Here is a 54,866-nt window from a genome sequence, read left to right as displayed (position 1 = left end):
GAGTTATAGGACAAAATGTGTTGATGAAAACCGCTTTCAAGCCTTGAAAATAAAGGGCTGAAGGCGGTTTAATCTTTTTTCAAAGAACTTTGAGGGTGGACAAAACGTGTTGATAAAAAATGCTCTAACCCTTGAAAATAAAGGGCAAAACAGAGTTTAATCTTTCTTGAAATAGAAAACCATGGAGGAAGATTAAATGAATCAGATAAATTGTCCTATTTGTGGAAACAAATGTGTTAAAGCAGGAAAAACAAAAGCGGGAACACAACGCTGGCTATGCAAGAAATGCAAAACTTCGTTAACACATAAAATAGATAATGATTCAAAGGAGTTACAAATCTTCTTAGATTGGTTGTTTGGAAAAGAAACTCAATCAATAATGCCAGGAGAAGGAAGAACATTTAGAAGAAAGACAGCAAGATTTTGGGATATATGGCCGATGCCACCGAAAATAGAAGAAACCAAAGATGTTCTTTTTCTTGATGGAATTTATCTTGGCCGAAAGGCCTGTGTGCTAATCTGCTGCGATGAGAAAAATGTACTTGGATGGTATTTATGCCGATATGAACATGCAGGTGCCTGGATTGCTTTAATGAAGCGTATAGCTGAGCCAAGAATGGTTGTATCAGATGGTGGAACAGGATTTGCAAAAGCACTGAAAAAAGTATGGCCAATAGCAAAACATCAAAGATGTATATTTCATGTATTCTGCCAGATAAAACGTTATACAACGTCCAAACCTAATACATTAGCTGGAGTAGAGCTTTATTGTCTGGCTAAAGATTTACTTAAAATAAAAGAGAAACAAGAGGCAGAAACATGGGTAACTCGTTTCACTGAGTGGATAAAGAAGTATCAGAAATTTCTTAGTGAAATGACGGTAGATGAGCATGGTAATAAAAGACCAACTCATGAGAGACTGCTTAAAGCAGAGAGATCCCTTCTTAAACTTATCAAAGAAAACACACTGTTTACATACTTGGATAAGGAATTTATAAATGATTTCATTGCACCATCTACGAATAACAGAATTGAAGGCGGAATCAACTCAAGACTCAGAGAAATGTTGAGAAATCATAGAGGACTTTCTATAGAAAGACGAATAAAAGCGGTTTACTGGTGGTGTTATATGCACTCTCCAGAACCGCTTTCATTGTCTGAAATAATAAAAACTATGCCTACAGATAGAAGTATTGCAGCAATATATCAAAGGATGAATGATAAATCCCGGTTGGAAAAGAGTCTTTCACTTTGGGGTGATGCCATTGTGTGGAGTGACCTCCATAAGATGGATAAATCTTTTACAGAATGGGATTAGCCATCAACACGTTTTGTCCTATAACCCATAAAGTCTAATATCAGGAAGCCGGTTTTATGCTGTATGCTCTGCAGTTTATTATTTTTTCATTTCGTCCATATAGACAGCAATTTTTTTATCCATACCAATAATATGGTTGGATAACCAGCCCAGCAGAAACTGGATCAGTTCCAGAAGATAAGTCTGCTGGTTATTGTCCATATCGTCAAGTTCTGAGAAGTCAATTTCTACCAGGCGTTCAACGAAAACAGTGTGGGCACGCTTCTGGGCAGCCAGTTCCGGATAGTGCATCTTCTCCATCAGCATTTCCTCATCAGCAAAATGAAATTGTGTATAATCCTTTAATTCCACTAAAAGCCGCATAATTTCATCATATTTGTCATGCAGCAGATCGTTTTGAATCAGGTCATTGGTCTCTTTTATAATCTCAAAGAGACGGCGGTGCTCTTTATCCACAAGGTCAATTCCGGTCTTGTATTTGTCCGTAAAGGCAAATGGGTCATCGGAAGTCCCTTCAACTGCGGACATTTTTCCAATCATCATATCACTGCTTAAGATATGGTGGTACAGCCAGCGTACCAGATAGGAAAGTAGTTCTTCGAAAGATGCTCTGGCAGCCTCTTTTGAGGACTTATCTAAAATAAAGGAATTGATTTTCTCAGCAAATTCAGCATGTTCCTTTTTCTGAAGAGGAAGCTCCGGGTCATGAATCTCTTCCATATAAGCCTCTTCATGGGCGAAATGTGTATTCGCATAATCCTTCAGATGAAGAAGCAGGCTCTGGGCAATTCCGGAAATATCCTCGGTTGTTTTAACAAGGGAAAGAGCATCATTTATCATCTGGAATAATTTGCGGTGTTCCTCATCTATTTGTGGAATATGAATCATACAATCTTCTGTGAATTCGTACATGGTATACATCTCCTTACATTGTATCAATGATTTGTGCTACGATGTATTATAAACCCTCAGAAGATAAGCCACAATAAAAAAAGAAAAATTTATAAAAATTTCACTGATAAACCAACTCCGACTGCTCAGGCAAATGGTTCATCTCATGGGTCATGCCATCTGGCAGTGTCCGTGCACTGGCACTATCGGAAAGGTCATAAAGGAATATTTCTGGAAGTAATCAGCTTGCAGATAGGATTTCCCCTGGAAGAGAATTTCTCTTCGTATTCGGTCATGATATTGCCTTCGTTCATGGCAGTATCATGGTGTAAATCCCTTGTAAATGCGTCCAGATTCCAGCCTGCAGCATCGATTTCTTCTAAGGAGAAGTCAAAAAGTCCTACGTTATCAGTCTTAAACTCAATCTGTCCGTCCCCTTTTAAGACTTTGTCATAGCGCTCTAAGAACTGGCGGGAGGTCAGTCTTCTTTTGGCATGGCGGTCCTTTGGCCATGGGTCGGAGAAATTAAGATAAATGCGGTCTAACTCGCCTTTTTCGAAAAAGTCCGGCAGAAGTGCCGCATCTTCACACAGAAGGCGTAAGTTTGGCAGTGGATTTTCTTCCAATTTCTGGAGTCCGCGATACAATACGCTTTCGTAACGTTCCATGCCAAGATAGTTGATATCCGGATTCCGGGCAGCTAAGTCCATGATAAAGCGTCCCTTGCCCATGCCGATTTCAATGCGGATCGGGTGGTCATTTCCAAATATTTCATTCCAGTGTCCTTTATGGGAAGCGGCATCCTTGATACAGAGGTCACTGGCTTCTACAGCCGGCGCAGCCGCCGGGATATTGCGAAGTCTCATAATATGAAATCCTTTCTACTTATATATATCTTTCGAAAACAATTTATCATATTTATGGTTTAAAAGAAAGAGAATTGTGAATATTAATGGAAAGGTATTGCACCATGGAAATGGATTGATATATACTTAAAGTTAAGAAGAATTTAGGAGCAGCAGAAAATGAAAAAGAAAAAGAGAATATTAAGCGTCGGACTGGCAGTGTGTTGTCTGGTTGGCTTATTGGGTATAAACACACAAAAGGTAAAGGCGGCAGAGTACTGGCCCCAGGACCCGGAAACCGAATCACCCAATGCGATTGTGATGGAAGAGAGCACAGGAACGGTTCTTTATGATAAGAATTCCACGGAGCAGCATTGTCCGGCAAGTATCACGAAGATTATGACCACGCTTCTGGCACTGGAAAACTGTTCGCTGGATGAGACAGTAACATTTTCCAAAGAGGCGGTTTATAACACCCATGGTTCCGGAATCTCCAGGGATGTGGGAGAGCAGATGACCATGGAGGAATGTCTTTATGCAGTCATGCTGGAGTCTGCCAATGAATGTGCCTATGCGGTAGCGGAGCATGTAGGCGGAACCGTTGAGAATTTTGTTCAGATGATGAATGACAAAGCGGCAGAGTTAGGTTGTGTGAATACACATTTTAACAATCCACACGGACTATCTGAGGGAGAGGATGCAACCCTTCACTACACCTGCTGTTATGATATGGCACTGATTGCAAAGGCGGCTTACCAGAATGAGACTTTCCGTGCGATTACGGCAACAAAGACCTATCAGATTCCACCAACCAACAAGCATGATGAGATCACCTATCTGCAGAATCATAATGAAATGATTCATGCCTTTAAAACCAGAGGACAGTATCTATATGAATACTGTGTAGGTGGTAAGACCGGATACACCACAGCGGCAAACAGTACGCTGGTTACCTTTGCAGAAAAGGACGATATGACACTTATCTGTGTCATTATGAATGCCCAGTCGCCGGCGCAGTGGACAGACAGTATTGCATTGTATAATTATTATTTTGAGAACTTTTCGCTATATAATGTAGCACAGAATGAGACAAGGCTTGAAAATGGAGAAATGGATACAGGAATGCTCAATACCAATTCCTCTTTTGTAAAAATAGACCCGGCGGGAAATATTGTTCTGCCAAAGAGTGCAGAATTCAGCGAAGCTACGCCAGCAGTAAGCTATGATAATACTTCGGATGATGTGTTGGCAAATATCAAATATACATTTGCAGGACATGATGTAGGCAGTGCGGATATCATTTCCACCGGAGTAAAAGCAGATACATTCTCCTTTGATAATGTAAAATCAGAAGAGATTTCTACGGAAGCAGGAACCAGAACCACCTCGAAGCATAAGTTCCAGATAAATATCTGGAAAGTGTTATTGGGAATTCTCGGTGTCGCAGCTCTTGTGGTCATAGCATTTCTGATTCGGAGATTTGCGGATAATTTCTATATTATCAGACACAAATATTTCTCAAAGAGCAGACCGGATAAACGTTATAAAACCATAAAAAGAAACTATCGCAGCAAAAGGAGACGGCGCAGAAGAAGAAAATAGTCTTGAAAATTGCAATAGAACAACTGAAAAAGACAAGAATAAAAAGAAACGACAATATTTAAATTTAAATATTGTCGTTTTACGTTATCTTGGACATTAAAGTTAGGACGAGTTATATTCTGATAATTTGTGGATAAATCCATTATTATTCTGTTATCGTAGCAGAGTTATCCACACTATTTGGATAATTATCATCAATTTGTGGATAACAGAGTCTGGAGGTAGGAAAGGATACGGCTGCGCTCCCTGGTGTAGATAATGATACCATTATAAGCCTTTACCATAGTATCATAATGTCCCTTTAAGCTGATGGAAGAACTTAAAGTATACATCAGATAATCGGCAAGCTCGGTTGGTACTTCAATCAGTACCGGTTCGGATTCCTCCAGACTTTTTAAAGAAGCTTCACTGGATTGCAGCAGGCGGCTGATTTCTTTGTCCTGCTCAAATTGCTCGGATGTTTTATTTACAATAAAGTAACCTCTCTCATCCCGGGGCATATCCATTGCCTTGATGGCACGCTGCACCTGTTTGGTCAGTGCATCGGAAGCGGGGTACAGGGACTGGAAATATCCCATAAAATCTGAAGCCTGACGGAAATGTTCATTGCAGCCCTTTTCCAATACTTCTGTGACCAGAATACGTTTGATAATCTTCTGGCAGGTTTCCCGGGAAGGGTTTTTTCGGGTAGTATTTTCTGTTTCCATAGATACCTCATTTATTAAAAACAAGCGTATATTCAAATAGACATATACGACATTAAATATTGTTCCAAATAAATTATACGACAAGAAAACAACTTTTACAACGACAAACTGAAAAATATAAGACAAATTGCAACAGAAATTGACAAGCGGCAAAAATTAACTTATACTAGAAGAAAAATGCGAAGGAGCGATATCTATGAATGCGAAGCAGAAAGAGCAGACCATTGAAGAGATAAAGAAGCTTTTAGAAGAAAATAATGGCATTGTGAAAGCCGAAAAATTATATCCTTTGGGATTGACCTATAAAAGTATTCAGGGACTGGTGAAAGCCGGCATACTTGACCATGTAAAGAGTGGATATTATTCCATGGGGTATGAAGAGAAGCCGCAGGAAGAAATTATTCTGGGACTGTTTCCGGATGGAATCTTATGTATGGACAGCGCCCTTTACTATTACGGTTATATTGAGAAGCGTCCTTATGAATGGAGTATTGCCATCAGCAAGAATACTTCGAAGTCAAGGTTCCGCATGGAATACCCGGTGGTGAAACCATATTATACAGAGCCGGAAGTCATGGAGCTTGGTGTAACGGCCATTCCTTTTGCCGGTGGCGAGATGAAGATTTATGAAAAAGAGCGTCTTATCTGTGACTGCCTCAAGTACGAGGAACGTCTGGAGCGGGAGGATTTAAAGAAGGCGCTGCTGGCATTTATCAATGAGCCAAAGAAAGATATTGCAAAATTAATGGAATATGCCAGAGCCCGCAAGGTTGTGGCAAAGATTCAGAGCAGAATTGGAGTGTGGCTGTAGTGGCAGAGTGCATACTGAGAGAATCATTGATCCGGCAGAGAAGTGAGGACTTGCAAATCCCTTTTGTGGACCTGCTTCCTTCTGCAGTAACCGAGTATTTTCTATATCAGATAAGTAAATCAACATTTGCAGAGAAGCTTTATCTTAGAAATGGCAGCAGCCTCGGTGTGGAGAATTACCGCCGGAAGAGAGTCTTTTCCCTTTCCTATTATTATCAGGTGGTAAAGGATGAGCATTTAACGGAAATGCAGTTAGGGCAGCTCATGAAAGAGGTGTTAAGCCGGAAGCCGGAGTATGTCTATCAGATAGAGAAAGAAAGGGCGGGAAGCTATCAGATAGAGGTGCTGGCAAAATCAAAGGAGCATGAAGTTCCCATTACCCTGCGTTTTCAGGAGCTTCGGGACGAGCAGATGCAGCCTGCCCATGGAGAATTGCCATTTTTCTTACAGGAGAATACGGTAATCCAGTTTCTGCAATATCCTTATGAGCAGGTTGTGGCAGAGAATTTTGTGGAAATTTTAGAGAAAATGGAATTAATCAACGACCTGTCCTGCTATGAAGAAATTTATGGAATCTTAAAGAAAGAGGCGTTAGATGGCAGAAAGGTTGAGCAGCAGATTATTGAAATTGGAACAAAGAGAGAGCTGGCCTTTGGAAAAGACCGGCTGGATACCGTCCTTCACTATAAGGATTATACTTATATGAAGCGGAAATGGGCGGCATACTTAAAGCGGGAGCGAAAAAAAGAGCCGGACTGGGCGGAAGTGATGACTCTTTTGGAAGCCTTCTTTCCACCAGTCTGGCGTGCAATTATCAAAGATGAAATTTTTATCGGAGACTGGATGCCGGAGCTGTGCCGTTTCCTGTAGATACTTAATGGCTATAGTCGCGGATCAGCGTCTTTAAGAAGCCAAGAAGTGACTTTGGCTTGCGGAAGTCAAAGCAAGGAACTTCTTCGCATTTGTAGCCGAAATCACTGGCGATGGCAACAAGACCGGAAAGGGGATGCAGCGGAGTCTCATTTAACTCACTGCTCAAAAGCTCGATTTTAAAGCAGTCTTCATCTTCTAAATCGCAGGTGAGGATGAGGTCTACATTCGTAATATTGGAAAAATCTTTTTCTGAATCAAAGATGGCAGCCTTAATGCCATCTTTTTTTAATGTCTCCAATAGCTGGATGCAGAAGGTCTTTTTATCAATAATGGAATCCCCCACCAGCGATACCACGGGAATAAAAGAAGCAATATTGCCTGTTGCCGGAAGCTCCAGATTGCTGTCTTCATCAAAAAGCTCTCCCCGTTCGGAAAGCAGCTTTAAGGCATGATAATAATGGGTGCGGGTATTGATGTTAAAAAATTGTTCATTCAGTGGAACCGGACATATATTTGCCAGCTCGTTTTCCGGGATATAGCCGGCATTGCATTTTTCATGAAGCCGGTTAAAGGAATATTGGTGAAAGAGCATGGCTTTTCCCACCTGCGGAATGCAGCTTTTGGAGTAGACAGCGGAGAGAGTCTCCAGCTGGTCATTGGCGCGCTCAATTGCCCAGATAGGATGCTCCTGTGGCTGTGACAGCAGGTAAAGCCCCAGTGCCGGTTCTACAAAAGGTGTATCCACGGAAATGAAGAAGGCACGTTCCTCAGAGATCATAGAAAGTGCGCTGAAGATACCGGACAGCGGACCGGCATTTCCATAGATGTCTCCAATGGTTGTCACCGGAAGATTCAGATGCGCATAATCATTTTTCTGCTGGACAGAAAGGTAGATTTTCGGAAAATCCGGCTGAAATTTCCGGACCAGATATTCAATCAGGCAGCAGTCCCCAAAAGGGAGCAAAGCCTTGTCCGTTCCAATTCTTGTACTTTTTCCACCACATAATATAACCAGTGCATGACTCATAACATTTACCTCATGTAATATTTACCTTCTCAAAAGTTCTTCCATCATAACATAAATCAGTCTGACTGTAAAACAAACATATCATTTCTCATATGTACCCGTTCAATTTCATTACGGCGGTAGCTCTGAATCAGATAGTGATTTTTCCGGTCAAAGAACAGAGCAATCTTCTTCGTAAATATGGAAGTTTCCGGCGTATATTCAATGATGTGCAGGGATGCACGGTATTGTTTCTTTATTTTCCAGATGTCCATAAGACCGATTCCGCTGCCGCCACTGTCCTTGTGGGTGGTGTGCCGGGTCTGACCAAAGTCCTCAAAAAGCTGCACATCAAAGGCATTCCCACTGTCAGAAATCTCCAGGGTGGAAGTATCTTCGTCATGACAAAGGCGGACAGAAAGACTGCGCACCTCATTATCACCAATGGCAATCATGGCATTTTCCAGCAAATCCGCCAGAAGGTGGGAAAGGTCTTCCCCGGAAATGACATCTTCCGTCATTTTTACAATATTGCCTGTGATATGCAGGGAAAAGTTGATGTTCTGCGCCAGGGCGCGCTGCTGCATATAGGTAAAAAGCGCATCTAAAACACAGACCCCGGTCACCGGAAGAGCGTGTTCATCATGGCGGTAGGAGTTCAGCGTACCTTTCCGATCCTGTGCCATGGTCTTTAACTCATTGGAAAGCTGTTCGCCCTTCTTTCTGGTATCACCGTCTGTGATCCCATCCTCTAAATATTCGCAGACAGCAAGTTCCATTGCCGGAATCAGCTTGTTATCTTTATGAATAATCTTAGCCAGGGCATCATTATTTTCCTCTAATTTCCGGATGCGGTTATCTTTCTCAATGAGTTCATTTTGTAAAGCCTTAAGCTCCGCCTGCCGCAGCTTCTCCCGGTAGTCACGGGTAATCCGGAACCGCCACCAGCAATAAAGCAGAAGTCCAATCAGGAAAAGGGAGATGAGGAGAAAGAGGAACTGCATGTCAGGAATGGAATCATAAAAGCTGATTATGGTAACAATGAGCAGGATAAAACAGCTTAAGATAAAACCTGTGGCAGAAGAGCCGATTTGATAGAGAAATGGCATGCCACGGCGGAGCCTTTTGATTTTGAAAAGAAGGAATATTAAGAGCAATTCAAGAAGTCCACCAGTAAATTGTATTGCTACATAGGGTAAATCATAGCGTCCATAGAAAAAGGGTGCAATTACCAGGGCGGTAAGCAAGGCTGCAAGAAGAAAGAGAATATAATGAATCCCTTCAGAAATAACCAGTGTTACAAGACTTAATGAAATTGTTTTCTGGGTAAAACGAGACAATATAAAAGTATTAAAAAGTATAATTGTTGGAAAAATGAAAATGAAACTATTAGCTTCTAAAAAACAAAAAAGAAAACTATCTATAAGAAAGATAATGAAAAAGGATATTTTCTGAAGAATTTTAGGATTTTTCAAATTAAGGAGCTTATAAAAAAGATAAAAGCTACATAAAAAGTTAAAAAACCAACGAATGCTATCTTGAATCATACATAACCTCATATAAAGAAAGAAAAAAGCATATAAAATGCAATCTGTAATGCAACTCCGTTAACCAGTCGGTTTTTTCTATACTCTTCTTACATTTTGAGAAGGAGGAAGAAAAAATGGCTTGGTTTTTAGATTTTATAAAAAAATATTTTGGTTAACGTCCATCCGTAATCTTTTCCGCGTAAAAGTAAATGAACTCCTTAATGGTAGGCATTCCGCGGTCAGGATTAATATGGGCAGTGTAGCAGTTAAGAAGAGTTTCGGTGTCATTGGAATTCCATGCGCGGTTAATGGCATTCTGCATGGCACGTTCCACACTGGAATTACTCTTCTTATACTTGTTACCAAGAATCTGGGAAATGTTTGTGGTCGGTCCATCAATTGTTATCATAATGGCATCGGTCAGATATTTGTAACCGACAACCTTTGGACTGATACCAATGAGCTCCAGTTCCCGGTGGATTCTGCGGATAAGTCCCTGCTCTAAATCTTTCTGATTATCTTTCATATAAGAAGTATTGGATGTGGATTCTGTCATTTCAATCATAGGAAGAAGCTGTTCGAGAAAATCAACAGCAGATTCCGGAGAATAAGAATCTTCATATTTGCCGATGATGAAATCAGCACCAAGTCTTCTGGCAGATTCCAGCGTGATTTTGCTGGAGTTGTAAGTAGTGACAAGAATATAAGGCTTTTTCTCTAAGCCCAGTTTATTTAAGTCAGAGAGGAAAAACAGTCCGTTTCCACCACCATGATGCAATTCCAGGTCAAGAATAACAGCGTCAGGAAGCGTATTCTGTACATATTGAATGCCAACATAAGAATTATTGGTGACGCCGGCTAAATCCATATTATCTTTAGTTGCAATATAGTTTGAAATACGATTGCAGGTGTTCATATCATCTTCGATTAATAAAATGTGGAGCGTTTTTTCCATGTACAAGTCCTCCTGATTTACTCATATATCGTTTCAATAAAATAACATTTCACAAGGCATCTTTAAAATTAAGCTTATTATATCTCAAAACCCCCTTTAAAACAACAAAAAACAATACAAACCAACGAAAACCAACAACAAAAGCGTAAAGTTTGTGTTGGAAAAAAGTGGTAAACTACCCAGTAAGGAGTATCGATAAAAAATTTGAGTTGTGTAAAGTTATCATATAGATTCGGGTGGCTGCTTTCAAAGCGGTCACCCGAAAGTCGTTTCTGGAGAGTCTGAATAGAAGCCGTTGACTTGGACAAAATAGTAGAATATAATAAAAGTACGAAAAAACATACGGATTTTAATACGAAAAGAGGTGAGAATATGATAGCAGTAAAATCAATGAATGTAAGAGACCATTTTAAAGAGTGGTGTAATAAGGTAATAAATGGAGAGACTATTATTGTATCAAGACCAAAGAATGAAAATATTGTTATGATGTCTGAAGCAGAATATAACGATATGAAGAAAGCTCAGAGAAATGCAGATTATCTGGCTATGCTGGACAAATCTATGTCCGAAGCGGAATCTGGTGGAGTTATTGTAAAAACAATTGGGGAATTGGAGAATTTATAGGTGAATATCATTTTTACACCGACTGCCTGGGAGCAGTATACAGAGTGGCAGCGGGAAGATAAGAAAATAGTAAAACGAATTAATGAATTGATAAAAAGTATAGACAGAGAGGGATTGGCACAGGGAATAGGAAAGCCGGAACCATTGAAATACAGGAAAGTCTGGAGCAGGCGGATTACGGATGAACACCGCCTTACATACAATTTTGATGTAAATTTAAATTTAATTATTTATACTTGCAAATATCATTATGAAGAGTAGAACAATGGAAAAAACCGCAACTTACAGGAAGTACAGACCGAAAGGTGAACTATGACATATATAAAAGACGAATTATGTAAACTTGCATCCTCTGATATGTATCCCCTTCATATGCCGGGACATAAGCGGAGACTGGATTGTGACATCAATCCTTATACATATGATATTACAGAAATAGATGGATTTGATAATCTGCATGCCGCAGAAGGAATCATAAAGGAAGCCGAGGAGCGGGCAGCCGCATTATGGGGCGCAAAGAGTTCTTTCTTTCTGGTAAATGGAAGTACCTGCGGTATTTTAGCAGCACTCAGTGCCGCATTACCGAAAAAGGGACATCTTCTGATGGCGCGGAACAGCCATAAGGCAGCCTATCATGCAGCATATTTAAGAGAATTGCAGGTGACATATCTCTATCCGGTATTTACGGAATTCGGGATACAGGGTGGAATACTGCCGGAGCAGGTAGAAGCCGCATTAGGAGCGGATAAGAGTATCAAAGCCGTGTTTCTTACTTCACCGACCTATGACGGAATCGTATCAGATATAGAAAAAATAGCAGAGATTGCCCATCAGCATGGGATTCCGCTGATTGTGGATGAAGCTCATGGTGCACATCTTGGCTTTCATCCGTATTTTCCAAAATCAGCTATTACGCTGGGAGCAGATGTGGTAATCCAGAGCCTGCATAAGACGCTTCCGGCACCTACACAGACTGCAATTCTGCATTGGAATTCTTCTTATATAAAGAAGGAACGGCTGGAGTGGTTCTTAAATATCTATGAAACCAGTTCTCCATCCTATTTATTCTTGGCCAGTATAGATGAATGTGTGCGTCTGCTGACGGAAGAAAAAGAGAAGTATTTTGATGCATATGAGAAGCATCTGAAAGACTTTTATGAAAAAGCATCCCATTTTTCTAATGTGGAAGTCATGGGAGAGGTGGATTTAAAAGAGACAGAAGGCTTTGCCAAAGACCCGTCGAAGCTGGTACTCCGTGCCACGAAAGCCGGACTTTCCGGGGAAGAGCTGTATCAGCTGCTCAGGGAGAAATACCATTTGCAGTTAGAAATGTGTCAGGGAGACTATGCGCTGGCAATGACCAGTATTTTTGACAGCGAGGAAGGTTTTGACCGGCTGTATGCGGCACTGGAAGAAATTGATAAAAAAGAAGCCGCAGCAAGAAGAACAATAACGCCACAGTTTCTGACCGAAGCCTATGCAAAGCGGACGGTCCGCATATCCATTGCAGAAGCGCTGGATGCAAAGACAGCGGAAATGGGGCTGAAGGAAAGTGTTGGCAAGACAGCAGGAGTATTTGTCTATCTTTACCCGCCGGGCATCCCGATGCTGGTGCCGGGAGAAGAGATTTCCAAAGAAGCAGTGGCAGTGATAAAAACCTGCCGGGAGAATGCATTTCGTATTCATGGCGTGACTGAGGACGGAAAGATAAAAGTTGTCATTTCCTGAAAATTATTTTATACTAGAAAACAGACGGCAAAACCGTAGAAACAGGAGATTTACACATGGGAAAGATTTTCTGCCTGATGGGCAAGAGCTCAACAGGAAAAGATACCATATATAAGATGCTGCGGGATGAGAAAGCGTTGCAGCTTCAGACGATTGTACCATATACTACCCGGCCGATCCGTGCCGGCGAGGCGGAGGGCGTAGAGTATCATTTTATTGATGAACAAAGGCTTTTGAAGCTCGAAAAAGAAGGAAAAGTCATAGAGCAGCGCGCATATGATACTATATACGGAATCTGGCGCTATGCCACAATTGCAGACGGGCAGGTCAATCTGTCGGAGCACAGCTATCTTCTGATTGGCACCCTTGCCGTGTATACACAGCTTTGTGCCTATTATGGAAAAGACGCAATCGTACCGATATATATAGAAGTAGAAGATGGTTTACGTCTGCAGCGGGCATTGGATCGGGAGCGGATGCAGGATAAGCCAAAGTATACAGAGCTTTGCAGGAGATTTCTTGCAGATGATGCGGATTTTGCAGAAGAAGCATTGGAAAAGGCAGGAATTACCAGACATTTTGAGAATGATAATCTGCAAAAGACAGTAGAGGAAATTGCAGCTTTTGTGCTATCATATAATGGATAGGTGATAAAATGGAGATTAGAGTAAACGACACTGCACCGGTGAATCAGACCACCGGAACCACGCCGGTAGACACCGGAGACGGCAGCTTTAAATTTACATTGACCAGTGCAATCGAAGAGCAGGAGCTTCAGCAGCGGTTGAACAGCCTCTTAGATGACATTACCAAGCAGGGTAATCTTATTGCACAGCATATGGACATCCGGGACATGAAGAAATACCGCGGACTGGTGAAGGATTTCTTAAATGAAGTCGTAACCCGCTCCCATAAATTTTCCAGAGAGAACTTTCTCGACCGGAAAGGCCGTCATCGTGTCTATGGAATCGTCAAGTTGGTGGATAAGAACTTAGACGAACTGGCAGAAGAGCTGGTGAAGGATGAGTCGGACCACATTACCATATTGGATAAAATCGGGGAAATTGCAGGCTTATTGCTGGATATTTTCACGTAAAAACAGGGCAGCCTAAGACAGCAGGAAGCTTCAGGAGAAAGGAGCGCACATGGCAGGATTTGCAGAAATCATTGGACATGAACAGATTATAGAGCATTTACAGAATGCAATAAAAATGGATAAAATATCCCATGCATATATATTGAACGGACCGGACAAATCCGGCAAGAAAATGCTGGCGGAGGCATTTGCCCAGACCCTGCAGTGTGAGAAGCACGGCATTGAGCCCTGCATGGAGTGCCATTCCTGTAAGCAGGCAGTGAACCACAACCAGCCGGACATCATTTATGTCACACATGAGAAGCCGAATACGCTTTCCGTTGCAGATATCCGCAGCCAGCTTGTAAATGATGTAGATGTGAAGCCATACAGCAGCAGATATAAGATTTATATTGTAGATGAAGCAGAGAAAATGAACCAGCAGGCGCAGAATGCACTGTTAAAAACCATCGAAGAGCCGCCGGCATATGCGGTTATCATTCTGCTGACTACCAATGCGGATGCATTTTTACCGACGATTCTTTCCCGGTGTGTGGTATTGAACCTTAAGGTAGTTTCCGATGATAAAATCAAAAAATATCTGATGGAGCACTGTAAAGTGCCGGATTATCAGGCGGATGTGTGTGTGGCATTTGCCCAGGGAAATGTGGGAAAGGCAATGGCACTGGCATCTTCGGATGATTTCCAGGAGCTGAAAGCTGCAGCTGTGCAGTTATTAAAGCGAATCCATGAGATTGAGCTTTATGAATTTAAGGAAGCCATCAAACAGATTAACGAATATAAAATGGAAATCAACGATTATCTTGATATCATGATGATCTGGTTTCGTGACATTTTATTATATAAAGCAACAACAGATGTAAATGGACTGATATTTAAGGATGAAGTCTATGACATAAAGAAGCAGGCAAGCAAGAGTTCCTACAGTGGAATTGAAGCAATATTAGAAGCGTTGGAAAAGGCAAAGGTGCGCCTTACGGCAAATGTCAACTTTGACCTGGTGATGGAATTGTTGCTGCTGACAATAAAGGAGAATTAGAATGACAAAAGTAGTTGGAGTCAGATTCCGCAGAGCCGGAAAGATATATTATTTTGACCCGGGTAAAGCAAAGATGGCGGCAGGCAGCCATGTTATCGTGGAGACTGCCCGTGGCATAGAGTACGGAACCGTGCTGATTGCCCCGAAAGAGGTAGACGATAAAGCAGTGGTTCAGCCATTGAAACCGGTCATCCGCGTGGCAACACCGGAGGACGATAAGACCGAGCAGAGAAATAAAGAGAAAGAAAAAGAAGCATACAAAATCTGTTTTGAGAAAATTGCAAAGCATAAGCTTGAAATGAAGCTGGTAGAAGCAGAGTATACCTTTGATAACAATAAGCTTCTGTTTTACTTTACCGCAGACGGACGAATTGATTTCCGTGAACTGGTAAAAGATCTGGCAGCAGTATTCCGTACCAGAATTGAGCTGCGCCAGATTGGAGTGAGAGACGAGACCAAGATTTTAGGCGGAATTGGAATCTGCGGAAGAGAATTATGCTGTAAATCCTATCTGGCTGATTTTGCTCCGGTATCTATTAAGATGGCAAAGGAGCAGAACCTGTCCTTAAATCCGACTAAGATTTCCGGTGTATGTGGCAGACTGATGTGCTGTCTGAAAAATGAGGCTGAAACATACGAATATTTAAACAGCCGTCTTCCGAATGTGGGTGATACCGTTACCACAATTGATGGATGTAAAGGTGAAGTACAGAGCATTAACGTATTGCGTCAGCTGGTGAAGGTCTTAATCGAAGTAAATGATGAGAAAGAACTTCGGGAATATAAGGTAAAAGAGCTGAAGTTCAAGCCAAGAAGACGCAGAGACAATATCAAACTTTCTCCGGAAGAGATGAAAGAGCTGGAAGCCTTAGAGGATAAGGGAGGAAAGTCTAAGATTAATGACGTCAAGTAATGAGATTCAATTAAAACCGGATGAGCGTGTGGACGAGCTGAATCGCAAGGGTTATCGTATCATTCAGGATACGAAGCAGTTCTGCTTTGGAATGGATGCGGTACTCTTAAGTGCTTTTGTAAAGGTAAAGCCGAAACAGAGAGTGTTAGACCTTGGAACCGGAACGGGAGTGATTCCTATCCTATTAGAGGCGAAGACTCCCGGAGAGCATTTTACCGGGCTTGAGATTCAGCCGGACAGTGCCGACATGGCAGGAAGAAGCGTTGCGTTAAATGGATTGACGGATAAAATCGATATCGTAACAGGAGATATAAAAGATGCCTCGAAGATCTTTGGGGCATCTTCTTTTGATATTATAACCACAAATCCGCCTTATATGATAGGACAGCACGGTCTTACGAATCCGGAGGAAGCAAAGGCAATTGCCCGCCATGAAATATTGTGCAATCTTATGGATATTATGAGAGAGAGTGCGAGAATACTAAAGCCGGGGGGACATTTTTTTATGGTACACCGTCCGTTTCGTCTGACGGAAATCATCTGTTGTATGCATGAGCATCGCATCGAGCCAAAGCGGATGCGGCTGGTATATCCATATGCAGACCGGGAGCCGAACATGGTACTTATCGAAGGCTGCAGAGGCGGGCGTTCCCGTATGACGGTGGAGAAGCCGCTGATTGTATACAAGGAACCGAATGTATACACCGATGAAATATATGAGATTTATGATTTGTAATGAAAGAAAGGAAAGACATATGTTTAATGAGATAACAATTGGACCGTTGACACTTCATATGTATGGACTGATGATTGGACTTGGATTCTTAGCCGCATATGCGATGTGTTATTACCGTGGAAAAAAGATGAAAATGGAAAAAAGCGGAGATATCCTTTATGGAATCTTCTGGTGTGCCATCATCGGTGGACTGGTGGGAACCAGATTGCTTTATTATATTGTAGAGATTCCGGAGATTATCAAAGACCCATCCATTCTCTGGGACTTTAAAAACGGTTATGTAGTATATGGAGGAATTATCGGAGGAATCTTAGTATCCTGGCTTTACTGCAGGATAAAGAAGGTATCTTTCATCGAATACTTTGACCTTGTTATGCCGGCAGTAGCACTGGCACAGGGCTTTGGAAGAATCGGATGCTTCTTTGCAGGCTGTTGTTACGGAAAAGCAACGGACAGCTGGTTTGGAATCACCTTTACCCATTCCGACTATGCTCCAAATGGAGTCAAGCTGATACCGACACAGCTTATTTCATCTGCAGGAGACTTCATGATTTGCCTGATGCTGCTTGCTTATGCAAAGCGTAAGCCGAAAAAAGGCAGAGTGGCATCCTTATATTTAATGTTCTATGGAATCGGAAGATTTGGTGTGGAATTTTTAAGAAGTGATTACCGCGGAAGCGTGGGATTCCTTTCTACTTCCCAGTTTATTTCCATTGGTATTGTAGCAGCAGGCATCATACTCTATCAGATGTTGCCGCGCATTTATGAAAATGCGAAGAAAGCGGAGTAAGAAGATATATAATACCACTTAAATAAAAGAGGATAGATTATGGCAGGAAAACTGTATCTGTGTGCAACACCCATTGGAAATTTAGAGGACATCACATTCCGGGTATTGCGTACCTTAAAGGAAGTAGATTTAATAGCGGCAGAGGATACGAGAAATTCCATTAAGCTCTTAAATCATTTTGAGATTAAGACACCGATGACCAGCTATCATGAATATAACAAAATTGAAAAGGCATACAAGCTGGTAGAGAAATTACAGGAAGGCAAAAATATTGCCCTGATAACAGATGCCGGAACACCGGGTATTTCAGATCCGGGAGAAGAACTGGTTCGAATCTGTTATGAGAATGGCATCGAAGTAACTTCCCTTCCGGGACCGGCAGCCTGCATTACTGCATTGACCATGTCGGGACTTCCCACCAGACGATTTGCTTTCGAGGCATTTCTTCCGAGGGATAAAAAAGAACGTGCCAGAGTCTTAGAGGAGCTGGCGCAGGAGAGCCGAACCATGATTGTATATGAGGCACCACACCATCTTCTAAAGACCTTAAAGGAGCTTTATGAAGTTCTTGGAAACCGTGAATTAACGGTCTGCAAGGAGCTGACCAAACGATATGAGAACACGACAAAAACGACATTCGAAGATGTCATAAGATTCTATAAGGACAACGAACCAAAAGGAGAGTACGTTTTAGTTATTTCTGGAAAGACATTTGAGACAAAGGAGCAGGAAGCAAGAGAAGCCTGGGAGAGCCTTTCCATCGAGGAACATATGGCACATTATGAGGCTTCCGGCATGGAACGAAAGGAAGCCATGAAGCAGGTGGCAAAGGACCGCGGCATCAGTAAGCGGGATGTCTATCAGGCATTGTTAAAAGAATAGGAAGAATAACAGGAAACCAATATAAGGGACAATGGACAGAGAGCAGCCATTGTCCCATTTTTGTGTAATATGAAAATAATCCACTTTTTTAAAAAGCTTTCGACTATTTTTTATAAAAAGTCAATGATACGATAAATAATATCAACCAGATAATGGAGAAAGTGTCGGGAAAAGGGTGACTTTAAAAGGGAAGAAAAGGAGGATTATGTATGCACAAAAGAGATCAGAAAGAAAAAAAGGAACTGCCTTTTTACAAGACGATTGCGATGAAACTGATTTTGGGATTTCTGGTTCCGGTAGCCGGAATCGTTATACTGGGGCTGGTTTCCTATAACAAATCTTCATACGCAATTGTAAGCAAGTATAAAGAATCGGTCGAGCAGACCATAAATATGATGCAGCAGTGCATCGGGCTTGCAGTATCTAGTGAGGAAGATGAATTCAAGCGGTATCTTACGGATACAGAGATGCAGAAATACATTTCCGGAATGTATACAGATTCAGAGGAAAAGAGCCAGAAGAAAAAGGTTACAGATGAAGTAAATACAAAGACAGTGGTAGACGAGAAAGTCAGTGGAATTGTTTTTCTGGCAGAGGGTGGAAAAAGTATTTCCGATAATACAAATCCGGTAAACAGTGCCGGATATTCGGAATATGTAGAAACACAACAGGGACAGAAAATGGCAGCAGATTCCACTGACTGGCTGATATTCGGGCAGGATAAAGAAGCGGATGAAGTACTTGGATTAGATAGCAGTACCTATAGCATCCGTCTTGTAAAAAATTATAATGCACAAAAGGGTGCAATTCTTATTGATATGGACGCTTCCTATCTGCGGAAAGTCATGGAATCCTTAAATCCGGGAACCGGCGGTTATACGGTGCTGGTGACCAGTGACGGACAGGAATTTTATGGACAGGAAGACAATATTCCGGATAGTACCATGATATATGACACCGGATTTTATAAGGAGGCACTTTCTACAGAGGATGAGACATTTAGTACAATGACAGAGATAAATGGAAAGAAGTATCTTTTCCTAAGCAGCCGGATTCCGGAAAAAGATGCACTTTTATGTGCCTTGGTGCCGGAAGAGAATATTATGGCAGAAGCAGCACAGATCCGGACATTGACGGTAATTCTTTCCATCTGTTTTGCCGTTGTTGCACTTATACTTGGCGTAATGATTGCGCAGAATATGTCCGGAACGATACATTATATTCTCCGCAAACTGCGTAAAGTAGCAGACGGAGACCTGACGATACATCTGACTACGAGAAAACAGGATGAATTCGGGCTTTTGTGTGAAGGAATCAATCATACCGTAGAACATGTAAAGGAACTGATTGTCCATGTCAATGAAGTGAGTAACCAGTTAAATGAAGCAGCAGGTTATGTCAATGAAGCGTCCGGCACTTTCTTAAAGACCTCTCAGAACATACAGGAGGCAGTGGAATGTATAGAAACAGGAGTAAATAAACTTGACAATGGAGCAGAAAACTGTCTGACACAGATGGATGCATTATCTGGTAAAATAGCAGATGTAAGTCTGCATGCACAGGAAATAAGTAATCTTACATCTTCTGCAGGAACAACGATTGAATCTGGCATACAATCGGTACAGGGACTGACCAGCAGTGCGGAATCTACGGTAGAGATAACCCGCAGCGTAATTGATGCAATTGAGGAATTGGAAGAACGTTCCAGAGCAATTAATGAGATTGTCGCAGCAATTAACCAGATTGCAGAGCAGACCAACCTGTTATCCCTGAATGCATTTATTGAAGCAGCCCGTGCCCAGGAGGCAGGAAAAGGATTTGCAGTAGTTGCAGAAGAAATCCGTAAATTATCGGATCAGTGTCTGGTATCAGCAGGACAGATATCGGATATTGTAGCAGAAATCGTGGAAAAGACCGGAGAAGTGGCAGAAATTGCACGAAAAGCAGAAGAAATAGTTTCTACACAAAGTGGTGCAGTAGAAGAGACGACGCAGTCCTTCCGGCAGATAGATACGCAGGTAGCCTCTTTGTTAATTGCATTGGATACAATCAGCAATAATGTATCGGAAATGGATAGCTCCCGTTCTGAGACATTAGAAGCAATAGAAGGCATTTCCGAAGTGTCCGGGGAAACGGCAGAATGTTCCGTTAAAGTATATGAGAGTGCAGATTCCCAGCTGGGTGCAGTAAAAGAATTAAAAGAAGCATCTGTAAATTTGAGAGAAAGAGCCAGCCGTTTAATCGAGACTTTGGGTAAATTTATCGTATAAAGAACAAAATTATATTAAAAAATTGCACTTTTTTGAAAGTTTGATGACTGTTTTTCAAAAAAAGTGAATGCTAGAATAGAATCATCAAATGAAGAGAGACATTTGAAAAAAGGAGGTATTATGATGAGGAAAAAAATTGTATCAGTGTTATTAACAACAGCAATGGTAACAGCAATGCTTGCAGGATGCGGCGGAAAAGATACTACAGCAAGTAGTGATGGTTCCGAGAAGAGCCCATCCGCAGAAGCAGGAAGTTCAAGCGGGGATGAAATTACATTGAAGGTATTCTCCAACCTGCCAGACCGTAAAAATGGTCAGGGACTGGTAGAACAGAAAATTATTGATGAGTACATGGAAGAGAATCCAAATGTAAAAATCGAAGTAGAAGCTTTGGATGAAGAAGCTTATAAGACAAAATTCAAAGCATACTCCATGGAAGGACTTCCGGATGTTGTAAGTATCTGGGGACAGCCGGCATTCTTAGACGAAGTGTTGGATGCAGGAGTACTTGCAGAATTAAATGAGTCAGATTATGATGATTATGGATTCGTATCCGGTTCCTTAGAAGGATTCAAGAAAGATGGAAAACTTTATGGACTTCCAAGAAATACAGATGTTGCCGGATTCTATTACAATCAGAAAATGTTTGAAGACAATGGCTGGGAAGTTCCAAAGACATATGATGAACTGTTGGAATTAGCAGGAACAATCAAGGATGCAGGCTATATTCCACTGGCAATGGATGGTGGAGATGGATGGCCAATGGCAGTTTATTTATCTGATTTACTTTACAAAGTAGCAGGAAGTGATTATTCCAGTATTGTAAGCAATGCAGTAGCAACTGGTGATTTTACAGATTCAAGCATTGTAAAAGCAACAGAACTACTGAAAGAAACAGCAGATGCAGGATTATTCCAGAATGGATATGATTCACAGGATTATGCAACTGCACAGAATCTTTTTATCAATGGTCAGGCTGCCATGTATTATATGGGAAGCTGGGATGCATCCATGGCATTGAATGAAGATATTGACGAAGATATCAGAACCAACATCCGTGTATTTACCATGCCGGTAGTAGACGGTGGAAAAGGAACTGCAACAGATATCGCAGCATGGAATGGTGGTGGATATGGAGTATCCGCATCTTCTGAACACAAAGATGAAGCAATCAAATTCTTAAATTATATGTATCAGCCGGATAAACTTTCCAAATATGGCTGGGAAAATGGTGTAGGAATGTCTGCACAGGATCAGTCAGCATATATGACAGGTGATGAAACAGAATTACAGATGCAGTTTGTAGATGCAGTAAATAATGCAACAAGTGTATCCGGAACCCCAATCAATGACTGTGGACCATCTGCATTTAAGACAGGCATTGAAAGTGAGATCCAGAGTGTTTCCAATGGAAGCATGAGCGTAGACGATTTCCTTTCTTCTATCGGAAAAGCCTGCCAGTAAACAAAATTAATTTCATAGCATTCTCCAAATTCTTTTAATTACATACCCTATCAGGAGCCGCAGATCAATCTGCGGTTCCTCTTTTTTTATGCATGCAGGAGAAAAAAACATATATAGGTATGTGAAAATATTACACCTTTTCTAAAGACTGGTATCTGTAAACCACATGGCCCGGTTGCTATAATTTTTATAAAGAAAAAACATAGGGAGGGAAAATATAGTGAAGAAACTTTACAGTAACAAGTGGGTTATTCTGAGTCTGGTACTTCCGGGGTTATTCTTATTTGTATTTGCAATATTAGCTCCAATCTGCCTCAGTGTATATTATGGATTTACCAACTACTCAGGAATGGGCTCTTATCAGTTTGTTGGGTGGGAGAATTACAAAAATCTGTTCCATGATGCAGCTTTTGGAACATCACTTCGGAACTCACTGCTTTTAGCAATCGGATTTATTTTTATCCAGCATCCGCTGGCAATAATCGTAGCAGCAGTCCTCGATAAGCTCGGAGGAAAAGGAGAGAACTTCTTCCGCTGCGTATACTTTATTCCAAATGTAATTTCCGTAGCAGTTATCGCATATCTGTGGAAATTCATTTACAATCCGGATTTTGGATTGCTGAATAACATTATCAAAGCCTTTGGCGGAAAAGGTGATATTAACTGGTTCAATTATGACACAGCAATATGGGCAGTCTTAATCGTCTTAATTTGGCATGGATTTGGATGGGGAATGTTAATTTACTACACCGGAATTAAAAATATTGATCCGGTATTGTATGAAGCAGCAGCAATTGACGGAGCGACACAGATACAGACCTTCTTTAAGATTACATTACCACAGATGAAGCCGGTTATTCAGGTAAATGTAACCATGGCTGTTATTTCTGCATTAAAGCAGATGGAGACGGTATATCTGTTAACCAATGGCGGTCCGGGAAATAGTACACAATTTGCAGCAAACTATCTGTATCAGCAGGCATTTAAAGCATACAAATATGGATATGGAAATGCAATCGGTGTGGTATTCGTTATTATCTGTCTGTTAGTAACTGTAATTTTAAATAAGATTTTTGAAGAAAGAGAAGCAAAAATTAAAGTAAAGGAGGTCGCATAATTATGGAAATGATCGGAAGTAAGAAGAAGAAAAAGAAGCTGTCGAAACCAATCCTGTATGTTATACTTATTATAGTTGCGGTAATACAGATATTTCCATTAATCTGGCTGTTAGATTTTTCACTGGCGAGCAGTTCTGAAATGTTTACCAACGGACTTCTGGTAATGCCGAAGAAAATCCAGTGGGGCAATTACGTAAAAGCTTTTGTAGATGGTAATTTCCTCTGGTATCTGAAGAATAGTATTTTAATTAATGGATTAGCAGTGCTTCTTGTAATTGTAGTATCTATTATGTCGGCATTTGCATGCCGTAGAATGAAATGGAAATTAAGTACATTCGTAAAAACACTTTTATTAATGGGACTGATGATTCCGATTCATGCGACACTGCTTCCGAATTATAAGATTTACAGCCGCCTGGGAATGACAGATACCATCTGGGCATTGCTGATACCATATGTTGCATTTTCACTTCCACAGGGATTGTTCTTAATGACAAGCTTTATGGAATCCATTCCGGTAGAGTTAGAGGAAGCAGCAGTAATGGATGGTTGTGGAATATATCGTATTTTATTCCAGATTATTACACCAATGTTAAAATCCTCCATTGCAACTGTAGCAATCATGACGTTCTTAAATAACTGGAATGAATTTATGATGGCAAGTACCTATTTAAGCTCTGATAAATGGAAGACACTTCCATTCTCGGTTCTTGAATTTACCGGTGAGTATTCGTCAAATTACGCAGTACAGTTTGCAGTTATGGCATTGACAGCAGCTCCGGCAGTTATTGTATATATTATATTGAATAAACATATCACCAAGGGTGTTGCCATGGGTGCAGTAAAAGGATAAGAGAGGGTACATGAGGGATGCAGAAGATTAGAAAATGGATAAACGGTCTGAGTGTAAAAGCAAAATTAATTATTTATGCATATGCAATCTTTACGCCTGTACTGATTCTCATCTGCGGCATCCTGATGGTACATAATTATAAACAGGCATCCAGTGACCGGTTGGAAGGTAACCGTGCCAACGTGGAATCCTTAGCAGAGAATATAAGTCTGCTACAATCGGATGTAAAAGATTATACAACCTATATCTGTATTAACCAGGAGATAAGGGGATTATTATCGGAACGTGATTCTGCTCCTTATAATGCAGATGCAAGATTGTGGCAGAATAATGGACCAATGGAAGTGGTTCAGGATATGATTTCCATGCGTGGAGAGATTAAGACAATAGCTATCTATCCGGAAAATGGAATAAGACCTTATTTAAGGGGTATGGATGGAAGTGTAAATCTCTCCACAATGGAAGATATACGGCAGACACAGATTTATCAGGAAACGGTGGATACAAAGCTTGGAATGATATGGAAAAGCGTGGATGCAGACGATAGTGGACCGTATCTTGCTAATTTCTCAGATAAAGTAGTGCTCTGCAGGGAAATTTATGATCTGTCACATAAGAAAAGACTTGGATTTATTGTAATAGGTGTTGGAAAAAGTAAATTTGAAGAACTGATGACCAATATGGTGAAAGAAGGCGGAGAAGCCGTAATGGTCGTAGATCCACATACGGGGGAACTGGTAACCGTTGGAGATGTGGATGATAAATTAAAAAAATATCTGACGGCAGAAGAATTCCGTCAGCAGGATTACAGAGAGAGGGAAAAGGATTTCATCTGGGGAGATTATGAAGTCATTTGTACCCAGCTGAATAAAGAAGGAGCAATTACCTGCAAGATTATACCAAGACAGCAGGTGCAGGCTCAGATAAGAAGTGTCGTTTATATGCCACTGGCATTACTGTTTGGACTGTTGATTGGCATGTTTCCGTTTTTTATGATTATTTCAAATCTTGTAACCAATCCGTTGCGAAAAGTAAGCGAAGCCATTTTAAAATTCTCTGCCGGTGATTTTGAGCAGCAGGTAAAAGTAGAAACCAATGACGAAGTCGGACAGGTGGCGGAATGCTTTAATGCAATGGTCGGAGAGATTAAGAAGCTGATTGATGAGAATTATGTGATTACCTTATCGGAAAAAGAAAGTGAGCTGGCCGCACTGCAGGCACAGATAAATCCGCATTTCCTGTATAATACGCTGGATTCTTTGTACTGGCAGGCAACAGAGGCAGGTAATGATGAAATTGCAGAGAGTATCTTATCACTGTCGTCATTGTTTCGGCTGACTTTAAACCAGGGACGCAGCATAATTACGGTAGAAAAAGAATTCGAACTGGTCCGGGAGTACTTAAAGATACAGAAAATGCGTTTCCCAAGAAAGCTGAATTACGAATTACATATTGCAGATGAAATTAAAGATGCAAAGATTCCCAAACTGATTATTCAGCCATTTGTGGAAAATGCAATTGTACATGGTTTTGAAAATGTCAGCAAACCGTGTAAACTTACCATAACAGGAACGCGTACCGGAGACCGTATTCATTTTGAAATAAAAGATACAGGAGTAGGAATGAAGCAGGAACAGATAGATGCTTTATGGGAAAATGAACCGGTCAATTATTCCAAACAGAGAATTGGAAGATATGCAATAAAAAATATCAGGGAAAGACTTCAGTTGAAGTATCATGAGCAATATATTCTGAAAATAGAAAGCACAGTTGGAGAAGGGACAACTGTAATACTTGAGATTCCATTTGAGGAGGGAGATTAATGGGGATTAAATTACTGATCGCAGATGATGAAGATGTTATATGTAAAGGTGTTGCGAAATATCTAAGACTTCATACAGACCGTTTCAGTAAAATTTATGAAGCAGAAAATGGAGAAGAAGCCTTAGATGTTATTTATCAAAAACAGCCAGACATGATGATACTGGATGTGCAGATGCCAATTAAGTCGGGATTGGATGTGATGCGGGAAGCAGCTAAAGCCGGGATAAGACCGATTACGGTCATTCTAAGTGGTTATGATGAATTTACTTATGCTCAGAAAGCAATCAAATTCGGAGCCAAAGAGTACCTTTTAAAGCCGGTCCGTGCAGCAGATATTCTTACATTGCTGAATAATCTGGCAGATGAATATATTGGAAAAGAAGAGACTGTGAAAGAACAGTCTGAGGCAGCCGCCGATAAAGAAAAAGAGAATCCACTAGTGAGTGAAGCCAAAGAATATATGAAAGAAAATTACGCAAGCAGTCTTACGTTGGCAGATGTGGCGGAATATCTGCAGATATCCACAGGCTATCTTTCTACGTTGATGAATCAGAATTTGAAATGTGGATTTACCGATTATCTGAATCAGATCCGTGTGGAAAGAGCGTGCTGTTATCTGGAGCAGAATTTCCTTAAAAATTATGAGATTGCTTATAAAGTGGGGTTTAATGACGAAAAATATTTCTCCAAAGTATTTAAGAAAATCAAAGGAATGTCACCGAAGGAATATCGGATAAAAGAGCGGTAAAGGAGGAAGTTTATGGAACTGACTTATTATACAACTACATATAAAGGCAATAAAAAAGAAACAAAAGAAGAGCATCATGTATTTGTAGATGATAGAGGAGAGGAGAATCAACTAATTAATCTGTATCCGCAGATTACCATGCAGAAAATAGAGGGATTTGGTGGAGCAGTTACGGATTCAGCCGGATATGTCTATTCCCTGTTAGATGACAGCCAGAAGAAAAAGCTGGTAGAGACTTATTTTGGAAAAAATAACATGAAATACAATCTAGTGCGGATTCCAATGGACAGCTGTGATTTTTCAATTGAGCATTATGAAGCAGATTCTGATGAAGAAGATAAAGATTTTGCAGAATTTTCTTTTGCACGGGTTGAAAAATATATTCTTCCATTATTAGATGCAGCAGAAGCATCCTATGGTGCAAAACTTGATATTATGTTATCTCCATGGAGCCCGCCAGCATATATGAAGACTAATGGAGAGAGAAATCACGGTGGAAAATTAAAAGAAGCTTATAAAAGACGGTGGGCAGAATATTTGTGTCGTTATATAGAAGAGTACAGAAACCGTGGCTATCATGTGACGAAAATGACGATGCAGAATGAGCCAAAGGCAGTGCAGCCATGGGATTCCTGTATTTATACCGAACAGGAAGAACGGGATTTTATAAAAGATTATCTTCATCCTGCACTGGTAGAACATCATCTTGATGATATAGAACTTTATATCTGGGATCATAATAAAGAGCGTGCGCTGGAATGGGCAGAGACAATCTTTACCGGAGAGACAGCTGATATGGTGGCAGGTCTGGCATTCCACTGGTACAGTGGAGATCATTTCGAAGCATTGCAGATGATAAAAAAACGTTTTCCGGATAAAAAGCTGCTCTTATCCGAGGCATGTATTGAATACAGTAAATTTGCTGCGAACGATTATCTTAAGAATGCACAGAAATATGCACATGATATGATAGGTAATTTAAACAATGGAATGCAGACATTTTTAGACTGGAATCTGCTTCTGGATGAGCAGGGTGGTCCGAATCATGTGGGAAATTTCTGTGATGCACCGTTTCTCTTTGATACAAAGAAAAAAGTGGTGATGGAAAGTAATATTGCAGGATACATCTGGCATTTCAGTCATTTTATCGAGCCGGGAGCAATCCGGATTGGAATGACACGTTATACAGACGAACTGGAAGTAACAGCATTTCAGAAAGAGGATAAAATCAGTTTTGTAGTATTGAACCGTACAGAGAAGAAGATTCCTTTCTTTTTGAGACTGGATAATACCTGTGTCAGTCTTGAATCAGAGCCGGAATCCATTGCAACAGGTGTAATTGTACAATAGCTCACCAATAGTATTCTAAGTATTTTTGGATAATATCAAAAGGTGCAGGACCGATGGACAACACTGCCTGGTGAAACTGTTTATCGGAATAGGAATCCCCGAAGGTTTCTTTGGCGTAGTCCTTTAGCTGAAGGAATTCCAGGCAGCCAATATAATATTTGAGATAATGAGCCGGCTCCGCTACGATATAGTCGTAGATTTCGGAGGCGGCTTCCTTATTGTCGATGCCATAATCGCTTAAGAAGTCCTTAAGGTCACTGAGTGTCCAGCCCTTTGCATGAATGGATAAATCTGCGGTGGCATAGAGGCTCAAAAGAGCGGACTGGTTATGCATAAGGAGCGAAGCCTTTTCCTCCGGCAGACCGGCATAAGAGTAAGAGAGCATTTCCACATAAGTTGCCCAGCCCTCTACATAGCCGGGATAGTTGAGAATACTCCGGATGGGTGCACAGCCGGAGGCAGACGTAGTGGTAGTCTGATAGAGATGTCCCGGGAATCCTTCGTGCGCCAGTGTGGTGAAAAGTTCGAAGCCTTCGTAGTGGCTGCGGGGATTGATATAGATGACATTATGGGAAATGTCATCGATAGGGGCCGTCAGATAAAAGGCGGGAGCCATGGAATCCTGCATACAAGGGTCCACGGAGCGGACGAAAAAATCCGTAGAGACCGGCGGCAGGAAATCCTTTGCAATAGCGGAAGAAAGACAGGTAAGCATCTCTTCCGGGGTGGCATCCTTCAGCGGAAAATCGTCGGTAGTAAGAGAAATGCCGGGATGACTGGCAGCAATCCCGTTGATGGCAAGAAGGTCGGATTTCCGTTGCTTTTCCGTCATTTCTAAAAGTTCATCTATGGAATGGGAAGAGCCGGTGGCATCATAAACCAAAGCAGCATAATAGTCTGAGCCATCCGGAAAATAGCAAAGTCCGGCGGAGTTACGGCCACTACCTTTGTGCTCCACCAGAAAATCCCGCAAAGCTTCATAGGCTGGCAGAACATATTCTCTAAAAGCAGCTTCATTTTCGATACAGTAGGAAGCCTGTTCCTCTGCTGATAAATCAGGGAGTTCCGCTACTTTATTACGAAAAGTAGTAATCAGATAATGCTCAGAACTGTTATCACAGAAGGTATTTAAGTCTGCAATCAGCGTATCCGCCTGGTTATCTGAAAGAAAAAGTCCCTCATTGATTTTGTTCGTTTCATAATCTAAGACAGAATCAAAGCAGGATGGAATCAGTGAAAGCAGAGTCAGATAATCCTCCACATCTTTGCGGTCATAGAAATGGTATTCTGATAGCAGGATCGGAAGCTGGGCAGGAAATCCGGTGGAAGGACGCAGGATTTCCGGGTAATAGGTATAGTCTGACTGACTGCGGTTAGAGGAGACGTAGTCATTTAAAATATCATAGGTCAGCTTCTGCTCGGTGGTCAGTACCTCATAGTCATAGGACTGTAACCCACAGGAGATATTTTCGATATTTAAGGCAGATTGCTTTCTGGCATCGGCAGAATAATCCGGCAGAGCAATTTTATAATCGGTAATGCCATAGACTTCCGGCTGGCTTAAGGTATAGTGAAGAGTCAGGGTATCGGAGGTTACTTCGCTTTGAAATAAAAGACTGGTATACTCCTCAAAGGAAATGGAATCCGGCGCAATATAACCGGAATCAGAAACCGACTGGTCTTTGCTGCACCCGCTTAGAAGAAATAAGGATAAAGCAAAGCAAATGGTTATCAGAAAAGGAGAAATATATTTGTGCAGCATAGACGGCCTCGGATGAAGAGTGTTCAACAAAGAATATGAAAAAAATCGTATCGATATGACAAAAGAACGTGATATGGCAGAAGAGGGTGTGCTATAATCACCAGAGAAAGTAGTTCCTTCCGGGAAAACTGCATATAGTAGAGTAACGGGAAAGCAAAAGAGGTTCGAAATGAATTATCTGTGGGGATTTATGATTCTTGTGGGAGTGCTCTACGGTGCAATCAACGGAACACTGCCGGAAGTGACGGAGGCAGCAGTAAACTCTGCCAAAGAAGCAGTGGCATTAGCCATTACGATGACAGGAGTCATGGCGTTCTGGATGGGAATGATGAAAATTGCGGAATGCAGTGGCATTGTAAAAGCGGCAGTAAAGAAAATGCGGCCGGTGCTGACATTTCTTTTTCCTGATATACCCGATGACCATCCTGCCAATCATTACATAGCAGTCAACATGATAGCCAATATGTTAGGGCTTGGCTGGGCGGCAACGCCGGCAGGCTTAAAGGCAATGCAGCAATTACAGGAGTTACATATTGCCAGACTTAAGGCAGCCGGAAAAAACATACAGAAGTATTCCGGAAATGCCACAAAGGAAATGTGTACCTTTTTGATTATCAATATATCGTCTCTGCAACTGATTCCCATGAACATTGTGGCGTACCGCAGTCAGTATGGCTCGGTGCATCCGGCTGCGGTGGTGGGACCGGGACTTGCAGCGACCATTATCAGCACAGCAACGGCAGTCATTTTCTGCCGGATTGTAAGTCGAAGGAGAACGGATTAATGTATACCATAGGAATCATCGAACAGGATAAAGCATTGGGGGATGCCATGGAGCAGGTACTGGACGAAAAAGGCTATTTTACAGTGCGGGCGGATTCCCTCACAGATGCCGGGGAGTTATTTCAGCAGGTTATTGTGGATATGGTGGTATTAGACCTTGAGCAGAAGGAATTTGCCGGAAAAGAGGATGCAGCAGCAAAATGGGAGAATACCCTCCTCGCCCTGGTGCAGGCAAAGCCACTGCTATTGATTCGGCCGGAGAAAACCGGCTCTGTTTTTGAACGGTGTAAAAAATGCATAGAACGGGCAGACGATTATATCAGAAAGCCCTTTGATATACAGGAATTCCGCATCCGGGTGGAAGTACGTCTGAGTAAGATTCCGGCAGAAAAAGAGAAAGTAAGATTTTTCTATTACGAAGAGATAAAGCTGGATATCGAGAAGCGGCTGGCGACCATTGGCGGGCAGACTACGAAGCTTACCAGAACAGAAGCTGCTATTTTAAAATGTCTGATACAGCGGAACGGACGGACAGTGACAAAGACCACGCTGTTAGACGAAATTGCAGAAGATACACCGGACTGTGTGGAAAGTTCCATCAAAGTCCATGCCAGCAACTTACGACGGAAACTGCGGGAATTAAGCGGCAGGGATTACATCGAAACCCGCAAGGGCGTGGGGCTGCGCCTGCGGAAGCAGTAAAAAGAGGCATGATAGTTCTCCTGTCTGCATAGAATGAAAAAGAAGCTCTTAGCAGGAGAATGAGGATGCGCTTTCTTATGTTCCTGTCAGATGCCCTGATTCCGATACTGGTCTTTTACATCGTAGGATTCGGCATTCTGATGAAGAAAAATGTATATGACGATTTCTTAAAGGGAGCAAAAGAGGGCATACAGACAGTAGTTGGAATTCTGCCAACGCTGGTGGGGCTTATGGTAGCAGTCGGGATCCTAAGAGCCTCCGGGCTGTTGGACTTCATTTCTACTACCTGCATGGGCTGGACGAAACATATCGGAATCCCTTCCGAGCTTATCCCCATTGCCATTGTCAAAATGTTTTCCTCCTCGGCGGCAACCGGACTGCTGGTGGATTTATACAAGGAAGCCGGGTGTGATTCCTTCGTGGGAATGGCAGCCTCTGTCATGTTAAGCTGCACCGAGACCATTTTTTATACCATGTCAATTTATTTTATGTCGGTAAAAGTACGAAAGACCGGCTTTACGCTTCCGGGGGCATTGTTTGCTACGCTGGCAGGAATTGCGGCAAGTATCTTTTTGGCGGGACGAGTGTAGACTTTCCATAAATAGTGTGCTACACTTTTTCTGGGTTGACGAGGACTGTACAGGACTTCAGATGATGAAGATACAATTCTTCAAAAGTCAGGAATAAAAGTGCTTGTAACTGTATATTATGTAAGGCAGGGACATAGAAATTTGACATTTGCAGAAGGAAGGACTATAATAGCTTTTGCAAATAAATAGCGCGGGATGGAGCAGTCTGGAAGCTCGTCGGGCTCATAACCCGAAGGTCACAGGTTCAAATCCTGTTCCCGCAACTCTTTAACCACTGTCTTATGGGCGGTGGTTTTTACTTTACAGGAAATTGCTTTCCTGTAAAGTAAAAACCGCTCCGCGGGGATGCGCACTGCGGCGCATAAGGTAGATGTCGCAAGCGACCGCCGCAGGCGCGAGAATGTGCCAAGGCACATTCTTTTTTACGCGAGTTGCTCGCAGTTACCAACGCATCCGTAAGAAGCTGCCAGTGGCAGATTCTGTAGGTCTATTGCAGCAAATAGAGAAAAATTAGGGGTGTGACAATGACAGGAAAGATTAAAAATGAGCGAAAGAAGAAAAAACAGCAGAATATCCTGTTTCGGATTTTATTTCTGCTGGCACTGGCAGTATTTTTGTATGCGGCAGTAAGATTGATTCTGTATGGAATTACTTATTGGAAAGGAAGCCATGAATATAAGGGACTGCAGAAATATGTCAGTGAGCAGCCAAAGGATGAAAGCAGTACGGGAGAAAACGGGGAATTTACCGTAGATTTTTCCGGATTAAAGGAGTTGAACCCGGACTGCATCGGCTGGATCCGGTTTGAAAATATTGATATCAGCTATCCGATTATGCAGGGAGAGGATAATGAATATTATCTGAAGCATACCTTTGAGGGACAGGCTGTAACAGCGGCAAGTATTTTCATGGATGCCAACAATCATGCTGATTTTTCTGACCAGAATACCTTCATCTATGGTCATAATATGAAGGACAAGACCATGTTTGGTAAATTAAATAACTATAAGGATGAGGAATTTTATAAAGAAAATCCGTATTTTTATATTTATACACCGGATTATACCTACCGTTATGATATTTTTTCCTGTTATCTGGCAAGAGTGGATAATGAAGTGGATTTCTATACCCAGTTTGCATCCGATGAGCAGTTTCAGGAATTCTTAGATGGTGTAAAGGCACAGTCAGCGTATGATACCGGCGTAGAGGTAACACCAGAGGATAAAGTAATTACATTGATGACCTGCAACAAGGCAGGCTATGATTACCGTTTCTTGGTACATGCGGTACAGACAGAGGCAGTTCCAAACGGTGACGTGGCACCGGCAGAGGAGAATGCAGGCACAGAAAGCGAAGCGGAATAAAAGAGAAAGACTACTTTTAATGGAACAGGAGGCAGCAGAATGGATGGTATCGAGACATTAAAGCAATGGGTCATGGACTCAGATAATATTGTATTCTTTGGAGGTGCAGGTGTATCTACGGAGAGCGGCATTCCGGATTTCAGGAGTGTGGACGGACTTTATAACCAGAAATACGATTATCCGCCGGAAACCATCTTAAGCCACAGCTTTTATATGCGTAAAAAAGAAGAATTTTACCGATTCTACCGGGATAAAATGCTGTGCCTGGATGCAAAGCCTAATGCAGCGCATAAGAAATTGGCAGAGCTTGAGGCAGCCGGTAAGTTAAAGGCGGTTGTGACGCAGAATATTGATGGACTGCATCAGGCGGCCGGCAGCAAAAAGGTATTAGAGCTTCATGGCAGTGTCCACCGGAACTACTGCCAGAGCTGCGGAAAGCTATTTGATGCCGAATATATTTTAAAGAGTAGTGGAATTCCAACCTGTGATGAATGCGGCGGCAGCATCAAGCCGGATGTGGTTTTATATGAGGAAGGCTTAGACCAGCAGACCTTAGAGGATGCGGTGTATTATATCAGCCATGCAGATATGCTCATTATCGGCGGTACTTCACTGGCAGTATATCCCGCAGCAGGACTTATCGATTATTACCGGGGCAATAAGCTGGTGCTGATTAATAAGTCCACCACGCCATTGGACAACCGGGCAGACTTACTGATACAGGGTAGCATCGGAGCCGTATTGTCAGAGGTCTGAAAGAGGCAGAAGAAATTACCTAATAATATAGAAGATAATCATAGAAGAAAGGGACGACATGAATAATTATCAATACGAAGTAGGCGATATTGTAAAATTAAAAAAACAGCATCCCTGTGGAAGCCAGGAGTGGGAAATTCTTCGGGTAGGAGCGGATTTCCGGTTGAAATGCATGGGTTGTGACCATCAGATTATGATTGCCAGAAAACTGGTGGAGAAGAATACCAAAGGTCTTCGAAAAAAAAGTGAGCAAAAAAATGAAACAGAATCGTAAGAATAATAAGAAAAACACTTGCGAAACGGGTCAGATTATGCTATCATATAGGCTCGTGATATGTAAAAATTCCTTGCTTCCCGCATAGACAGGAGGCCAGAGACCAAAAGGAGGTAAATCTAGCATGAACAAATATGAATTAGCACTTGTTGTGAATGCCAAGATCGAAGACGATGTCAGAACTGCTACAGTTGAGAGAGCAAAAGAGTATATCACTCGTGCAGGTGGAACTGTAACAGAAGTAGAAGAGTGGGGTAAGAAGAAATTAGCTTACGACATTCAGAAAATGAGCGACGGCTTCTACTATTTCATCCAGTTCGAGGCAGAATCATCTGTTCCGGCAGAAGTAGAGCAGAATGTTCGTATTATGGACAACGTACTTCGTTTCTTATGCGTTAGAAAAGACGAGGCATAAATAGAAGAGAAGGAGAAAGTGGTATGAATAAAGTAATACTTATGGGACGTTTAACAAGAGACCCGGAGGTTCGTTACTCCAGCGGAGATAACCAGATGGCAATCGCAAGATATTCACTGGCTGTAGACCGCAGAGGCAGACGTGAAGGGAATGATGGGCAGACCGCTGATTTTATCAACTGCGTAGCATTTGGAAGAGCAGGAGAGTTTGCTGAGAAATATTTCCATAAAGGAATTAAGGTACTTGTAACAGGTCGTATCCAGACCGGAAGTTACACCAACAAAGACGGTCAGAAAGTATATACCACTGATGTCATAATAGAAGAGCAGGAATTTGCTGAGAGTAAATCAGCATCCGACAATGCAGGCGGTTTTGCACCGGCTGACAGACCTTCACCAAGCAGTGCAGGCGATGGATTTATGAATATCCCTGACGGAATTGATGAGGAATTACCATTTAACTAAATCAATAGGAGGTAATAGCCATGGCTTTCAATAAGACAGACAGAGATGGTGCGCCAATGAGAAGAAGAGGCGGAATGCACAGAAGAAAGAAAGTTTGTGTTTTCTGTGGAAAAGACAACACCATCGATTATAAAGATGTAAATAAGTTAAAAAGATATATCTCTGAGAGAGGAAAAATCCTTCCAAGAAGAATTACAGGAAACTGTGCAAAACATCAGAGAGCTTTGACAGTTGCTATCAAGAGAGCACGTCATATCGCAATTATGCCTTACGTTCAGGATTAATCCTGAAACCGGCAGGTACACAACGTATACAAAAGGACGATTCGAAAGAATCGTCTTTTTTTGCTTTACAGGAAATTGCTTTCCTGTAAAGTAAAAAACGCTCCGCGAGGATGTACCTTGGCACATTCTTTGTTCCATGTAGCGAGAAAATCGCATGCTTGCATACAGATTTAAAACCAGAGAAGTAAAATCGGTTGCGAAATAGAATAAGGTATGGTATATTATTCCATGTAACTGCGTTAATGCGCTAAAGAACAATGAATGTAAGGGAGAAATTATCATGAAAACATTGAAGAAAGCATTAGTAACTGGTTTAGTTGCCGTAATGATGGTAGTAAACCTGGCTGGCTGTGGAAAATTTGATGCAGCAGCTTATGTAGAGTCCTGTCTGGATCTTTTAACAAAAGGAGAGACAGAGCAGTACATGAAAATGACCGGCCGTAGCAAAGAGCAGGCAGAATCTGATTACGAATCTAACATCGATGCTATGATGACAGAGATGGATCAGTTCAACTTATCCGATGAGTTAAGCAACAGCTATCGTCAGCTTTTTAAAGATGTATATGCAAAAGCAAAATACACCGTAAAAGATGCTGAGAAGATGGATGACAAAGACGGATATTATGTAACTGTTGAAATTGAGCAGATGACAGGTCTTTTCAACGGAATCCAGGAAGAACTTATGACAGAGTTCACAGAGTGGGCAAATTCCTTTGATGCAGATGCTTATCCAACAGAGGATGAAATGTATGAACAGATGTATCAGATGATGTATGATCTTATGAGTGCAAGAGTAGACAGCATCACATATAATGATCCACAGGAAGTTGTTGTAGAAGTGATTGGAGAAGACAACGTATACAGCATTTCTGATGGAAGCATGACAGAACTTGATGAAGCATTGTTAGATGTAGCAACAGAGTAATTAAAATCAGAAATCATTATTAATAAGAAGAAGGCAGGTAATTGCAAAAGCAGTTACCTGCCTTCTTCTTATTAATAATTTTATAAATGTTTTACTTGTTTTCTTTAAGGGCATTTGTTACAATCGACACAAAGCATATATTCTAATTTTCGAATGGCAAAAGCCAATCTAAATTTCTGGTATCAATTCAATGAATTCTATGCTTTTAAATTCTAATTACAATTAATGAACGCATAGTGCATTGGATAGGCGGAATTTCAGAATCGAAAATGAGATATGCAGTCCTGCTTTTCCGTGCATTATGGGAAAAGGAGGAAACATGAAAACTTGAAAAAGTTACATCGGATGGTAACGGCAGTTAAGCGGGATGGAGAGGTAGGTCTTGCATATATGAAGAGTTTTGAGAGAGAAGAGCGGATTCGGAAACAGGGCGAAGCAGAAGGAAAAGCAGAGGAAATCATACGTCTTGGTCGCCGATTTGAAAAATCCAAAGATGAGATAGTGGAATTATTAAAGGAAGAATTAGGCGTAAAAGAAGAAAATGCACTGGAAATTTTAGAAATGTATGATAAATAAAGAAGAACTACATTAAAATATTGAAAGCAGGCATATCATAGTTTTGATATACCTGCTTTTTTACATACAATTTACAAAACCATAGCTTTGTATTTTACGTTCCCCCGTTATGATAACAATTGTCACGAAGACGAGAAAAGAAAGAACAAATCATTTTGGAGGAAAGAAAATGAAAAAGAAATTATTATCCGTAATGCTGGTAGGAGCATTAGCAATCAGCGCATTAACAGGATGTGGAAACAAAGAAACCGCATCAGATGACAGCCAGAAGACAGGCACAACAACAGAGGCAGACCGCAGCAGTGATGCAGCAGATACATCAGATTTTGATAACAGTGAAATGATTAACGTACAGTCCAGAGAAGATGGTTCCGGAACAAGAGGAGCATTTATCGAGCTGTTTGGTATCGAAGAAAAAGATGCCGATGGAAATAAAATTGATAACACAACAGAGGAAGCAAACATCACAAACAGTACAGAAGTAATGCTTACATCTGTAGCAGGTGATGAATATGCAATCGGTTATGTATCACTTGGTTCTTTAAATGATACCGTAAAGGCATTAAAGATTGACGGAGCAGAAGCAACTGCAGAAAATATCAAAGCTGGTACATACAAAATCGCAAGACCATTTAACATCGCAACAAAAGGTGATGCAACAGGACTTGCAGCAGATTTCATCAACTACATCATGAGTGATGAAGGACAGAAAGTAATCGAAGACAATGGTTATATTTCACAGGGAAGCAACGGAGCATTTACATCGGATGGTTCTACCGGAAAAATCGTAGTAGCTGGATCTTCTTCTGTAACACCTGTAATGGAGAAATTAATTGAAGCATACAAAGCAATCAACAAAGATGCAGAAATTGAACTTCAGGAATCTGATTCTACAACAGGTATGACAGCAGCAATGGAAGGAACCTGTGATATCGGAATGGCTTCCAGAGAATTAAAGGACAGCGAAACAGAAGGCGGACTTACTGCACAGGTAATTGCAATGGATGGTATCGCAGTAGTAGTAAACAACAGTAACCCAATGGATGAGATGAGTTCAGATAATGTAAAGGATATCTTCACAGGTGCAGTAACAACCTGGGATGAAGTTGCAAAATAAATCTGCAAGTAGGATAAGGTAAGAACAGTATGAATAATTTCAAAGAAAAAGCAATGAAAATAGTATTCTTACTTACAGCCAGTTTCTCCATACTGGCTGTTGCCTTAATCTGTGTTTTCCTTTTTGCAAATGGAATACCGGCAATCAAAAAAATCGGATTGCCGGATTTTCTGCTAGGTACAAAATGGAAACCGGGAAATAATCTCTATGGAATCTTCCCGATGATTTTAGGCAGTATCTATGTAACCGCCGGAGCAATTGTGGTGGGAGTACCAATTGGAATCTTAATGGCAATCTTTATGGCGAGATTTTGCCCGAAGAAGCTTCACAGCTTCTTAAAGCCGATGATAGATCTGTTAGCAGGAATCCCGTCCATCGTATATGGATTCTTTGGCCTGGTAGTCATAGTACCATTTGTAAGAGAACATTTTAAAGGAAACGGAAACAGTATATTTACCGCATCGATTCTTCTTGGAATCATGATACTTCCAACGATTATCAGTGTATCGGAAGCTGCAATCCGTGCAGTGCCGGAGCATTATTATGAAGGTGCACTGGCACTTGGCGCAACCCATGAGCGGAGTGTTTTTAAAACCGTGGTTCCGGCAGCCAAATCAGGAATTATGGCAGCAGTTATCTTAGGAATCGGCCGTGCCATTGGTGAGACCATGGCGGTTATGATGGTAGTAGGTAACCAGGCGCGTATTCCGAACAGTATATTTAAGGGTGTACGTACCCTGACAACAAATATCGTAATTGAAATGGGTTATGCTACAGACTTACACCGTGAGGCATTGATTGCAACCGGCGTTGTACTGTTTGTATTTATCCTTATTATCAATCTGGTATTTTCAATTGTAAAAGGAAAGGCGGATAAAGAATAATGACAAAATTCAAAGATAAAATGAATTCTTATAAAAAGCATCCGGGTTCTTTTCTTTTATTACTGCTGGTAGTAGCAGCGGCAATTATAACAGTAGCAGTATTACTTTATCTGGTGGCGTACATATTGATTCACGGTGTGCCATATTTAAAACCAGGTCTTTTCGCACTGGAATATAATTCGGATAACGTATCTATGCTTCCGGCAATGATAAATACACTGGAAATGACGCTGTTTTCCCTGCTTTTTGCAGTACCGCTTGGAATCGGAGCCGCAGTTTATCTGGTGGAATATGCACCGAAGGGAAGTAAACTGGTTAAAGTAGTAAGAATTACGGCAGAGACCTTAACCGGTATCCCTTCTATTATATATGGTCTGTTTGGTATGTTATTTTTCGTAACTTATCTGCACTGGGGTTATTCCATGTTAGCCGGTGCGGCAACCCTTGCCATTATGGTATTGCCGGTTATCATGCGAACAACAGAAGAAGCATTACTCTGTGTACCGGATACCTACCGGGAAGGAAGCTTTGGATTGGGAGCCGGAAGACTTCGTACGGTATTCCGTATCGTACTCCCATCTGCGATGCCTGGAATCTTGTCCGGAATCATTCTGGCAGTAGGACGAATTGTAGGAGAGACCGCAGCACTGATTTATACTGCAGGAACGGTAGCAGACCTTGCACCGAATCTGATGGCATCCGGACGAACTTTGGCCGTTCATATGTATTCCCTTTCCAGAGAGGGATTACATACCAATGAAGCTTATGCAACCGGCGTAGTGCTTCTGGTTATTGTATTACTGATAAATGGTGTATCAACGTTGATAGCCAGGAAATTCACGAAAGGAGATGGAGAAGTAAAATGAGTGAGCAGGCAAAATTTTCTGTCAAAGGACTTGACTTATATTACGGAGATTTCCACGCATTAAAAGATGTGAATCTTGATATCAATGCAAAAGAGATAACTGCATTTATCGGACCATCCGGTTGTGGAAAGTCAACATTTTTAAAAACATTAAACAGAATGAATGATTTGGTAGAGGGCTGTAAGATTACCGGGGACGTAAGATTAGACGGTGAAAATATATACAGCGGCATGGATGTCAGCCAGCTTAGAAAGCGTGTGGGAATGGTATTCCAGAAGCCAAATCCATTTCCGATGAGTATCTATGACAACATTGCATACGGTCCGAGAACCCACGGTATCCACAACAAAGCTAAATTAAATGAAATCGTGGAGACATCCCTGCGTCAGGCAGCTATCTGGGATGAAGTAAAGGATCGCCTGAATAAGAGTGCATTGGGAATGTCCGGTGGACAGCAGCAGAGACTTTGTATTGCAAGAGCACTGGCAGTACAGCCGGAAGTAATCCTGATGGATGAGCCGACTTCTGCACTGGATCCGATTTCCACTTCCAAAATTGAGGATCTGGTAATCGAATTAAAAAAAGATTATACCATTATTATGGTAACCCACAATATGCAGCAGGCAACCCGTGTATCGGATAAAACAGTATTTTTCTTATTGGGAGAGATTATAGAGAGTGGAGATACCGAAAAATTATTCTCCGTTCCAACAGACAAACGGACAGAAGATTATATTACAGGGAGGTTCGGTTAAATGCGTAATCGTTTTGACAGACAGCTAGAACAGTTAAACAATGAATTAATCCAGATGGGAAGCATGATAGAGCATGCCATTGAAATGGCAGTTTCTGCCCTGGTAAACCAGGATACGGAAAAAGCCAAGGAAGCAATGGCATATGATGTGGAAATCGACCATCAGGAGCGTGATATTGAATCCTTATGCATGAAGCTTTTATTGCAGCAACAGCCGGTGGCAAGAGATTTGCGCCTGATTTCTGCAGCATTAAAAATGATTACCGATATGGAGCGAATCGGTGACCATGCCGGTGATATTTCCGAGATGACACTGCTGATGTCTGATGAACCGTATATCATCAGCCCGGAGGAGATTCAGGGTATGGCAAAGGAAACCACAGACATGGTTATCAAGAGCATTGATGCCTTTGTAAAACGCGATATGGAGCTGGCAAAGAAAGTAATCGCACAGGATGATGTTGTGGATGACCTTTTCATGAAAGTAAAACAGGATTTAATCCAGATGATCAATAAAAGCGCAGAAAATGGCGAGCAGGCAGCAGATATTCTTATGGTAGCCAAGTATTTTGAGCGAATCGGAGATCATGCGACCAATATTGCGGAATGGGTAATCTATTCCATTACCGGAAGCCACATTAACTAAACATTCTTAGACAAAAGTGAAAAAAATAGTACATTTTTTACACTGCTTATACATAATTCTTACAAACTGTCAAAATGTCCTTGCAAAATGCCTCTAAAGTGTATATGGTGTATATGTAAGACGAAAAATATGTAAAAAATTGAAAAGTCTATGCATATTACCATGCATAAGGAGGACAAAATGGATATTTTTGGAATACTGACACTGATTGGAGGATTGGCCCTGTTCCTGTATGGAATGGATGTTATGGGAGCTGGGCTGGAGAAAGTATCAGGAGGCAAGTTAGAACGGATACTGGAGAAATTAACTTCCAATCCGCTCAAAGGAGTGCTGTTAGGAGCCGGAGTAACTGCTGTTATTCAGTCATCTTCAGCAACTACCGTAATGGTAGTTGGTTTTGTAAACTCCGGAATTATGAAACTTTCCCAGGCAATTGGTATTATCATGGGTGCCAATATCGGTACAACGGTAACATCCTGGCTCTTAAGTCTGACCGGAATAGATAGTGGAAATGTATGGATTAATCTCTTAAAACCATCTTCTTTTACACCGGTTCTTGCGATGATAGGTATTGTTTTAATGATGACCGGAAAGAAAAGCAAGAAAGCTGATGTAGGGGAGATTTTATTAGGCTTTGCAGTATTGATGACCGGAATGGAAAGTATGAGCGGAGCAGTAAAACCGTTGGCTGATGTTCCTGAATTTACCAATATACTGACTATGTTCCATAATCCAATTTTAGGAATTCTGGTAGGAGCACTTCTGACAGCGGTGATTCAGAGCTCGTCCGCATCTGTAGGTATACTGCAGGCACTGTCTGTAACAGGAGCATTTACTTATGGCTCAGTTATTCCAATTATTTTAGGACAGAATATCGGAACCTGTGTTACAGCTATGATTTCTTCTGTTGGAGCAAACCGGAATGCAAAGCGAACTGCTTTTGTGCATCTGTATTTTAATATTATTGGTACCGTATTGTTCCTGACATTATATAGTATTTTGAATGCAGTTATTCATTTCCCGTTTGCAAATGATACAGTTGGTGTAGCAGGAATTGCACTGATTCACAGTATCTTTAATATATTTGCAACAGTAATTTTATTCCCATTTACAAAAGGACTGGAGAAGCTGGCATATCTGACACTTCCAATTACAGAAGAGGAAAAGAGCAAGACGGAAGTACAGGAGTTCCCATTATTAGACGACCGTTTTCTTGCAACACCATCCTTTGCCATTGAGCAGTGCCACAGCATGTCCATTGAGATGGCAAACCTGTCCAAGGATTCCTTCTTAGAAGCAATCGGACTTTTGGAGAATTATACACAGGAAGTAGCAGATGACATTATCGCAAAGGAAAATCTCGTAGATAAATACGAAGACAAGCTGCGTGCTTATCTGACCAAGTTAAGCAGTCAGAATCTGACCTATGCAGACAGCCAGAATGTATCTACGCTGTTACATTGTATTACAGATTTTGAACGTATTTCGGACCATGCAGCGAATATCGTAGATTCCATTATCGAGATGAAAAAGAAGGAGCTGGTTTTCTCTAAGAAAGCAGAGGAAGAAATGCATGTATTTGGAAAAGCAGTAGAAGACATTCTCTGCCGTACCATGACTGCATACACTGCCGATGATGAAGAGCTGGCTAAGACCGTAGAACCATTAGAGCAGGTTATTGATGAATTAAATAAAGCAATTAAGAAACGGCATATCAAACGTCTCCGGAAAGGAAAATGTTCTATCGAGTTAGGACTGGTGCTGGCAGATATCGTTACCAACTATGAGCGTGTATCAGACCATTGTTCCAACATTGCAGTCTGCCTGATCCAGGAACAGGATAAAGATGTAGAAGAGCATGACCTGACGGCACATATGGATGAAGAAGACAATAGAAAATTTGCAGAGCAGATAAAAGAATATACAGAAAAATACGCTTTGCCGGAAAAATAAAAAAGCCGGGAGGAAAATGCAATGGCACTTATTTATATCGTAGAAGATGATATAAACATACGGGAAATCGAACGTTATGCACTAAAAAACAGTGGATTTGAAGTAGAGGAATTTGATAACGGAAAAGATTTCTTCCAGAGAGTGTCAGAGCAGGCACCATCCCTGATGCTGTTAGATATTATGCTGCCGGGAGAGGATGGACTGGAAATTTTAAGCCGTGTCCGGAAAAATCCGGCAACAGAAAAGACTCCTGTGATTATGGTAACGGCAAAGACCACAGAGATTGATAAAGTCCGTGGACTGGATATGGGTGCAGATGATTATATCAGTAAGCCTTTTGGTGTTATGGAGCTGATTTCCAGAGTGAAAGCATTACTCCGCCGCACCGAAAAGGAAGATGATGGTGATACATTAGCCTGTGGAAGCATAGAGATTGATAATAAGCGTCACAGCGTAACCGTTCAGGGAGAAACCTGTGAGCTTACTTTTAAAGAATTTGAACTATTAAAATACCTTATGATAAACCAGGGCATTGTATTATCCCGTGACAAGCTGATGAATCAGGTCTGGGGATTTGAATACGAAGGAGAAAGCCGTACTGTAGATATGCACATAAAGACGCTCCGGCATAAGCTTGGCGATGGCGGGCAACAGATTAAAACCGTCCGTAATGTGGGCTATGTGATGGAGCCGTAGGAGCATTCATGAAGAAAAAAATAAATATACAATTTATTATGATAGCAGCGCTTGCCATTGTGGTCACAGCGCTGTCTGCTATGTTAGTGTATTATAATATTTTAAAAGAGCAGGTACTTGGAGATTTGAAAGCCTATGCCCATGTGATAGAGCTTTTGAATATAGATGACCTTGCAGTGGAAATAGAAAAAGACCCGTATAATCCCATCGATGATGACCTTCGAATCACATTGATTGGAACAGATGGGGAAGTATTATATGAAAGTCTGTTAAATAAAGACGAGATGGACAATCATAATGAACGCCCGGAAATTATTGAAGCAAGGGAAAAAGGTGAAGGCGAAGCCGTCCGTTACTCGGCCACTTCCGGAACCCATACTTTTTACTATGCGGAGCGTTTACAGAATGGAAATGTGCTTCGAATCGGAAGGGATTCCGTCAGTGTAAACCGTATTATGGTAAATACTTTAGTGATTGTACTGGTAATTGCACTTTGTATCCTCTTTGTCTGTATGGGAATTTCCCATTATCTGACGAAGAAGCTGGTAGAGCCTATCGAGAAGCTGGCAACAAATATTATGCTGGTGGATGAAAATAATGTATATGAAGAAATCCGGCCTTTTGTGAATACCATTAAGGAGCAGCACATCAATATTATCAATAATGCGCAGCTTCGCCAGGAATTTACTGCGAATGTATCCCATGAATTAAAGACACCGCTGACAGCAATTTCCGGTTATGCGGAGTTAATCGGAAACGGAATGACCGGTAAAGAGGATACCATCCGTTTCTCTAATGAGATACACTCCAATGCCAACCGGCTGTTAAGCCTGATTAATGATATTATAAAGCTTTCAGAACTGGATGAGGCAGACCACCAGATGGAAATGGAAAAAATCGACCTTTATAAACTGGCAGAGAACTGTGTGCAGATGATGCAGGTGACAGCAGAGAAGCAGGGAATCAGGCTGACGTTGCAGGGAGAAAGCACCATGATCATGGCAAACAAGGGACTGATGGATGAAGTCTTTTATAATCTTTGCAGCAATGCCATCCGCTATAATAAGCCAGGTGGAAGTGTTACAGTAACGGTAGGAACAAAGGATGAGCGTCCGTTCTTAAGTGTAGCGGATACCGGAATCGGAATTCCAAAGGAATGCCAGGAACGTGTATTTGAGCGGTTTTACCGGGTAGATAAGAGCCGTTCGAAATCCACCGGCGGAACAGGTCTTGGACTTGCCATTGTAAAGCATATTGTAGCACAACATAATGCTGCCCTCTGCTTAGACAGTGAGCTGGGTAAGGGAACCACCATAGAAATTGTATTTTAGGAAGAACAAGAATGGAAAGAATTGACATAAATTATCATTTAGCGTATATTTGAATAACAATCCGTGAGGGAGTAGTTCGCGTGAATACGTGATTTGTCAACAACCTCGGTCTGATGAAGGCCTGGCAAATCTTAATGAATGAGACTCATGTATGCAGCACAGGATAACTGCATACATGCAGTCTCATTTTAAATTATACTATCGGAGGAATTTGTGTTTATGGTAATGTTCTTTACACTCTTACTGATGGGAGTAGGTCTTTCGATGGATGCTTTTGCAGTGTCTATTTGTAAGGGACTTTCCATGCGGAAGGTAAACAAAAAGCAATGTCTTGTAATTGGCTTATTCTTCGGAGGATTCCAGGCACTGATGCCATTTATTGGCTGGGTACTGGGAAGCCAGTTTGAACAGTATATTACAAGCATTGACCACTGGATTGCATTTATCCTGTTAGGATTTATCGGTGGAAAAATGGTAGTGGAAGCAATCCGGGAAAAGGATGAAGCAGTAGAAGTCGGGAAAATGGATCCGCCACTGGATTTCAAAGAGATGTTTATTCTGGCAATCGCAACCAGCATCGATGCCCTTGCCGTTGGAATCACATTTGCATTTTTGCAGGTGCCAATCGTTGAGGCAATTTCCATCATCGGAATTACGACCTTTGTGATTTCTGTCATTGGTGTATATGTAGGAAACTTCTTTGGAAACAGATATAAGAAGAAGGCGGAATTGGCCGGCGGTATGATTCTTATCTTAATCGGAGTTAAGATTTTACTGGAACATCTTGGAATTTTGGCATTTTAAAAGAAGGAGGAATATAATATGACAACAATCTGGACATATGTATTACTGGTAGTTGGTTTTGTACTGTTAATTAAAGGAGCAGATTTCTTTGTAGAAGGAAGCTCGGGAATTGCAAAGAAATTAAAGGTGCCATCGTTGATTATCGGACTTACGATAGTGGCAATGGGAACGTCCCTGCCGGAATGTGCCGTCAGTGTGGCAGCATCTATTTCCGGAAACAATGCCCTGGCAGTCAGTAATGTAGTTGGCTCAAATATCTTTAACCTGATGGTGGTTTGTGGCTTTTGTGCCGTAATTACACCACTTGCAGTAGGAAAAAAGACCTTAAAGCAGGAATTTCCATTTTCTGTGCTTATGGCAGCCCTGCTTTTAGTGCTGGGTTACATTGGAATGAGCGTTGGCAGAATAGATGGTGTGATTTTATTGATTTTCTTTGCTCTCTTCATGTTCTGGATGGTGCGTTCTGCATTAAAGGCAAGAACAGCAGGAATTACAACAGATGCTTCCGAGGAAGCAGATGAGATTGAACGCGCAAAGCCAATCCCGGTATGGCTCTGTCTTGTATACATTGTGGGTGGAGCAGCAGCCATTGCATTTGGTGGCGACATGGTAGTAGACAGTGCGTCTGCTATTGCAGCAGCATTTGGTTTGAGCCAGAATTTAATCGGGCTTACGATAGTAGCAATGGGAACGTCATTACCGGAGCTGGTAACCTCTATTGTGGCAGCCCGTAAAAATGAAGTAGATATGGCTCTTGGAAATGTCATTGGTTCTAATATTTTCAATATCCTTTTTGTTCTTGGTATTGCCGCAGCCATAAGTCCGGTCGCCTTTATCATGGAAAATGTGATTGATATTGTAATCTTAATTGCAATGAGCATAATGGTACTGCTGTTTGCCTGGAGCAGGCAGAAAATAAACCGCATTGAAGGAGCAATTATGCTGCTTTCCTATGCGGGATATATGGTCTATATCTGTATGAGATAATATATTTGATAAGAAATAAGAAGCCCGTTTTTGTGGGCTTCTTATTGTGTTATGCGCGCAGCAAAAATATCTGTAAGAAGCTGCCGGTGGCAGATTCTGCAGGATGCTGACTAATTTTCCGATTCTTCTAACTGGGAAAGTACATTGTTAAGCTGGAAGGTGGAGCTGTCTATCAGGTCCGGAATGGAACCTAAGTATTCCAGATGAAAGCCGGCATAGCGGAAGAAATAGGTTGTTCTTAATCCATCATCCGGGATGGCAAGCTCGATATATTCATCTGTTGTATCAAGGTCAATGAGATAATATTCATTTGTTATATCGGAGGCAGCACTGCGGGACAGTGTAAAGTCGCCATTATAAAGCATTTCAGAATAATCGGTTCCATCTACCGTCAGGGTAGAAGAAAGCATTCCCGTTTCTTCGTTGTAAGTAGTGTCGTAGTAGATGGCATCCATTTCTCCGTTTCCATCCATATCTGCAGATACGGCAGAGCCCATAAGAGCATTTAACTGGAAATTGCCCGTGTAATGATATTCCGGTCTAAGTGCATTGAGCTGCTGGTAAGGTACAGAAAATAACAGTGTCTCGGAATAGGATGGAGTAATAACACCGTCATTTGCAATAAAAGTAATTCCTGCTTTGGTAAAATACCAGTTGCCATCCATCAGTACATGTTCCAAAAGGTTCGCAGATACATCGGAGCCGTCATGTTTGGCAAGCTGACTGACTTTGCCGTAGTTCGGTAACAAAAGCTGCTGGTTAATAAAGGAAAGTGCACTGTTTATCAGGGCATTGGAATCTGTAGCAATATCAGAAAGAGAAAGTGTTTTGCCATTTTCCAGATCATAATTAAACCCACCATAAGCAGCACTGTGGGTCTCCTCACTGGTAAATTCTTTTCTGGTACTCTCAAAAGAGATAATCCGGCTGTCCTGTCTGGTACAGGAAAAATCCTCATCTAAGTGATAGGCGGAAAAGGAATCCGGTGACTCAGCAAAAGAAATTCTTGCGGAAAGCAGACTTTCTAATCGGGCATCCTGGAAAGCATCCAGTTCTTCGTTTAAAGATTGTGTAATGGTTTTGGAAATCTTCGGATGACCGTCTATGGTCACCGTTGGTTTCTGATAGGAGGTATATAATAAAACAGTAGATAAATCATTGGCATGATAAGTCTCTGTTTTGGAATTAAATGTTATTGTTACCGGGTCATTCCGGGACTGTTCTGTTGATTCTTCTGTAGCGTCCGGCTGTTCACTGCCGGAATCCGTCTGTACAGAAGACTGTTTCTTCCCACCACATCCGCAAAAGACCAGGGTGGCAATACAAATCAGGACAATAAATCTTTGCTTCATAGATATCTCCTTGTGGTTCGCATTCGTACCTAGAGTATAGCACATTTTATCTGGAAAAATCTTTAAAAAAGAATGAAGTTTTCCGGGGAAAGCGTTAGGGGGTGAAAGAAGCGTAATGTCCGTGCTGTTCAGTGAGTCCGAATGCGACATAAGGGCGGCAAGGGGCACTAAGAATTTCGAAGGGATATGAGATTGACTGGCAACCGGCGTAAATTCACATCCATGTTCATCTGCGCCTCACCGGCACGTCCCTGTGCCGGCGTTGCCTGGCACTATCCGAAATTCCAAGTGCCCCTAGCTGCTCTTATCATGCATCCGCACTTTGCTGAACAACACGGACATTTGGCATTCCAAGTGCCCCTTGCTGCCCTTTTATCGCGTCCGGACCCGGTAAACGGTGCAGACATCCGTTTGACCAAAACTTTATTCTTTTTTAAGATTCGCCCAATTGAAAAGCAATATTAAGAGGTATATAATCAGGTAAAGTGCGGACGCACAGGGGAATATAGTAAGAAAAGGAGGATACACAATGGATTTTCTTGACCGCATGGGAGAGAAACTGGTAACTGCAGGAAAGGATGTCACACAGAAGGCAAAGGATTTATCCGGAACTGCAAAGTTAAACTTTGACATCAAGGCAAAAGAGGATTTTATTGAAAAGCAGTATGCACAGATTGGAAAGCTTTATTATGAAGACCACAAGGAAGAAGCAGATGGTGCATATGGACAGCAGATGCAGGCAATTGCAGAGGCATTTGCAGCAATTGACCATATGAAAGAGGAAGTATTAAAGATTAAAGGAGCGCGTCAGTGCCCGCAGTGTGGCGCAACTGTGCCGGAGGACACAGAGTTCTGTGGAAAATGTGGAGCAAAACTGAATATCTTTGAAGATTAGTGGACAACCTACCTATTTGTTTTGAGAAAATCATACCAATGGGTAGGTTGTTTTATGAAAAAACATAAGATATAATAAATGGTATACCAATAGGGAAGAGAAAGGTATAGGGAGGTGCAGCAATTTATGAAGAAACGAATGATAAAACTGACCGGTGCTTTATTACTGGTAGCCAGCTTGGTTTTTTCCGGGTGCGGGAAAAGCACGCAGTTAGACGATTATGCTACCAATGAAGGCAGTGACAGCGTAGAAGAAGGCACGGAAGCAGTGGCGGATAACACATCGGGTGATACCGGGGGGATACCGAAGGATGAGATTAAGGTAGGTGTCATTCATCTATCCGATCCGGCAGAGGGAAGTGGTTATACATATACCCATGATCTTGGTATTCAGGGAATGCAGCAGAACTTAAATCTTTCCGATGACCAGATTGTGCGTAAAATTAATATTTCGGATACTGATGCAGATGCAACCAGAGCAGCAATACAGGAATGCATTGACGAAGGCTGTAATATTATTTTCGCCACAAGCTGGGGGTATATGGAGACCACCGCAGAGATGGCAGAAGAATATCCGGATATTTATTTTTCCCATGGAACCGGATATATGAGCAACGGAAAGAACTTTAATAATTATTTTGGAAGAATTTATCAGGCACGCTATTTAAGCGGAATTGTAGCAGGCATGAATACGAAGTCAAATAAAATCGGCTATGTAGCGGCAATGGATTCTTCAAATTCAGAGGTAACTGGTGGAATAGATGCATTTGCACTGGGAATATATTCTGTAAACCAGGACGCGAAAGTCTATGTAAAAGTTACAAACAGCTGGTTTGACCCTGACGGAGAGAAGGCGGCAGCAGAGACGCTTCTTAACATGGGCTGTGATGTCATTGCACAGCATTGTGATACAGAATATCCGCAGACATTGGCACAGGAAAAAGGTGTTTATAGTATCGGTTATAATTCTGATATGAGTAAAAATGCACCGGAGGCTTGTCTTTGCAGTGTTATCTGGAACTGGAGTGCCTATTATACATCAGCAGTGCAGAGTGTTATCGACGGAACATGGGATGGCAGCAATTATTATGGTGGAATGAATGAGAACCTGGTAGGACTTACGTCGCTTGCTGATTTCTGTGCAGATGGAACTGAGGAGAAAGTTGAGGAGGCAAAGGCAGCAATTCTTTCCGGGGAAAATGGCGTGTTTGATGGTGTAATTGAGACCAATGCCGGAGAAACCGTAGGAAAAGAAGGAAAAACATTAGATGATGCGACAATTACCGGAGGAATAGACTGGTATTTTAAGACGGTTGAAGTGGTAGAGTAGGGGGAAGCAAATGAATCTAAAGAAAAAAATTCTGGCAATTACAATTGGACCGGTATTGATATTAGGAATTATCACCATACTATTTACCGTAACCATGGTAAAGAATTCTATGATGGATGAGATAAAGGATGCATTAAAGGGAACCGCTGCCGCAACGTTGGCAGCATATGACCAGAATACCGGAGATTATCTTGAGACCAGCAATGGGGACATCTGGAAGGGAAGTTACAATATTTCCAAATCAGAGAATCTGGTAGACCGGATTAAAGATAATACCGGAATGGATGTAACTTTTTTCTATGGAGATAAACGAATCATGACTTCAGCAACGGATGAGAATGGAAATCGTATCTTAAAATCCAAAGCAGGAGATGTCATTGTAGAAAAAGTATTAAATGGTGGAGAAGAATATTTCAGTGAAGCAGTATCTATAGAAGGAACTTTAAATTATGGTTATTTTATGCCGGTATATCAGAATGGCTCCGATACAGATATTGTGGGAATGGTATTCGTAGGAACCAATAAGCAGGATAAAGATGCTGTTGTAATGCGGCTTTTAGGATCGATTGTGGCAGCGGTGGTGGCAATTATGCTGGTCTGCCTGCTTGTCAGCACGAAGCTGGCAAGCACTATCAGCAGGAATATCAGAACCAGTATTAAAACGGTGGAGAAGATTGCAGCAGGCGATTTGAATGTACAGGTGAATAATAAGCTGCTTAAGAGTAAGGATGAAATCGGAGACCTTTCCAGAGTTACGATTACCCTGCGTGATGCGATGCAGCGGACAACACTTGAAATCAATCAGAATGTGCAGAAGTTGTTAGAGGCATCTTCTCTGCTTGGAACAGCGGCCGATAATACCAATGGAACCATGAATAAGGTGCGCACAGCCGTAAACCGTATTGTAGAAAATTCTACGGAGCAGGCAGAGAATTCAAAGAGTACCTCAGAACATATGCGGCTGATGGGAGATAATATAACAGAGACTTCTGCTGAGGTGGAGGCATTAAACAGCAATGCGGCATTTATGCATGAATCCAGTGAAAAAGCAGCGGAGACACTGGCAAATCTTCAGCGCATCAATGGCGAAGTAGAGCAGATTATCGGAGAAGTACAGGAGCAGACCAACCGTACCAACGATTCTGTCCAGCAGATTTACAAAGCAACCGCATTTATCGCATCGATTGCAGAAGAGACAGATTTACTTAGTCTGAATGCATCCATAGAGGCAGCCAGAGCAGGAGAGAACGGAAAAGGATTTGCCGTAGTTGCAGAACAGATTAAGAAATTATCTGAGCAGTCCAACCAGTCCAGCAACGAAATTGAAGAGACTGCCATGATGTTAAGTGAGGATTCCCAGAAGGCTGTAGAGATTATGCAGAAGATGCAGGAAATCATTATGAGCCAGAGTGAAAGCATGCAGGATACCCAGAAGGTAGTGGAAGAGGTTGTGGCACAGATAGCCAATTCCATGCAGAGCATCCAGCAGATTAAAGAGACCACAGAGCATCTTGCGAATGTGAGAAATGAAGTTCTGCAGGCAGTTGAGACTCTTTCTAATATAGCGCAGGACAGCGTATCCGGAACGAAAAAGACTTACGAAGATACGGAAGAGGTTGTAGATACCTTTAAGCAGGTATACATGAGTGCGGAGCAGCTTCGTGAGATTGCTGACCAGCTGGCAGGAAGCGTACAGTATTTCCATGTGGAATAAGTTCCCAAAGGTTGACTTTTCAAATAAATTGTGTTAGTTTTACACCTAGATGATAAACGCAAGGAAGAAGAGAGTACATTTATCGGAATTGTACAGAGAGTTCCAATAAACCGCAAGGTTTAGCTGAGATGGAATCAAGGGCGATAGATGGAAGATGGCTTTGGAGTGGCGGGGCTGAATCTTAAGAGACAAAGCTTCGACAGGACCGCCTGTTATAGCGGGAAGTATTGCAGGATACTTCATGAGGCACATATTGTAAGGTATGTGTAAAATAGAAGTGGTAACACGGATAACACCCGTCTTCTTTCATTAGAAGACGGGATTTTTTTCGCGAGTAGCGATGAAAATGCCGTGCTTGCACGAGCATTTGAGGAGCACCGCGAAAACCTGTGAAACGAAGTTTCTCAGGTCGCGAGTAGCGAAGCAGCTCGCAGGAACGCTTGAGAAATACCGCGAAAACCTGTGAAACGAAGTTTCTCAGGTCGCGAGTAGCGAAGCGGCTCGCAGGAACGCTTGAGGAGCACCAAAAGTATAAAAAGGAGAATGAAGATGAGCAGCAAAGGAAAGTTTTACATGACCACCGCGATTGCCTACACATCAGGTAAACCGCACATTGGAAACACTTATGAGATTGTACTGGCAGACGCAATCGCAAGATACAAGAGACTGGAAGGCTATGATGTATATTTCCAGACCGGTACCGATGAACATGGACAGAAGATTGAATTAAAGGCAGAGGAAAAAGGAATTACACCGAAGCAGTTCGTAGACGAAGTTGCCGGAGAAGTAAAGAGAATCTGGGATTTGATGAATACTTCTTATGATAATTTCGTGCGTACTACCGATGAAGACCATGAGACACAGGTTAAGAAGATTTTTAAGAAACTTTATGATAAAGGTGATATTTATAAGGGTTCCTATGAGGGACTTTATTGTACTCCATGTGAGTCTTTCTGGACAGAATCCCAGCTGGTAGATGGAAAATGTCCGGACTGTGGACGTGAAGTACAGCCGGCAAAAGAAGAAGCATATTTCTTTAAAATGAGCAAATATGCGGACCGGTTAATCGAATATATCAATGAGCATCCGGAGTTTATCCAGCCGGTATCCCGTAAGAATGAGATGATGAACAACTTTTTACTTCCGGGACTTCAGGATTTATGTGTATCCAGAACCTCATTTTCCTGGGGAATTCCGGTAGACTTTGATCCAAAGCATGTAGTATATGTATGGCTGGATGCACTGACCAACTACATTACCAAGATTGGCTATGATGCAGATGGCAATTCTTCCGATTTATTCAAGAAGAACTGGCCGGCAGATTTACACTTAATAGGAAAAGATATCATCCGTTTCCATACCATTTACTGGCCGATTTTCTTAATGGCATTAGACCTGCCACTGCCAAAGCAGGTATTTGGACATCCATGGCTCTTACAGGGTGGCGAGAAAATGAGCAAATCCAAGGGAAATGTAATCTATGCTGATGATATGGTAGACCTCTTTGGTGTAGATGCAACCCGTTATTTCGTATTGCATGAGATGCCATTTGAAAATGATGGAATCATTACCTGGGAGCTGGTTGTAGAGCGTTTCAATTCCGACCTTGCCAACATCCTTGGAAACCTGGTAAGCCGTACCATTTCCATGAGCAATAAATATTTTGACGGTGTCGTAAAGAGCACCGGAGTCACAGAAGAAGTAGATAATGACTTGAAGGCAGTCGTAACCGGCGCAAGAGATAAGATTGCAGATAAGATGTCCGGACTTCGTGTGGCAGATGCTATTACAGAAGTATTTAATGTATTCCGCCGCTGCAACAAATATATTGATGAAACAGCACCTTGGGTACTGGCAAAGGATGAAGCAAAGAAAGACCGCTTAAGCGAAGTGCTTTACAATCTGACCGAGTCCATTGCTATCGGCGCAAGCCTTTTAGCAAGCTTTCTGCCGGAGACCGCAGAGAAAATCGCAGCGCAGCTTAATACAGGACTGCGTGGATTTGATGAGCTGAATCAGTTTGGACTTTATCCAAATGACAATAAAGTAACGGAGAAACCGGAGATTCTTTTTGCAAGATTAGACCCGAAGGAAGTAATGCCGAAGGTAGAAGCTATCCGCGCCGCACAGAAGGCGGAATTTGAGGCTGAGCAGAAAGCATTGGGCAAAGATGTACCGGTAGAAGGTGCAGGAAGTGATGAAAATGCAAAAGTAATCGACATCGAGCCAAAAGAAGAGATTACCTATGATGATTTTATGAAAATGCAGTTCCAGGTTGGGGAAATCATCGAGTGTAAGGCAGTAGAGAAATCCAAGAAATTACTGTGTTCACAGGTAAGAATCGGAAGCCAGGTAAAACAGATTGTATCCGGTATCCGCAAACAGTACACACCGGAAGAAATGGTCGGCAAGAAAGTTATGGTATTAGTAAACTTAAAACCGGCAAAACTTGCAGGTGTATTATCTGAAGGAATGTTACTTTGCGCAGAGGATGAAAATGGAGAATTAGCACTTCTGACACCGGAAAAGGATATGCCGGCAGGAGCAGAAATCTGCTAATTATAAGATTTTCCGATTAGCTATATAAAGAACCCCCGGAAGAACCATTGCAAATTGATATGTACCCTCTTTACTGGACAACCAGTAAGGAGGGTGTTTTTATGCGTTATAGT

General features: G+C 41.7%; 54 protein-coding genes and 1 tRNA gene. 47 read left to right on the top strand and 8 right to left on the bottom strand.

The features are described 5' to 3' along the window. Positions 1-196 precede the first annotated feature (196 nt). Entirely contained in the window at positions 197-1,318 is a 1,122-nt protein-coding gene (locus DXB39_RS13505; RefSeq protein ID WP_117842393.1) for an IS1249 family transposase, read from the top strand. A gap of 78 nt (positions 1,319-1,396) precedes the next feature. Here DXB39_RS13505 and DXB39_RS13500 read toward each other — a convergent pair whose 3' ends face one another. Both DXB39_RS13500 and trmB read right to left on the bottom strand, forming a co-directional pair. After that, positions 1,397-2,230 (bottom strand): bacteriohemerythrin, encoded by an 834-nt coding sequence (locus tag DXB39_RS13500; RefSeq protein ID WP_117842283.1) that lies wholly within the window; start codon positions 2,228-2,230, stop codon positions 1,397-1,399. Positions 2,231-2,424: 194 nt separating this feature from the next. Next, positions 2,425-3,075: a tRNA (guanosine(46)-N7)-methyltransferase TrmB gene (trmB, locus tag DXB39_RS13495; protein WP_022244294.1), complete on the bottom strand. Its 651-nt coding sequence runs from the start codon at positions 3,073-3,075 to the stop codon at positions 2,425-2,427. Between the two features lie 159 nt (positions 3,076-3,234). Here trmB and DXB39_RS13490 point away from each other — a divergent pair, with 159 nt between their 5' ends. Then, positions 3,235-4,656 carry a D-alanyl-D-alanine carboxypeptidase family protein gene (locus DXB39_RS13490; RefSeq protein ID WP_117842282.1) on the top strand — a complete coding sequence of 474 codons (1,422 nt, stop codon included), beginning with the start codon at positions 3,235-3,237 and terminating at the stop codon, positions 4,654-4,656. Positions 4,657-4,850: 194 nt separating this feature from the next. On the opposite strand, the gene DXB39_RS13485 is transcribed toward DXB39_RS13490, so the two are convergent. After that, positions 4,851-5,363: a hypothetical protein gene (locus DXB39_RS13485; protein WP_117842281.1), complete on the bottom strand. Its 513-nt coding sequence runs from the start codon at positions 5,361-5,363 to the stop codon at positions 4,851-4,853. A 196-nt stretch (positions 5,364-5,559) separates the two neighbouring features. Here DXB39_RS13485 and DXB39_RS13480 point away from each other — a divergent pair, with 196 nt between their 5' ends. Further along, entirely contained in the window at positions 5,560-6,174 is a 615-nt protein-coding gene (locus tag DXB39_RS13480; RefSeq protein ID WP_117699118.1) for a type IV toxin-antitoxin system AbiEi family antitoxin domain-containing protein, read from the top strand. Beyond that, positions 6,174-7,043, top strand: a complete 870-nt coding sequence (locus DXB39_RS13475) for a hypothetical protein (RefSeq protein WP_147343737.1) — start codon at positions 6,174-6,176, stop codon at positions 7,041-7,043. Before DXB39_RS13480 ends, DXB39_RS13475 begins: the two co-directional genes overlap by 1 nt. 4 nt (positions 7,044-7,047) lie before the next feature. Here the strand turns inward: DXB39_RS13475 and mobA are convergent, their stop codons facing one another. The 3 genes from mobA to DXB39_RS13460 form a co-directional block, all read right to left on the bottom strand. Further along, entirely contained in the window at positions 7,048-8,073 is a 1,026-nt protein-coding gene (gene mobA / locus DXB39_RS13470) for a molybdenum cofactor guanylyltransferase (RefSeq protein WP_117842279.1), read from the bottom strand. 56 nt (positions 8,074-8,129) lie between these two features. Then, complete coding sequence (locus DXB39_RS13465) at positions 8,130-9,161, bottom strand: ATP-binding protein (RefSeq protein ID WP_158565998.1); 1,032 nt, start codon at positions 9,159-9,161, stop codon at positions 8,130-8,132. A 592-nt stretch (positions 9,162-9,753) separates the two neighbouring features. After that, a complete protein-coding gene (locus tag DXB39_RS13460) occupies positions 9,754-10,536 on the bottom strand; it encodes a sporulation initiation factor Spo0A C-terminal domain-containing protein (protein WP_022244286.1) in 783 nt (260 codons plus the stop codon). A gap of 372 nt (positions 10,537-10,908) precedes the next feature. Between DXB39_RS13460 and DXB39_RS13455 the strand changes: the two genes are divergently transcribed. From DXB39_RS13455 to DXB39_RS13375, 17 genes are all read left to right on the top strand, one after another. Then, positions 10,909-11,160 carry a type II toxin-antitoxin system Phd/YefM family antitoxin gene (locus tag DXB39_RS13455; protein WP_022244285.1) on the top strand — a complete coding sequence of 84 codons (252 nt, stop codon included), beginning with the start codon at positions 10,909-10,911 and terminating at the stop codon, positions 11,158-11,160. Next, entirely contained in the window at positions 11,161-11,421 is a 261-nt protein-coding gene (locus tag DXB39_RS13450) for a Txe/YoeB family addiction module toxin (RefSeq protein ID WP_022244284.1), read from the top strand. Positions 11,422-11,472: 51 nt separating this feature from the next. After that, positions 11,473-12,888, top strand: a complete 1,416-nt coding sequence (locus DXB39_RS13445) for an aminotransferase class I/II-fold pyridoxal phosphate-dependent enzyme (protein ID WP_117842277.1) — start codon at positions 11,473-11,475, stop codon at positions 12,886-12,888. A gap of 56 nt (positions 12,889-12,944) precedes the next feature. Then, on the top strand, positions 12,945-13,535 hold the full coding sequence (locus tag DXB39_RS13440; protein ID WP_117842276.1) for a guanylate kinase: 591 nt from the start codon (positions 12,945-12,947) through the stop codon (positions 13,533-13,535). Positions 13,536-13,543: 8 nt separating this feature from the next. Next, entirely contained in the window at positions 13,544-13,984 is a 441-nt protein-coding gene (locus DXB39_RS13435; protein WP_022244281.1) for a YaaR family protein, read from the top strand. 49 nt (positions 13,985-14,033) lie between these two features. Further along, the gene (locus DXB39_RS13430; RefSeq protein WP_117697941.1) at positions 14,034-15,023 is read left to right on the top strand and encodes a DNA polymerase III subunit; all 990 of its coding nucleotides are present in this window, start codon (positions 14,034-14,036) and stop codon (positions 15,021-15,023) included. 1 nt (position 15,024) lies between these two features. After that, a complete protein-coding gene (locus DXB39_RS13425) occupies positions 15,025-15,936 on the top strand; it encodes a PSP1 domain-containing protein (protein ID WP_117842275.1) in 912 nt (303 codons plus the stop codon). Next, on the top strand, positions 15,923-16,672 hold the full coding sequence (locus DXB39_RS13420; RefSeq protein WP_117842274.1) for a tRNA1(Val) (adenine(37)-N6)-methyltransferase: 750 nt from the start codon (positions 15,923-15,925) through the stop codon (positions 16,670-16,672). The genes DXB39_RS13425 and DXB39_RS13420 overlap by 14 nt, the downstream gene beginning before the upstream one ends. Before the next feature lie 19 nt (positions 16,673-16,691). After that, a complete protein-coding gene (locus DXB39_RS13415) occupies positions 16,692-17,462 on the top strand; it encodes a prolipoprotein diacylglyceryl transferase (RefSeq protein WP_117697955.1) in 771 nt (256 codons plus the stop codon). A gap of 39 nt (positions 17,463-17,501) precedes the next feature. Next, positions 17,502-18,344, top strand: a complete 843-nt coding sequence (gene rsmI, locus DXB39_RS13410; protein WP_117842273.1) for a 16S rRNA (cytidine(1402)-2'-O)-methyltransferase — start codon at positions 17,502-17,504, stop codon at positions 18,342-18,344. Positions 18,345-18,553: 209 nt separating this feature from the next. Further along, the gene (locus tag DXB39_RS13405; RefSeq protein ID WP_117842272.1) at positions 18,554-20,614 is read left to right on the top strand and encodes a methyl-accepting chemotaxis protein; all 2,061 of its coding nucleotides are present in this window, start codon (positions 18,554-18,556) and stop codon (positions 20,612-20,614) included. A gap of 123 nt (positions 20,615-20,737) precedes the next feature. Continuing rightward, a complete protein-coding gene (locus tag DXB39_RS13400; RefSeq protein ID WP_117697937.1) occupies positions 20,738-22,078 on the top strand; it encodes an ABC transporter substrate-binding protein in 1,341 nt (446 codons plus the stop codon). Between the two features lie 220 nt (positions 22,079-22,298). Next, positions 22,299-23,195: a carbohydrate ABC transporter permease gene (locus tag DXB39_RS13395; RefSeq protein WP_117842271.1), complete on the top strand. Its 897-nt coding sequence runs from the start codon at positions 22,299-22,301 to the stop codon at positions 23,193-23,195. A 2-nt stretch (positions 23,196-23,197) separates the two neighbouring features. Next, positions 23,198-24,049, top strand: coding sequence for a carbohydrate ABC transporter permease (locus DXB39_RS13390; RefSeq protein WP_197420848.1), 852 nt, complete (start codon positions 23,198-23,200; stop codon positions 24,047-24,049). A 17-nt stretch (positions 24,050-24,066) separates the two neighbouring features. After that, entirely contained in the window at positions 24,067-25,872 is a 1,806-nt protein-coding gene (locus tag DXB39_RS13385; protein ID WP_117697935.1) for a sensor histidine kinase, read from the top strand. Beyond that, positions 25,872-26,621 (top strand): response regulator transcription factor, encoded by a 750-nt coding sequence (locus DXB39_RS13380; protein WP_117697934.1) that lies wholly within the window; start codon positions 25,872-25,874, stop codon positions 26,619-26,621. Before DXB39_RS13385 ends, DXB39_RS13380 begins: the two co-directional genes overlap by 1 nt. 12 nt (positions 26,622-26,633) lie before the next feature. Beyond that, positions 26,634-27,971: a glycoside hydrolase family 30 protein gene (locus DXB39_RS13375; RefSeq protein ID WP_117842270.1), complete on the top strand. Its 1,338-nt coding sequence runs from the start codon at positions 26,634-26,636 to the stop codon at positions 27,969-27,971. A 1-nt stretch (position 27,972) separates the two neighbouring features. On the opposite strand, the gene DXB39_RS13370 is transcribed toward DXB39_RS13375, so the two are convergent. Beyond that, positions 27,973-29,733 (bottom strand): DUF885 domain-containing protein, encoded by a 1,761-nt coding sequence (locus DXB39_RS13370; RefSeq protein ID WP_117842269.1) that lies wholly within the window; start codon positions 29,731-29,733, stop codon positions 27,973-27,975. Between the two features lie 169 nt (positions 29,734-29,902). Here DXB39_RS13370 and DXB39_RS13365 point away from each other — a divergent pair, with 169 nt between their 5' ends. From DXB39_RS13365 to DXB39_RS13260, 22 genes are all read left to right on the top strand, one after another. Next, positions 29,903-30,517, top strand: a complete 615-nt coding sequence (locus DXB39_RS13365; RefSeq protein WP_117842268.1) for a nucleoside recognition domain-containing protein — start codon at positions 29,903-29,905, stop codon at positions 30,515-30,517. Next, a complete protein-coding gene (locus tag DXB39_RS13360) occupies positions 30,517-31,218 on the top strand; it encodes a response regulator transcription factor (RefSeq protein WP_117842267.1) in 702 nt (233 codons plus the stop codon). The genes DXB39_RS13365 and DXB39_RS13360 overlap by 1 nt, the downstream gene beginning before the upstream one ends. Positions 31,219-31,283: 65 nt before the next feature. Then, a complete protein-coding gene (locus DXB39_RS13355; protein ID WP_022244272.1) occupies positions 31,284-31,808 on the top strand; it encodes a spore maturation protein in 525 nt (174 codons plus the stop codon). Positions 31,809-31,997: 189 nt separating this feature from the next. Beyond that, positions 31,998-32,071 (top strand) — tRNA-Met (locus DXB39_RS13350). 261 nt (positions 32,072-32,332) lie between these two features. Next, complete coding sequence (gene srtB / locus DXB39_RS13345) at positions 32,333-33,172, top strand: class B sortase (RefSeq protein WP_117842266.1); 840 nt, start codon at positions 32,333-32,335, stop codon at positions 33,170-33,172. 39 nt (positions 33,173-33,211) lie between these two features. Next, positions 33,212-33,928 (top strand): NAD-dependent protein deacylase, encoded by a 717-nt coding sequence (locus DXB39_RS13340; protein WP_022244270.1) that lies wholly within the window; start codon positions 33,212-33,214, stop codon positions 33,926-33,928. Positions 33,929-33,986: 58 nt separating this feature from the next. After that, positions 33,987-34,202 (top strand): DUF951 domain-containing protein, encoded by a 216-nt coding sequence (locus DXB39_RS13335; RefSeq protein ID WP_117842265.1) that lies wholly within the window; start codon positions 33,987-33,989, stop codon positions 34,200-34,202. Between the two features lie 124 nt (positions 34,203-34,326). Next, complete coding sequence (gene rpsF / locus DXB39_RS13330; RefSeq protein ID WP_022244268.1) at positions 34,327-34,617, top strand: 30S ribosomal protein S6; 291 nt, start codon at positions 34,327-34,329, stop codon at positions 34,615-34,617. Positions 34,618-34,640: 23 nt separating this feature from the next. Then, positions 34,641-35,081 carry a single-stranded DNA-binding protein gene (locus tag DXB39_RS13325; RefSeq protein WP_022244267.1) on the top strand — a complete coding sequence of 147 codons (441 nt, stop codon included), beginning with the start codon at positions 34,641-34,643 and terminating at the stop codon, positions 35,079-35,081. 20 nt (positions 35,082-35,101) lie between these two features. Further along, positions 35,102-35,365, top strand: coding sequence for a 30S ribosomal protein S18 (rpsR, locus tag DXB39_RS13320; RefSeq protein ID WP_022244266.1), 264 nt, complete (start codon positions 35,102-35,104; stop codon positions 35,363-35,365). 280 nt (positions 35,366-35,645) lie between these two features. Next, positions 35,646-36,290, top strand: coding sequence for a hypothetical protein (locus DXB39_RS13315; protein WP_117842264.1), 645 nt, complete (start codon positions 35,646-35,648; stop codon positions 36,288-36,290). A gap of 327 nt (positions 36,291-36,617) precedes the next feature. Continuing rightward, on the top strand, positions 36,618-36,866 hold the full coding sequence (locus DXB39_RS13310; protein WP_147343689.1) for a hypothetical protein: 249 nt from the start codon (positions 36,618-36,620) through the stop codon (positions 36,864-36,866). A gap of 169 nt (positions 36,867-37,035) precedes the next feature. Continuing rightward, entirely contained in the window at positions 37,036-37,983 is a 948-nt protein-coding gene (locus DXB39_RS13305; protein WP_117842262.1) for a substrate-binding domain-containing protein, read from the top strand. Between the two features lie 29 nt (positions 37,984-38,012). Next, positions 38,013-38,867, top strand: a complete 855-nt coding sequence (gene pstC, locus DXB39_RS13300) for a phosphate ABC transporter permease subunit PstC (RefSeq protein ID WP_117842261.1) — start codon at positions 38,013-38,015, stop codon at positions 38,865-38,867. Next, positions 38,867-39,733: a phosphate ABC transporter permease PstA gene (pstA, locus tag DXB39_RS13295; RefSeq protein WP_117842260.1), complete on the top strand. Its 867-nt coding sequence runs from the start codon at positions 38,867-38,869 to the stop codon at positions 39,731-39,733. Before pstC ends, pstA begins: the two co-directional genes overlap by 1 nt. Further along, the gene (pstB, locus tag DXB39_RS13290; RefSeq protein ID WP_117697924.1) at positions 39,730-40,488 is read left to right on the top strand and encodes a phosphate ABC transporter ATP-binding protein PstB; all 759 of its coding nucleotides are present in this window, start codon (positions 39,730-39,732) and stop codon (positions 40,486-40,488) included. The genes pstA and pstB overlap by 4 nt, the downstream gene beginning before the upstream one ends. Next, complete coding sequence (gene phoU, locus DXB39_RS13285) at positions 40,489-41,133, top strand: phosphate signaling complex protein PhoU (RefSeq protein ID WP_117842259.1); 645 nt, start codon at positions 40,489-40,491, stop codon at positions 41,131-41,133. It begins immediately after the preceding gene. 180 nt (positions 41,134-41,313) lie between these two features. Next, the gene (locus DXB39_RS13280; protein ID WP_117842258.1) at positions 41,314-43,086 is read left to right on the top strand and encodes a Na/Pi cotransporter family protein; all 1,773 of its coding nucleotides are present in this window, start codon (positions 41,314-41,316) and stop codon (positions 43,084-43,086) included. A gap of 21 nt (positions 43,087-43,107) precedes the next feature. After that, the gene (locus DXB39_RS13275) at positions 43,108-43,782 is read left to right on the top strand and encodes a response regulator transcription factor (RefSeq protein WP_117842257.1); all 675 of its coding nucleotides are present in this window, start codon (positions 43,108-43,110) and stop codon (positions 43,780-43,782) included. An 8-nt stretch (positions 43,783-43,790) separates the two neighbouring features. Beyond that, entirely contained in the window at positions 43,791-45,113 is a 1,323-nt protein-coding gene (locus DXB39_RS13270) for a sensor histidine kinase (RefSeq protein ID WP_117842256.1), read from the top strand. A 219-nt stretch (positions 45,114-45,332) separates the two neighbouring features. Further along, positions 45,333-45,917, top strand: a complete 585-nt coding sequence (locus DXB39_RS13265) for a manganese efflux pump MntP (protein ID WP_117842255.1) — start codon at positions 45,333-45,335, stop codon at positions 45,915-45,917. Between the two features lie 18 nt (positions 45,918-45,935). After that, positions 45,936-46,904 carry a calcium/sodium antiporter gene (locus tag DXB39_RS13260; RefSeq protein ID WP_117697919.1) on the top strand — a complete coding sequence of 323 codons (969 nt, stop codon included), beginning with the start codon at positions 45,936-45,938 and terminating at the stop codon, positions 46,902-46,904. A gap of 110 nt (positions 46,905-47,014) precedes the next feature. Here the strand turns inward: DXB39_RS13260 and DXB39_RS13255 are convergent, their stop codons facing one another. After that, on the bottom strand, positions 47,015-48,256 hold the full coding sequence (locus DXB39_RS13255) for a hypothetical protein (protein ID WP_117842254.1): 1,242 nt from the start codon (positions 48,254-48,256) through the stop codon (positions 47,015-47,017). A 529-nt stretch (positions 48,257-48,785) separates the two neighbouring features. On the opposite strand from DXB39_RS13255, the gene DXB39_RS13250 reads away from it, so the two are divergent. The 4 genes from DXB39_RS13250 (at position 48,786) to metG (ending at position 54,753) form a co-directional block, all read left to right on the top strand. Continuing rightward, complete coding sequence (locus DXB39_RS13250) at positions 48,786-49,151, top strand: zinc ribbon domain-containing protein (RefSeq protein ID WP_117842253.1); 366 nt, start codon at positions 48,786-48,788, stop codon at positions 49,149-49,151. 126 nt (positions 49,152-49,277) lie between these two features. Beyond that, the gene (locus DXB39_RS13245) at positions 49,278-50,480 is read left to right on the top strand and encodes a BMP family ABC transporter substrate-binding protein (RefSeq protein ID WP_117842252.1); all 1,203 of its coding nucleotides are present in this window, start codon (positions 49,278-49,280) and stop codon (positions 50,478-50,480) included. A gap of 10 nt (positions 50,481-50,490) precedes the next feature. Then, entirely contained in the window at positions 50,491-52,194 is a 1,704-nt protein-coding gene (locus tag DXB39_RS13240; RefSeq protein ID WP_117842251.1) for a methyl-accepting chemotaxis protein, read from the top strand. A gap of 549 nt (positions 52,195-52,743) precedes the next feature. Next, the gene (gene metG / locus DXB39_RS13235; protein ID WP_117842250.1) at positions 52,744-54,753 is read left to right on the top strand and encodes a methionine--tRNA ligase; all 2,010 of its coding nucleotides are present in this window, start codon (positions 52,744-52,746) and stop codon (positions 54,751-54,753) included. The last annotated feature ends 113 nt before the right edge of the window (positions 54,754-54,866 follow it).

The sequence above is a fragment of the Roseburia sp. OM03-7AC genome (assembly GCF_003462625.1).
GTDB lineage: Bacteria > Bacillota > Clostridia > Lachnospirales > Lachnospiraceae > Roseburia_C > Roseburia_C amylophila.
The sequence above is the reverse complement of the archived record's forward strand: the minus strand, read 5'-3'. Positions and strand labels throughout refer to the sequence as shown.

What these genes read in the sequence shown, in the direction of transcription:
- DXB39_RS13505 (WP_117842393.1), top strand. Translation starts at nt 197, where the DNA reads ATGAATCAGATAAATTGTCCTATTTGTGGAAACAAATGTGTTAAAGCA.
- DXB39_RS13500 (WP_117842283.1), bottom strand. Translation starts at nt 2,230, where the DNA reads ATGTACGAATTCACAGAAGATTGTATGATTCATATTCCACAAATAGAT.
- trmB (WP_022244294.1), bottom strand. Translation starts at nt 3,075, where the DNA reads ATGAGACTTCGCAATATCCCGGCGGCTGCGCCGGCTGTAGAAGCCAGT.
- DXB39_RS13490 (WP_117842282.1), top strand. Translation starts at nt 3,235, where the DNA reads ATGAAAAAGAAAAAGAGAATATTAAGCGTCGGACTGGCAGTGTGTTGT.
- DXB39_RS13485 (WP_117842281.1), bottom strand. Translation starts at nt 5,363, where the DNA reads ATGGAAACAGAAAATACTACCCGAAAAAACCCTTCCCGGGAAACCTGC.
- DXB39_RS13480 (WP_117699118.1), top strand. Translation starts at nt 5,560, where the DNA reads ATGAATGCGAAGCAGAAAGAGCAGACCATTGAAGAGATAAAGAAGCTT.
- mobA (WP_117842279.1), bottom strand. Translation starts at nt 8,073, where the DNA reads ATGAGTCATGCACTGGTTATATTATGTGGTGGAAAAAGTACAAGAATT.
- DXB39_RS13465 (WP_158565998.1), bottom strand. Translation starts at nt 9,161, where the DNA reads ATGCCATTTCTCTATCAAATCGGCTCTTCTGCCACAGGTTTTATCTTA.
- DXB39_RS13460 (WP_022244286.1), bottom strand. Translation starts at nt 10,536, where the DNA reads ATGGAAAAAACGCTCCACATTTTATTAATCGAAGATGATATGAACACC.
- DXB39_RS13455 (WP_022244285.1), top strand. Translation starts at nt 10,909, where the DNA reads ATGATAGCAGTAAAATCAATGAATGTAAGAGACCATTTTAAAGAGTGG.
- DXB39_RS13445 (WP_117842277.1), top strand. Translation starts at nt 11,473, where the DNA reads ATGACATATATAAAAGACGAATTATGTAAACTTGCATCCTCTGATATG.
- DXB39_RS13440 (WP_117842276.1), top strand. Translation starts at nt 12,945, where the DNA reads ATGGGAAAGATTTTCTGCCTGATGGGCAAGAGCTCAACAGGAAAAGAT.
- DXB39_RS13435 (WP_022244281.1), top strand. Translation starts at nt 13,544, where the DNA reads ATGGAGATTAGAGTAAACGACACTGCACCGGTGAATCAGACCACCGGA.
- DXB39_RS13430 (WP_117697941.1), top strand. Translation starts at nt 14,034, where the DNA reads ATGGCAGGATTTGCAGAAATCATTGGACATGAACAGATTATAGAGCAT.
- DXB39_RS13425 (WP_117842275.1), top strand. Translation starts at nt 15,025, where the DNA reads ATGACAAAAGTAGTTGGAGTCAGATTCCGCAGAGCCGGAAAGATATAT.
- DXB39_RS13420 (WP_117842274.1), top strand. Translation starts at nt 15,923, where the DNA reads ATGACGTCAAGTAATGAGATTCAATTAAAACCGGATGAGCGTGTGGAC.
- DXB39_RS13415 (WP_117697955.1), top strand. Translation starts at nt 16,692, where the DNA reads ATGTTTAATGAGATAACAATTGGACCGTTGACACTTCATATGTATGGA.
- rsmI (WP_117842273.1), top strand. Translation starts at nt 17,502, where the DNA reads ATGGCAGGAAAACTGTATCTGTGTGCAACACCCATTGGAAATTTAGAG.
- DXB39_RS13405 (WP_117842272.1), top strand. Translation starts at nt 18,554, where the DNA reads ATGCACAAAAGAGATCAGAAAGAAAAAAAGGAACTGCCTTTTTACAAG.
- DXB39_RS13400 (WP_117697937.1), top strand. Translation starts at nt 20,738, where the DNA reads ATGAGGAAAAAAATTGTATCAGTGTTATTAACAACAGCAATGGTAACA.
- DXB39_RS13390 (WP_197420848.1), top strand. Translation starts at nt 23,198, where the DNA reads ATGGAAATGATCGGAAGTAAGAAGAAGAAAAAGAAGCTGTCGAAACCA.
- DXB39_RS13385 (WP_117697935.1), top strand. Translation starts at nt 24,067, where the DNA reads ATGCAGAAGATTAGAAAATGGATAAACGGTCTGAGTGTAAAAGCAAAA.
- DXB39_RS13380 (WP_117697934.1), top strand. Translation starts at nt 25,872, where the DNA reads ATGGGGATTAAATTACTGATCGCAGATGATGAAGATGTTATATGTAAA.
- DXB39_RS13375 (WP_117842270.1), top strand. Translation starts at nt 26,634, where the DNA reads ATGGAACTGACTTATTATACAACTACATATAAAGGCAATAAAAAAGAA.
- DXB39_RS13370 (WP_117842269.1), bottom strand. Translation starts at nt 29,733, where the DNA reads ATGCTGCACAAATATATTTCTCCTTTTCTGATAACCATTTGCTTTGCT.
- DXB39_RS13365 (WP_117842268.1), top strand. Translation starts at nt 29,903, where the DNA reads ATGAATTATCTGTGGGGATTTATGATTCTTGTGGGAGTGCTCTACGGT.
- DXB39_RS13360 (WP_117842267.1), top strand. Translation starts at nt 30,517, where the DNA reads ATGTATACCATAGGAATCATCGAACAGGATAAAGCATTGGGGGATGCC.
- DXB39_RS13355 (WP_022244272.1), top strand. Translation starts at nt 31,284, where the DNA reads ATGCGCTTTCTTATGTTCCTGTCAGATGCCCTGATTCCGATACTGGTC.
- srtB (WP_117842266.1), top strand. Translation starts at nt 32,333, where the DNA reads ATGACAGGAAAGATTAAAAATGAGCGAAAGAAGAAAAAACAGCAGAAT.
- DXB39_RS13340 (WP_022244270.1), top strand. Translation starts at nt 33,212, where the DNA reads ATGGATGGTATCGAGACATTAAAGCAATGGGTCATGGACTCAGATAAT.
- DXB39_RS13335 (WP_117842265.1), top strand. Translation starts at nt 33,987, where the DNA reads ATGAATAATTATCAATACGAAGTAGGCGATATTGTAAAATTAAAAAAA.
- rpsF (WP_022244268.1), top strand. Translation starts at nt 34,327, where the DNA reads ATGAACAAATATGAATTAGCACTTGTTGTGAATGCCAAGATCGAAGAC.
- DXB39_RS13325 (WP_022244267.1), top strand. Translation starts at nt 34,641, where the DNA reads ATGAATAAAGTAATACTTATGGGACGTTTAACAAGAGACCCGGAGGTT.
- rpsR (WP_022244266.1), top strand. Translation starts at nt 35,102, where the DNA reads ATGGCTTTCAATAAGACAGACAGAGATGGTGCGCCAATGAGAAGAAGA.
- DXB39_RS13315 (WP_117842264.1), top strand. Translation starts at nt 35,646, where the DNA reads ATGAAAACATTGAAGAAAGCATTAGTAACTGGTTTAGTTGCCGTAATG.
- DXB39_RS13305 (WP_117842262.1), top strand. Translation starts at nt 37,036, where the DNA reads ATGAAAAAGAAATTATTATCCGTAATGCTGGTAGGAGCATTAGCAATC.
- pstC (WP_117842261.1), top strand. Translation starts at nt 38,013, where the DNA reads ATGAATAATTTCAAAGAAAAAGCAATGAAAATAGTATTCTTACTTACA.
- pstA (WP_117842260.1), top strand. Translation starts at nt 38,867, where the DNA reads ATGACAAAATTCAAAGATAAAATGAATTCTTATAAAAAGCATCCGGGT.
- pstB (WP_117697924.1), top strand. Translation starts at nt 39,730, where the DNA reads ATGAGTGAGCAGGCAAAATTTTCTGTCAAAGGACTTGACTTATATTAC.
- phoU (WP_117842259.1), top strand. Translation starts at nt 40,489, where the DNA reads ATGCGTAATCGTTTTGACAGACAGCTAGAACAGTTAAACAATGAATTA.
- DXB39_RS13280 (WP_117842258.1), top strand. Translation starts at nt 41,314, where the DNA reads ATGGATATTTTTGGAATACTGACACTGATTGGAGGATTGGCCCTGTTC.
- DXB39_RS13275 (WP_117842257.1), top strand. Translation starts at nt 43,108, where the DNA reads ATGGCACTTATTTATATCGTAGAAGATGATATAAACATACGGGAAATC.
- DXB39_RS13270 (WP_117842256.1), top strand. Translation starts at nt 43,791, where the DNA reads ATGAAGAAAAAAATAAATATACAATTTATTATGATAGCAGCGCTTGCC.
- DXB39_RS13265 (WP_117842255.1), top strand. Translation starts at nt 45,333, where the DNA reads ATGGTAATGTTCTTTACACTCTTACTGATGGGAGTAGGTCTTTCGATG.
- DXB39_RS13260 (WP_117697919.1), top strand. Translation starts at nt 45,936, where the DNA reads ATGACAACAATCTGGACATATGTATTACTGGTAGTTGGTTTTGTACTG.
- DXB39_RS13255 (WP_117842254.1), bottom strand. Translation starts at nt 48,256, where the DNA reads ATGAAGCAAAGATTTATTGTCCTGATTTGTATTGCCACCCTGGTCTTT.
- DXB39_RS13250 (WP_117842253.1), top strand. Translation starts at nt 48,786, where the DNA reads ATGGATTTTCTTGACCGCATGGGAGAGAAACTGGTAACTGCAGGAAAG.
- DXB39_RS13245 (WP_117842252.1), top strand. Translation starts at nt 49,278, where the DNA reads ATGAAGAAACGAATGATAAAACTGACCGGTGCTTTATTACTGGTAGCC.
- DXB39_RS13240 (WP_117842251.1), top strand. Translation starts at nt 50,491, where the DNA reads ATGAATCTAAAGAAAAAAATTCTGGCAATTACAATTGGACCGGTATTG.
- metG (WP_117842250.1), top strand. Translation starts at nt 52,744, where the DNA reads ATGAGCAGCAAAGGAAAGTTTTACATGACCACCGCGATTGCCTACACA.